General features: G+C 61.5%; 50 protein-coding genes, 1 tRNA gene and 1 pseudogene (1 of these 52 running past the window's edge). 23 read left to right on the forward strand and 29 right to left on the reverse strand.

What is annotated here, in order from left to right; translation table 11 throughout:
• Window positions 1-127 precede the first annotated feature (127 nt).
• The 3 genes from V3W40_RS27835 to V3W40_RS27845 are packed head-to-tail and all read left to right on the forward strand — an operon-like array spanning window position 128 to window position 3,693.
• Window positions 128-787, forward strand: a complete 660-nt coding sequence (locus tag V3W40_RS27835) for a paraquat-inducible protein A (protein WP_330216071.1) — start codon at window positions 128-130, stop codon at window positions 785-787.
• Window positions 774-1,397, forward strand: a complete 624-nt coding sequence (locus tag V3W40_RS27840) for a paraquat-inducible protein A (protein WP_027606959.1) — start codon at window positions 774-776, stop codon at window positions 1,395-1,397. Before V3W40_RS27835 ends, V3W40_RS27840 begins: the two co-directional genes overlap by 14 nt.
• A complete protein-coding gene (locus V3W40_RS27845; protein ID WP_065923983.1) occupies window positions 1,390-3,693 on the forward strand; it encodes a PqiB family protein in 2,304 nt (767 codons plus the stop codon). Before V3W40_RS27840 ends, V3W40_RS27845 begins: the two co-directional genes overlap by 8 nt.
• A 60-nt stretch (window positions 3,694-3,753) precedes the next feature.
• On the opposite strand, the gene mksF is transcribed toward V3W40_RS27845, so the two are convergent.
• From mksF to mksB, 3 genes are read right to left on the reverse strand one after another with little or no spacing between them, the layout of a single operon-like run.
• Window positions 3,754-6,594 (reverse strand): Mks condensin complex protein MksF, encoded by a 2,841-nt coding sequence (mksF, locus tag V3W40_RS27850; protein WP_330216072.1) that lies wholly within the window; start codon window positions 6,592-6,594, stop codon window positions 3,754-3,756.
• A complete protein-coding gene (gene mksE, locus V3W40_RS27855; RefSeq protein WP_065923985.1) occupies window positions 6,591-7,298 on the reverse strand; it encodes an Mks condensin complex protein MksE in 708 nt (235 codons plus the stop codon). Before mksE ends, mksF begins: the two co-directional genes overlap by 4 nt.
• Window positions 7,288-8,565: an Mks condensin complex protein MksB gene (mksB, locus tag V3W40_RS27860; protein ID WP_330216073.1), complete on the reverse strand. Its 1,278-nt coding sequence runs from the start codon at window positions 8,563-8,565 to the stop codon at window positions 7,288-7,290. The genes mksE and mksB overlap by 11 nt, the downstream gene beginning before the upstream one ends.
• Window positions 8,566-8,752: 187 nt before the next feature.
• Between mksB and V3W40_RS27865 the strand changes: the two genes are divergently transcribed.
• Both V3W40_RS27865 and rimI read left to right on the forward strand, forming a co-directional pair.
• Window positions 8,753-9,496, forward strand: a complete 744-nt coding sequence (locus V3W40_RS27865) for an energy transducer TonB (RefSeq protein ID WP_330216133.1) — start codon at window positions 8,753-8,755, stop codon at window positions 9,494-9,496.
• Entirely contained in the window at window positions 9,489-9,941 is a 453-nt protein-coding gene (rimI, locus tag V3W40_RS27870; protein WP_003188286.1) for a ribosomal protein S18-alanine N-acetyltransferase, read from the forward strand. The genes V3W40_RS27865 and rimI overlap by 8 nt, the downstream gene beginning before the upstream one ends.
• A gap of 72 nt (window positions 9,942-10,013) precedes the next feature.
• Here rimI and V3W40_RS27875 read toward each other — a convergent pair whose 3' ends face one another.
• Window positions 10,014-10,418, reverse strand: coding sequence for a serine kinase/phosphatase (locus tag V3W40_RS27875; RefSeq protein WP_065948504.1), 405 nt, complete (start codon window positions 10,416-10,418; stop codon window positions 10,014-10,016).
• Window positions 10,419-10,569: 151 nt separating this feature from the next.
• On the opposite strand from V3W40_RS27875, the gene can reads away from it, so the two are divergent.
• Window positions 10,570-11,214: a carbonate dehydratase gene (can, locus tag V3W40_RS27880; protein ID WP_003188288.1), complete on the forward strand. Its 645-nt coding sequence runs from the start codon at window positions 10,570-10,572 to the stop codon at window positions 11,212-11,214.
• Here can and V3W40_RS27885 read toward each other — a convergent pair.
• The 4 genes from V3W40_RS27885 to V3W40_RS27900 form a co-directional block, all read right to left on the reverse strand.
• Window positions 11,211-11,723, reverse strand: coding sequence for an SET domain-containing protein-lysine N-methyltransferase (locus V3W40_RS27885; protein WP_065948503.1), 513 nt, complete (start codon window positions 11,721-11,723; stop codon window positions 11,211-11,213). The two genes, can and V3W40_RS27885, sit on opposite strands and share 4 nt — an antisense overlap.
• Before the next feature lie 143 nt (window positions 11,724-11,866).
• On the reverse strand, window positions 11,867-13,036 hold the full coding sequence (locus tag V3W40_RS27890; protein WP_065923990.1) for a hypothetical protein: 1,170 nt from the start codon (window positions 13,034-13,036) through the stop codon (window positions 11,867-11,869).
• Window positions 13,037-13,157: 121 nt separating this feature from the next.
• Complete coding sequence (locus tag V3W40_RS27895; RefSeq protein ID WP_065948502.1) at window positions 13,158-14,858, reverse strand: acid phosphatase; 1,701 nt, start codon at window positions 14,856-14,858, stop codon at window positions 13,158-13,160.
• Between the two features lie 141 nt (window positions 14,859-14,999).
• Window positions 15,000-16,418 carry a short-chain fatty acid transporter gene (locus V3W40_RS27900; protein WP_027606949.1) on the reverse strand — a complete coding sequence of 473 codons (1,419 nt, stop codon included), beginning with the start codon at window positions 16,416-16,418 and terminating at the stop codon, window positions 15,000-15,002.
• A 185-nt stretch (window positions 16,419-16,603) separates the two neighbouring features.
• Between V3W40_RS27900 and V3W40_RS27905 the strand changes: the two genes are divergently transcribed.
• Window positions 16,604-17,893, forward strand: a complete 1,290-nt coding sequence (locus tag V3W40_RS27905) for an MFS transporter (RefSeq protein ID WP_330216074.1) — start codon at window positions 16,604-16,606, stop codon at window positions 17,891-17,893.
• 3 nt (window positions 17,894-17,896) lie between these two features.
• Here the strand turns inward: V3W40_RS27905 and V3W40_RS27910 are convergent, their stop codons facing one another.
• On the reverse strand, window positions 17,897-19,267 hold the full coding sequence (locus tag V3W40_RS27910; protein ID WP_092489073.1) for a GntT/GntP/DsdX family permease: 1,371 nt from the start codon (window positions 19,265-19,267) through the stop codon (window positions 17,897-17,899).
• 185 nt (window positions 19,268-19,452) lie between these two features.
• On the opposite strand from V3W40_RS27910, the gene V3W40_RS27915 reads away from it, so the two are divergent.
• Genes V3W40_RS27915 through V3W40_RS27925 form a run of 3 tightly spaced genes read left to right on the forward strand, consistent with a single transcriptional unit; the run spans window position 19,453 to window position 24,960 of the window.
• Window positions 19,453-20,673, forward strand: coding sequence for a TolC family protein (locus V3W40_RS27915; RefSeq protein WP_330216075.1), 1,221 nt, complete (start codon window positions 19,453-19,455; stop codon window positions 20,671-20,673).
• Window positions 20,674-20,691: 18 nt separating this feature from the next.
• Complete coding sequence (locus V3W40_RS27920; protein WP_137212642.1) at window positions 20,692-21,798, forward strand: efflux RND transporter periplasmic adaptor subunit; 1,107 nt, start codon at window positions 20,692-20,694, stop codon at window positions 21,796-21,798.
• An 18-nt stretch (window positions 21,799-21,816) separates the two neighbouring features.
• A complete protein-coding gene (locus tag V3W40_RS27925) occupies window positions 21,817-24,960 on the forward strand; it encodes a CusA/CzcA family heavy metal efflux RND transporter (RefSeq protein ID WP_330216076.1) in 3,144 nt (1,047 codons plus the stop codon).
• Window positions 24,961-25,013: 53 nt separating this feature from the next.
• On the opposite strand, the gene V3W40_RS27930 is transcribed toward V3W40_RS27925, so the two are convergent.
• The 3 genes from V3W40_RS27930 to V3W40_RS27940 form a co-directional block, all read right to left on the reverse strand.
• Window positions 25,014-26,417: a heavy metal sensor histidine kinase gene (locus tag V3W40_RS27930; RefSeq protein ID WP_330216077.1), complete on the reverse strand. Its 1,404-nt coding sequence runs from the start codon at window positions 26,415-26,417 to the stop codon at window positions 25,014-25,016.
• The gene (locus V3W40_RS27935) at window positions 26,414-27,088 is read right to left on the reverse strand and encodes a heavy metal response regulator transcription factor (protein WP_027606942.1); all 675 of its coding nucleotides are present in this window, start codon (window positions 27,086-27,088) and stop codon (window positions 26,414-26,416) included. The genes V3W40_RS27930 and V3W40_RS27935 overlap by 4 nt, the downstream gene beginning before the upstream one ends.
• 339 nt (window positions 27,089-27,427) lie before the next feature.
• A complete protein-coding gene (locus V3W40_RS27940; protein ID WP_330216078.1) occupies window positions 27,428-28,747 on the reverse strand; it encodes an OprD family porin in 1,320 nt (439 codons plus the stop codon).
• A 225-nt stretch (window positions 28,748-28,972) separates the two neighbouring features.
• On the opposite strand from V3W40_RS27940, the gene V3W40_RS27945 reads away from it, so the two are divergent.
• Window positions 28,973-29,305, forward strand: a complete 333-nt coding sequence (locus V3W40_RS27945) for a DUF2790 domain-containing protein (RefSeq protein ID WP_065923999.1) — start codon at window positions 28,973-28,975, stop codon at window positions 29,303-29,305.
• Between the two features lie 110 nt (window positions 29,306-29,415).
• Window positions 29,416-29,991 (forward strand): flavin reductase family protein, encoded by a 576-nt coding sequence (locus tag V3W40_RS27950; protein WP_330216079.1) that lies wholly within the window; start codon window positions 29,416-29,418, stop codon window positions 29,989-29,991.
• 6 nt (window positions 29,992-29,997) lie between these two features.
• On the opposite strand, the gene V3W40_RS27955 is transcribed toward V3W40_RS27950, so the two are convergent.
• Window positions 29,998-30,807 (reverse strand): AraC family transcriptional regulator, encoded by an 810-nt coding sequence (locus tag V3W40_RS27955; RefSeq protein WP_092489065.1) that lies wholly within the window; start codon window positions 30,805-30,807, stop codon window positions 29,998-30,000.
• 137 nt (window positions 30,808-30,944) lie between these two features.
• Here V3W40_RS27955 and V3W40_RS27960 point away from each other — a divergent pair, with 137 nt between their 5' ends.
• Window positions 30,945-31,583 (forward strand): LysE family transporter, encoded by a 639-nt coding sequence (locus V3W40_RS27960; RefSeq protein ID WP_330216080.1) that lies wholly within the window; start codon window positions 30,945-30,947, stop codon window positions 31,581-31,583.
• A gap of 44 nt (window positions 31,584-31,627) precedes the next feature.
• Entirely contained in the window at window positions 31,628-32,722 is a 1,095-nt protein-coding gene (gene ddlA / locus V3W40_RS27965; protein ID WP_330216081.1) for a D-alanine--D-alanine ligase, read from the forward strand.
• A 55-nt stretch (window positions 32,723-32,777) separates the two neighbouring features.
• Here the strand turns inward: ddlA and pgeF are convergent, their stop codons facing one another.
• From pgeF to V3W40_RS28010, 9 genes are all read right to left on the reverse strand, one after another.
• Window positions 32,778-33,500, reverse strand: coding sequence for a peptidoglycan editing factor PgeF (gene pgeF / locus V3W40_RS27970; RefSeq protein ID WP_330216082.1), 723 nt, complete (start codon window positions 33,498-33,500; stop codon window positions 32,778-32,780).
• A 23-nt stretch (window positions 33,501-33,523) separates the two neighbouring features.
• Window positions 33,524-35,353: a gamma-glutamyltransferase gene (ggt, locus tag V3W40_RS27975; protein WP_330216083.1), complete on the reverse strand. Its 1,830-nt coding sequence runs from the start codon at window positions 35,351-35,353 to the stop codon at window positions 33,524-33,526.
• Window positions 35,354-35,389: 36 nt separating this feature from the next.
• Entirely contained in the window at window positions 35,390-36,169 is a 780-nt protein-coding gene (locus V3W40_RS27980) for a PhzF family phenazine biosynthesis protein (protein ID WP_065924006.1), read from the reverse strand.
• A gap of 100 nt (window positions 36,170-36,269) precedes the next feature.
• Entirely contained in the window at window positions 36,270-38,711 is a 2,442-nt protein-coding gene (locus V3W40_RS27985) for a TonB-dependent siderophore receptor (protein ID WP_330216084.1), read from the reverse strand.
• Window positions 38,712-38,815: 104 nt separating this feature from the next.
• Window positions 38,816-39,772, reverse strand: coding sequence for a FecR family protein (locus tag V3W40_RS27990; RefSeq protein WP_330216085.1), 957 nt, complete (start codon window positions 39,770-39,772; stop codon window positions 38,816-38,818).
• A complete protein-coding gene (locus V3W40_RS27995; RefSeq protein WP_065948510.1) occupies window positions 39,765-40,292 on the reverse strand; it encodes an RNA polymerase sigma factor in 528 nt (175 codons plus the stop codon). Before V3W40_RS27995 ends, V3W40_RS27990 begins: the two co-directional genes overlap by 8 nt.
• A gap of 132 nt (window positions 40,293-40,424) precedes the next feature.
• Window positions 40,425-41,258, reverse strand: coding sequence for an EamA family transporter (locus tag V3W40_RS28000; protein ID WP_330216086.1), 834 nt, complete (start codon window positions 41,256-41,258; stop codon window positions 40,425-40,427).
• Window positions 41,259-41,487: 229 nt separating this feature from the next.
• A complete protein-coding gene (locus V3W40_RS28005; protein WP_330216087.1) occupies window positions 41,488-42,396 on the reverse strand; it encodes a transporter in 909 nt (302 codons plus the stop codon).
• 232 nt (window positions 42,397-42,628) lie between these two features.
• Window positions 42,629-43,876: an acyl-CoA dehydrogenase family protein gene (locus V3W40_RS28010; protein ID WP_330216088.1), complete on the reverse strand. Its 1,248-nt coding sequence runs from the start codon at window positions 43,874-43,876 to the stop codon at window positions 42,629-42,631.
• Window positions 43,877-44,382: 506 nt separating this feature from the next.
• On the opposite strand from V3W40_RS28010, the pseudogene V3W40_RS34930 reads away from it, so the two are divergent.
• A pseudogene (locus tag V3W40_RS34930) lies at window positions 44,383-44,982 on the forward strand (helix-turn-helix domain-containing protein); the annotation flags it as partial.
• A gap of 383 nt (window positions 44,983-45,365) precedes the next feature.
• Here the strand turns inward: V3W40_RS34930 and V3W40_RS28020 are convergent.
• The 6 genes from V3W40_RS28020 to V3W40_RS28045 form a co-directional block, all read right to left on the reverse strand.
• Entirely contained in the window at window positions 45,366-46,043 is a 678-nt protein-coding gene (locus V3W40_RS28020) for an energy-coupling factor ABC transporter permease (RefSeq protein WP_330216089.1), read from the reverse strand.
• Between the two features lie 68 nt (window positions 46,044-46,111).
• Window positions 46,112-46,552 (reverse strand): nitrile hydratase accessory protein, encoded by a 441-nt coding sequence (locus V3W40_RS28025; RefSeq protein ID WP_330216090.1) that lies wholly within the window; start codon window positions 46,550-46,552, stop codon window positions 46,112-46,114.
• Window positions 46,549-47,202 carry a nitrile hydratase subunit beta gene (nthB, locus tag V3W40_RS28030; protein WP_065948489.1) on the reverse strand — a complete coding sequence of 218 codons (654 nt, stop codon included), beginning with the start codon at window positions 47,200-47,202 and terminating at the stop codon, window positions 46,549-46,551. The genes V3W40_RS28025 and nthB overlap by 4 nt, the downstream gene beginning before the upstream one ends.
• A gap of 20 nt (window positions 47,203-47,222) precedes the next feature.
• Window positions 47,223-47,855 carry a nitrile hydratase subunit alpha gene (gene nthA, locus V3W40_RS28035; RefSeq protein ID WP_027606924.1) on the reverse strand — a complete coding sequence of 211 codons (633 nt, stop codon included), beginning with the start codon at window positions 47,853-47,855 and terminating at the stop codon, window positions 47,223-47,225.
• A 91-nt stretch (window positions 47,856-47,946) separates the two neighbouring features.
• Window positions 47,947-48,435, reverse strand: coding sequence for a group I truncated hemoglobin (locus V3W40_RS28040; RefSeq protein ID WP_027606923.1), 489 nt, complete (start codon window positions 48,433-48,435; stop codon window positions 47,947-47,949).
• 716 nt (window positions 48,436-49,151) lie between these two features.
• Window positions 49,152-49,228: transfer RNA gene (locus tag V3W40_RS28045), tRNA-Met, on the reverse strand.
• An 86-nt stretch (window positions 49,229-49,314) separates the two neighbouring features.
• On the opposite strand from V3W40_RS28045, the gene V3W40_RS28050 reads away from it, so the two are divergent.
• Window positions 49,315-49,437 carry a hypothetical protein gene (locus V3W40_RS28050; RefSeq protein WP_268876142.1) on the forward strand — a complete coding sequence of 41 codons (123 nt, stop codon included), beginning with the start codon at window positions 49,315-49,317 and terminating at the stop codon, window positions 49,435-49,437.
• Window positions 49,438-49,588: 151 nt separating this feature from the next.
• Here the strand turns inward: V3W40_RS28050 and V3W40_RS28055 are convergent, their stop codons facing one another.
• A complete protein-coding gene (locus V3W40_RS28055; RefSeq protein WP_065924015.1) occupies window positions 49,589-50,140 on the reverse strand; it encodes an RNA polymerase sigma factor in 552 nt (183 codons plus the stop codon).
• A gap of 262 nt (window positions 50,141-50,402) precedes the next feature.
• Between V3W40_RS28055 and sctW the strand changes: the two genes are divergently transcribed.
• The 7 genes in view from sctW to V3W40_RS28090 are tightly spaced (at most 34 nt apart) and all read left to right on the forward strand, a layout consistent with a single transcriptional unit that may run on beyond the window.
• Window positions 50,403-51,491 (forward strand): type III secretion system gatekeeper subunit SctW, encoded by a 1,089-nt coding sequence (gene sctW, locus V3W40_RS28060; RefSeq protein WP_330216091.1) that lies wholly within the window; start codon window positions 50,403-50,405, stop codon window positions 51,489-51,491.
• On the forward strand, window positions 51,488-53,581 hold the full coding sequence (gene sctV, locus V3W40_RS28065) for a type III secretion system export apparatus subunit SctV (protein ID WP_027606910.1): 2,094 nt from the start codon (window positions 51,488-51,490) through the stop codon (window positions 53,579-53,581). Before sctW ends, sctV begins: the two co-directional genes overlap by 4 nt.
• 34 nt (window positions 53,582-53,615) lie before the next feature.
• Entirely contained in the window at window positions 53,616-54,524 is a 909-nt protein-coding gene (locus V3W40_RS28070; protein WP_330216092.1) for an FHA domain-containing protein, read from the forward strand.
• Window positions 54,521-55,879, forward strand: coding sequence for a FliI/YscN family ATPase (locus tag V3W40_RS28075; protein WP_330216093.1), 1,359 nt, complete (start codon window positions 54,521-54,523; stop codon window positions 55,877-55,879). Before V3W40_RS28070 ends, V3W40_RS28075 begins: the two co-directional genes overlap by 4 nt.
• Complete coding sequence (gene sctO / locus V3W40_RS28080) at window positions 55,866-56,294, forward strand: type III secretion system stalk subunit SctO (protein ID WP_065924016.1); 429 nt, start codon at window positions 55,866-55,868, stop codon at window positions 56,292-56,294. Before V3W40_RS28075 ends, sctO begins: the two co-directional genes overlap by 14 nt.
• Window positions 56,291-56,752, forward strand: coding sequence for a type III secretion system HrpP C-terminal domain-containing protein (locus V3W40_RS28085; protein ID WP_065924017.1), 462 nt, complete (start codon window positions 56,291-56,293; stop codon window positions 56,750-56,752). Before sctO ends, V3W40_RS28085 begins: the two co-directional genes overlap by 4 nt.
• Window positions 56,746-57,548, forward strand: the 5' portion of a protein-coding gene (locus V3W40_RS28090) for a FliM/FliN family flagellar motor switch protein (RefSeq protein ID WP_330216094.1). The gene runs 211 nt beyond the window's last position; the window shows 803 of its 1,014 coding nt (coding positions 1-803); its start codon is at window positions 56,746-56,748; its stop codon lies off the right edge, out of view. Before V3W40_RS28085 ends, V3W40_RS28090 begins: the two co-directional genes overlap by 7 nt.

Below are 57,548 nucleotides of genomic sequence, written 5' to 3' on the forward strand. Positions count from 1 at the left end.
GAGCAGATGGGGTTTTGTTTTGCGCGCTGGAAAAGTGCGGAAAGATGCACGACAAATTTGCGCAGTTATTTCTGAACCAGACCACTAGAATAGGCACCTAACCTTTTTTAGAGTCAGAGCCCTATTTATGCCGGATCCGGTTGATGCCCTTGAGGTGTCGGATTTACCACTGGACAACTTGGTGGCATGCCATGAGTGCGACTTGCTGATGCGCAAACCCGTGCTCGCCCTCGGTGAAAAAGCCCAATGCCCGCGTTGCGGTTATGAGCTCTACGCTCACCGCCATAACGTCGTTGAGCGCAGCCTCGCCCTGGTACTCGCCGCGCTGTTGCTGTACGTCCCGGCGAACTTTCTGCCCATCATGCAGCTCAATCTGCTCGGGCAGTCCTCAGAGGACACTGTGTGGAGTGGTGTAGTCGGTCTATTCGATACCGGGATGCAAGGCGTCGCCGCCGTGGTGTTCCTATGCAGCATGGGTATTCCGCTGCTCAAGCTGCTTTGCCAGCTGGTGGTGCTGCTCAGTATTCGTTGGAAGATCGGCCGTAGTTACGGCCTGCTGCTGTACCGCATTTACCACCATATGAAAGATTGGGGAATGTTGGAGGTCTACTTGATGGGCGTACTGGTGGCGATCGTGAAACTCGCCGACATGGCCTCAATCACCATCGGCCTGGGTCTGGTCTGCTTTGTCAGCCTATTAATGGTTCAGGTTCTGCTTGAGGTGGTGATGTCGCCGCACCAGATCTGGCAAGCACTGTCAGGAGAGGATGATCATGCGGGCGATTGATGCGGGCATTCTGATTTGTACTGAATGCCACGAGCTGAACAAACAAGAGCCTGACACCGATGAGCAAACCTGCACGCGATGCGGTGCGCTGATCCATGCCCGTCGCCCCAACAGCCTCACCCGTACCTGGGCCTTGCTGATCACGGCGGCCATTCTGTATATCCCCGCCAATCTGTTGCCGATCATGACCGTCAATTCCCTCGGCCAGGGCGAGCCCAGCACCATCATGGCAGGAGTCATCCAACTGGTGCAGCACGGCATGTTCCCGATTGCGGCTGTGGTGTTCATCGCCAGCATCCTGGTGCCGACGTTCAAGCTGGTGGGCATTGGCCTTTTACTGTTCTCGGTTCAGCGTCACCAACCGCTTTCCGCGCAGCAACGCATTATCATGTACCGCTTTATCGAATTCATTGGCCGCTGGTCCATGCTGGATATCTTCGTGATCGCCATCCTGGTGGCGGTCGTAAACTTCGGACGGCTTGCCAGCGTCGAGGCCAACCTTGGCGCCGCAGCGTTCGCCAGTGTGGTGATCCTTACGATGCTTGCCGCAGTAACTTTTGATCCCCGACTGATTTGGGATAACACGGAGTCGGACGACGACCATGAGTGATTTGCCTAAAGCTAAAACCCGCCCGGCCTCCAACTGGTCAGCCATTTGGGTTCTTCCCCTGATTGCCTTGATCATCGGCGGTTGGCTGGGGTGGCGTGCCTATTCCCAGCAGGGTATTGAGATCCAGGTGCGCTTTGAAAGCGGCGAAGGCATCCAGGCCAACAAAACCGAAGTGGTCTACAAAGGCATGTCCGTGGGTAAGGTCAAGACCCTTGCCCTTGACGACGAGGGCAATAATCGCGGGGTGATTGCCACCATCGAGATGAACAAGGATGTCGAGCAATACCTCAAGACCAACACGCGTTTCTGGCTGGTCAAGCCCAGTGTCAGCCTTGCCGGTATCACCGGCCTGGAAACCCTGGTCTCGGGTAACTACATCGCCGCCAGCCCCGGTGACGGTGAGCCCACACGCAAATTCAAGGCGCTCTCCGAAGAGCCGCCTTTGTCCGACGCCAAGCCTGGCCTGCACCTGACCATCAAGGCCGACCGCCTCGGCTCGCTCAACCGTGGCAGCCCGGTGTTCTATAAGCAGATACAGGTCGGCCAGGTCAAAAGCTACTTGCTCTCCGAGGACCAGAGCACCGTTGAGATCAAGGTCTACATCGAGCCGACCTACGCCAACCTTGTGCGCAAACACACCCGTTTCTGGAACGCCAGCGGCATCAGCATCGATGCCAATCTCTCCGGCGTGAAGGTGCGCAGCGAATCCCTCTCCAGTATCGTCGCCGGCGGCATTGCCTTCGCCACGCCGGAGAATCGCAAGGACAGCCCGCCGACCGATCCGAGCCTGCCGTTCCGCCTGTACGAAGATTTCGATGCGGCCGCTGCCGGTATCAAGGCCAAGGTCAAGCTCACGGACTTCGAAGGCCTGCAAGCCGGTCGTACACCGGTGATGTACAAAGGCATTCAGGTGGGCAGCCTGAAAACCTTGAAGATCGACCCGGACCTGTCCAGCGCCAACGCCGAGCTGACCCTCGACCCATTGGCCGAAGACTACCTGGTTCAAGACACCCAGTTCTGGGTGGTCAAACCTTCCATCTCGCTGGCCGGCATTACCGGCCTGGAAGCCCTGGTCAAAGGTAATTACATCGCCATTCGTCCTGGCGACAAAGGCAGCGCCCCGCAACGCGAATTCGTCGCCCGCGCCAAGGCGCCACCGCTGGACCTGCGTTCCCCGGGCCTGCACATGGTGCTGTTCACCGACAACCTCGGCTCCCTGGATGTCGGCAGCCCGATACTCTACAAACAGGTCAAGGTCGGCTCGGTGCAGAGTTACCAGTTCTCGCGCAAGAACAAGCAGCTGGTGATCGGCGTTCATATCGAGAAGGAATACGAAAACCTGGTTAACGGTTCGACACGTTTCTGGAATGCCAGCGGCGTGACCCTGACCGGCGGCCTTACCGGTGGTATCCAGGTGAAGAGTGAGTCCCTGGCCAGCCTGATGGCCGGTGGTATTGCCTTCGAAACACCGCAGCCGAACGTACCACTGAAAAAGCGCATTCCACGATTCCGCTTGTTTGCCGACCGTGAGGCGGCCAATCAGCATGGCACCCTGGTAACCATCAGGGTCGAGCGTGCTGACGGTATGCGTCCAGGCACACCGGTACGTTTCAAAGGCCTGGATGTGGGCAAGATCGAGAGCGTGGACCTCAGTGCCGATATGCAATCGGTGCTGCTCAGCGCACGTATTACCCAAGTAGCGGACCGCATCGCGCGCGTCGGCAGCCAGTTCTGGGTGGTCAAGCCAGAACTGGGCCTGATGAAAACCTCCAACCTGGAAACCCTGGTCACCGGGCAATACATCGAGGTGCAGCCGGCTGCGAAAAACGCCGGTCCGCAGAAGAGCTTCGTCGCACTGGCCCAACCCCCTGAAGCTGTCCGCCAGGAGGCCGGCCTGAGCCTGACACTCAGCGCCGCACGCCGCGGCTCGTTGAAGGAAGGTGTGCCGGTGACCTACCGTGAAGTCACCGTGGGCAAAGTGACCGGCTACGAGTTGGGCCAGACCGCCGACCGTGTACTGATCCACATCCTGATCGAACCCAAGTACGCGCCGCTGGTACGCAGTGGCAGCCGCTTCTGGAACACCAGCGGCTTTGGCCTCGACTTTGGCCTGTTCAAGGGGGCGACGGTGCGCACCGAGTCCCTGGAGACTCTTGTGGCCGGCGGTATCGCCTTTGCCACGCCAGACGGCGAGCGTATGGGCAACGCCGCGCGGCCGCAGCAGACGTTCCCGCTGTTCGACAAATTCGAAGAGGAATGGCTGACCTGGGCACCGAAAATCCCACTCGGCAAATAAAGCTACAAAAAAGGCCGCGATCCATCGGATCGCGGCCTTTTTGCATTTCAGCGCAAAACGTCAGACCTCATCCAGCTCCGGCTCATCCGCCTGCACATTCACTGTCGCCTTCACCACATCATGGCGACGGATGTACTTCCAGTCCGCCTCATCGATGTAGATACCGTTCGGCCCGCTGCCGCCTTCCAGGTCGATTGCCACCTGGGCAGACACCTGTGGCTTCACACTGGCGAGGATCGGCACAAAGCCCAGTTGCAAACTGGTTTCCAGCAACGCCGCCTGGTTCTTCTCATCGATATCCGCTGCTTCGTCGAGGTAGTACGGCAAGCGCACACGCCCGGCCTGGTCACGGTCCATCAAGTGCAGCAACAAGTACATGTTGGTCAGCGCCTTGATGGTCATGGTGGTGCCGTTGGACGCCGCGCCGTCGATGTCGGTGTGGATCACCGGCTGACCGTGCACCTTGGTGATCTCGAAAGCCAGTTCGAACAGGTCCTTGAGGCCCAACTGGTTATGGTTGGCCGCCACCAAGCGGGCCAGGTATTCCTTGGCTTCTTCGTTCTTGTTGTCCTGCTCGGCACTTTGGCTGAGGTCGAACACCGACAGGGTTTCGCCTTCTTCGTACTGGCCAGCACTGTGGATGATCTGGTCGATATGTTTGAGGGCTTCCTTGTTCGGCGCGAGTACGATGCGGAAGCTTTGCAGGTTGGACACCTGACGCTTGTTGATCTCGCGGTTGAACAGCGCCAGCTGGTGTTCCAGGCTGTCGTAGTCGCTGCGGATATTGCGCAGGGTTCGTGCAATGTCAGTGACCGCCGCCCGGCGCGCCTTGCCCAGTGTCAGCGCCTCATCGGTGCGGTGCGCATAAGCGTTGATCAACAATTGCAGGCGACGCTCTACGTCATCCTCGCTGTCGAACTTGGCCACGCCCTTGAGGCGCACCTGAGCGTACAGCGCCTCGATCTGGCCATCGGCACGCAGCAAGCCCTGCCAGCTGTCCTGATAGTCATTGAGCAGCGGCAGCAGGTTATCCATGGAGTCATCGACCGGGTCCATGAACGGCGTGCCAAACGGCAAGTCGGCCGGCAACAGCTGCCGGCGGCGCAAGGCGTCATCCAGCGTACGTTGCTTGGCTTCCATATCGCCGATCTGGCGGCCCACCAGTTGCAGCTTGGCGGACAGTTGCTGGACGCGCTCGGTGAACGCGTCGCTGGAACGTTTCAATTCATCCTGGGCCGCTTCCATCTGTGCCAGGTTTTCCAGTTTTTCGCCTTCTTCGGCACTCAGGGTTTGCGCGCGACGGAAGTCTTCCAGCGCCTTTTGCGCGTCCAGCACCTGCTGGTACAGCGCTTCGGTCTGGGTCTTGCTCGCCGCGCGGTCGGAGGCCACGGCTTGCTGGGTTTTCAGCTGCTTGAGTTCTTTCTCCAGGCGTTCCTTTTGGTCGCGCAACGCTGCGCGGTCCGCCAGGGCCTGCAGCGCCGGTGGTTCGATGTGGGAGATGTCGATGGACAGCCCCGGCACTTCAAAACGTTCGCCCTTGAAGCCATCGAGGATCTGCTCCAGGGATTTGACCCACTGGCCGTCCTCATCCAGCGTGATGCCGTGTTCACCCAATGGCAGGCTGAACAACGAACTGTTGAACAGGCGCATCAGGCGCTCGACGTCCTGCTGCGAAAACTCTTCGCGCAGCTTGGCATAGCTGTTGTTATCCGCGTGATCCAGCTGCTGCTTGACCGACTTCAAGCGTTTTTCCAGGTCACGCAGACGCTCGTCCAGATCCTCGGCGCTGAACTGCCGCGACTGCGCCAGGGCGCCCGCCAGTTCATCGTGAGCATCCTTGGCCGCCAGCAGTTGCTGCTCCAGCACCTTGACGTCATCCACCAGGGCAAAGCGATGCTTGAGCACCGACAATTCGCCCAGCCAACGCTGGATGCCGCTGATTTCCCGCTCCAGGCGCATCAGCTCCTGGGTGCCGCCACGCTGGTCGTTCTGCAGTGCGTCCTGCTCGTTGCGGTAGTGCTCGGCCTGGATGGTCAGCTCTTCCTTGCGCGCACTGGCATAGTCCGACCAGGTGCCGAGCAGCGAATCCAGCAGCGGCGACAGGCGATGCAGCTTGCCGCGCAGGGCGTCGCGCTGGCGAACGCCATTGGCCAGGGCTTCCACCAGCGGGCCGGCAGCGACCAGGGCGTTGTAGTCCTGCTCCATGCGTCGCACATCGCGGAAGGCTTCTTCGCACGCTGCGATGTAATCCACACTACCCGAACGCAGGCTGTGCTCGAACGCATCGAGGAACAGCTGCTTGAGCTTGGCCGCGGTGATTTCGCGCATGTGCAGCAGGTTGATAAACAACGCGCGGAAAGTTTTCAGGCTTTGCTCACTGGTGGAGCGCAGCGGGATCAGGGTCAGGTCCAGCGGGATCGACGTATGACCACCCACCAGCAAACGGCGCAGTTCATCCGGCTTGAGTTCGTAGGCTTTCAGGCCTTCGCGCTCAAGGTTGGTGAACAGCTCCTTCTGACGCAGGCAGGTGTCGTTTTTCTGATAGTGGGCCAGGTCCAGCTTGCCGGCGTAGGCAAAGAACTGGTGCCCGAAACCACCGCCCGGGCCGCGCCCGACCACGCCGATTACGTGGGGGCCATGGGGCAGGGAGACTTCCACCAGGATGTAGCTGGTGTCGGTGGCGAAGTAGAAGCGTCGCGATTGCTCCAGGGTGTACTTGCCGAAACTCATGTCCGACATGCGCGCCAGGATCGGGAACTGCAAGGCGTTGATCGACGCGGATTTACCCAGGTTATTAGCGCCATACACCGACAGCGGTTCTTCCAGCGGGAACAAGCCCAAGCTGTAGCCGGCAGTGTTCAATAGCGCGAAGCGGCGGATGCCGTAGCGTTCCTTGCTCATGCGTCGGTCTCCTGTTCTTCGGCAATGGCGCGGGCCAGTGCGTCTTCTTCGCTTTCGTCCGCGAAGTCGCTGAGGTCCAGCGGGTCATCGGTCTTCAGCAGTTTTTCATCGCTGTCTTCGTCAATGATCACCGGCACCGGCAGTGGCAACACGCTGTGTACGCTGGCCGCCAGGTCGCGGTCCTGCTGCACCGAAAGGCACACGTCGAGGAAGCGGTGCATCGGCGGCAGGAAGCGGTAAATGCCGTTGTCTTCGCTGGCAAAACCCAGCTGGGTCATACGGCGCATGATTTTTTCTTCGAGTTCTTCCTGGGTCTGCACTTCGGCCTGGATAAACAGGTCGCGGTACTTTTCCAGCAGCGACGGCAGCTCGTCACGGCCCAGGCTGCCACCGTCGAGCACGGCGATCGGGTCGCGGCCCTGGTCGGCCAGGTGCTCGACAATGATGAAGGTGAACAGCGCCAGGCGCTGGGCGGTCTTGTTGACCTGCGCACTGGCAATCGCGGAGTCCGGCACGAAGTAGTAGAAGCCACGGGTATCGCACACCAGCTCAAAGCCCAGGGCCTTGAACAGCGTGCGGTACTGGTCCTGGAAGTTCGACAGTTGCGCGTACAGCTCGGGGTCGCGGCGGCTGACGTGGTAACCCTTGAACAGCTCGCGAAAGATCGGCGCCAGCTGGGACAGTTCGGATAGATCAAGATGCATGAGGTGTACTCGCAGAATGCTCGGCGGCGTCGGTGCCGGCCGGGAGCAGGGCGAATGAGCGCAGGCTGACCTGGTGCTCGTGTGTGTGGTAGTCGCGGCGTTCCAGGCGCTCGCGCTTGAAGCGTTTCTCCCGCGAGAGCCGCGAGAACCAGTACAGCAATTCGTCGGTGGCACCGTCCGGTTCCTGCTCCAGCAGCCAGGTCATCAGGTCCGGCATCGGCAGTGCGTCTTCACAGCGCTCGAGCATTTCCTTGACCGTCCGCGGCGCGCGCTGGGCTTCGCCCTTGTGGGATTTGTGCGCCTTGGGGAACCGGGCCGGTTTCGGCTCGAAGTTCGCCAGGGCATACACATAGGCCTCGACCTGGCTGGCACTGCCGAGGAAGGTGCTTTGCGGTCGGGTAAACATCGGCATCGCCGCCTGTGGCACCGCGTCCAGGCCCTTACGGCGGATGGCCGACAGCGCCAGCGCCGCACCGCGGGTCACGGCGTTGTGCCGACGCGCTTCTTCGCGCAGCGGCAACAGCAGTTCGCGGGCATGCCGCAAGGTCAACTGGGCGCTGGTCTGCATTTCGAGGATGCGCGCGTGGGTGCGCAGCAGCATGTCGTCGTCCACCAGGTGGCCGAGGCGCTGTTGCTCGGTGAGCATGCGCAGCAGCACGTTTTCCACCTTGCGCACGCCTTGTTCGAAGGCACCGTCGGCGTTCACCAGCTGGATCATTGGTTCGACGTACTCGTCCCAGGTCGCCAGGACTTCGGCGTAACGCTGGCGCAGCGGGATCTGCCGGTCGCTGGTCTTGGCACGGTCGGCCACGGCCGCGAGGGCCTGTTCGTCGTTGGCGAGTTTTTTCAGTACGTCGCGTACGCGCATGTCCAGCAGGCGCAGTTGGCGGGCCAGGTCGTGACCATCACGGATGTCGAAGGCATCCTGGATATAACCGGCCAGGCGCTCCAGATGGCGCAGGTAGGCTTCGATTTCCAGGCACAGGCCAAGCCGGTGTTCCTTGCGAAGATAGGCCAGGAAGTCATGGATCTGCGCATTGAGCTCGAAACGGTTCGGGCTCTTGGCGACAGGCACCAGGATGTCCAGGCGAATCCACACGTCCAGCAGGCTGGTGATGTCCTGGGGCGTGCTGTCCAGTTGTTGGGCGGCCAGTTGTGCGCGCAGCTCGCTCAGGCTGAGGGTGCCTTGGTCGAAGTGTTCGCACAGTGGCTCAAGTAAGGCCCAGTGTTCGGCGAGGGCGCGCAGGACGCGCTTGGGTTCGATCATGGGAATGGCCGGCTGGTTGGCGATTAAAAGTCGCGATTGTACTGCATCAGGCGCGGGATTTATCCACAGCCGGTCAGTGCACAGTGGGCGATTGTTACCGAACAGCGGTAGAATCCCCGCTCTTTACTTATCCACAAGTGGCCGAGCTGTGCTTATCGAGTCCCGACGTCGCGCTTACTTGACCGCCATGCAGGTGGTCAACTGGCTGCCCCGCACCGAACTGCCGTTTGCCGCGCCATCGCGGCCCGAGCTGTTAGAGGCGCTTGAGCCCTATGAGGCGTTCGAGACCTCGGGCGAGGAGGCCGCTGCCCCGGTGGTGGTGACCAAGCCCGTGCCGCAAGCGCGGCCGGCGGTCGAGCGCGCCAAGATCGAAGTGCCACGCCCGTCACCCATGGCCAAGCCGGTCGTGGCCGAAGAGGCAGCCCCGGTGGTCAAGGCTCCGGTGGTGCCGCCACCGCGTTTCGCCCTGCAACTGCTGCGGGCCGGGCGCTGCCTGCTATTGGTGGAGTTACCCACCGGCGAGCGCTTCCAGACCCGCGATCCTGCCTACATGCTGCTCAAGGACATGCTGCGCGCCGCCGGCCTGCCCGACAGCCCGCAAATCGTCGGCGACCCGGTACGTTGGCCACTGCTGGTGCGCGGCACCATGGACCAGGGCCCGGAAGCGGCGCGGGATTTTGTGCAAGGCTTCGTCTCGGCACGCCTGGAAGACGAACCTTGTGTGTGCCTGTGGTTGATCGGCCTGCCCGCCGTACGGTTTGCCGGCGAAGCGAATGCCGAGTTCTGGTACCGCGAACTGCAGGTCGAGGGCCTGGGCTCTGTATGGGCCCTGCCGGGCCTGGAATTATTAATGGAAGAGCCACAGCGTAAGGCTGATGTCTGGCAAGCCATGCGCCGGCTGATGGCGCGCTGGAAAACAACCGATGAGTGAGGCTTTATCCTTCCGCCCGATGACCGAGGCCGACCTCGACGCCGTGCTGAAAATCGAATACGCGGCATTCAGCCATCCCTGGACCCGGGGGATCTTTCTCGACGGGCTGGGCAAGTACCAGATCTGGCTGATGTTCGAAGGCGAGCAGCAGGTAGGCCACGGCGTGGTGCAGATCATCCTCGATGAAGCGCATTTGCTGAACATCACCGTCAAGCCGGAAAACCAGGGCCGTGGCCTGGGCCTGGCACTGCTGGAACACCTGATGTCCCGCGCCTATGCCGCCAACGCGCGGGAATGCTTCCTGGAAGTGCGCGACAGCAATACCGGAGCGTTCCGCCTCTATGAGCGCTATGGCTTCAACGAGATTGGGCGTCGCCGGGACTACTACCCGGCTGTCGGCGGGCGCGAAGATGCGGTCGTCATGGCCTGCACCCTGGTCGATTAAACACACGAACCAATGTGGGAGGGGCAAGTCGAATCGTCGCACCGCCCCTCTCACATTTGGATTTGCGCAGTGTCAGCGGTTTCCGTCTACCGGGTCCAGATCAGCCAGTTCCGCTTCATCCAGGCCATTTCCGCCGCCAATGTCATCTTCATCGACAATGCTCAGGTCAAAATCCGCCGGGTTGTCTTCCGCCGCCTCCCGAGCGTCCCGCGCACCGTCTTCATGGATCAGGGTTTCCGGGCTCATATCATCATCGGTCGACTCATGATCAGCCGTTGAAGCCCCGGTCAGTCCGGCCTCGCGCACCCGTTCGTCGGGCATCAGCTGTTCTCGCTCGCCACGGGGGATCTCATTGCCAATCTCCGCCGTCGGTTCTTCCTCGTCAAAATCCAGCTCGCGCATCGAGCCCATGCGGTCTTCGTTGTCGTCAATCGGTTCGGGCTGTGTAGCGCCGTAGGGACGTCGTGATTCAGTCATGGCCAATCCTCATACTGTGGGGCTTATAGTGTGTGGACAGGCATGGCCCCCCAAGATTCAAGTAATTGCCCGCCGGCTATCTTTATCATCGGCGTGACCCGGACGGGCGGTCGTCTGTCAAAGCTGCGCATCATTCCTGAGGCTTTCCCTGATGAACGAACTACAAGACCTGCTTGATAACAACGAACGCTGGGCGGATGCGATCAAACAGGAAGATCCCGAATTCTTCGCCAAGCTCGCCCGCCAGCAGACCCCTGAATACCTGTGGATCGGTTGTTCCGATGCGCGGGTACCGGCCAACGAGATCGTCGGCATGCTGCCCGGTGATCTGTTCGTACACCGCAACGTGGCCAACGTGGTGCTGCACACTGACCTCAATTGCCTGTCGGTGATCCAGTACGCGGTCGATGTACTCAAGGTCAAACATATCCTCGTCACCGGCCACTATGGCTGCGGCGGCGTGCGCGCCTCGATGCAGGACCGCCAGTTCGGCCTGATCGACGGCTGGCTGCGCACCATCCGCGATCTCTACTACGAAAACCGTGACGTGCTGGCCCAACTGCCGACCGAAGAGGAACGTGTGGACCGCATGTGCGAGCTGAACGTGATCCAGCAGGTGGCCAACGTCGGCCACACCAGCATTGTGCAAAATGCCTGGCACCGTGGGCAGAGCCTGTCTATCCACGGCTGCATCTACGGCATCAAGGACGGCCGTTGGAAAAGCTTGAACACCACCATCAGTGGCTTCGAGCAGCTGCCTCCGCAGTATCGCCTGCGTCCGCTGGGCGAAGCCTAAGGCCGTTTGCGGTCGCGCCAATGGGTCATGAACGCCTGGCCTTCGGCGTTCAAACACTCTGTGCTGCCGGTGATCCAGCCCCGGCAGTTCAGCTCGCCGCATTGGCAGGCGAACTGTCGGAACAAGGCGTCCTCGGTACTGGCGTAGTCCAGGGTCAGCGGGGCGCCAGCGACTATGGGCTGCACGGTCCATAGCTCCAGGTAGGTGGTGTCGAAAAACACATTCGGGTTGCAGGAGTGTCGCAGCAGGCCGCAGAACCAGCTGTCATACAGGTGGATGCGGGCGGACAGCTGCAGCGTACGTGGGCGTCGCTCGTTCACGGCGTAACCGGACACCCGGGCAATGCGCACGCGGCCGTCGAAACCCACGCGAGCCCTGACGCCGCCGCCGTCGCGCTCAACCTTAAAGTGCTTGGCCGAGGGATAGCCCTGTTCAACGAGCAGTGTCTTGAACGGGTACAAACCATCACTCACAGTGGTTTTAGCCTGGTCCATGGCTTGAGTTTTCATAACTCTCCTTGGTTAGGCTGCATCGACCTGCGGATGGTGGCTGACTACCAGTCTTGCAGCGGATGGGCCCGGCTCAAGACTCGCTGAACGTGGAGCCGATTTCTACTGTCAACTTTGACAGTAGAAATCGGATTTTCTGCTGTCTACAGCGCAGGCGCCATGATGCTGGGGGCGGGCGCTGCGTTCTTCAGTTGCTTGAGCTGCGTCTTGATCGAAGGCGTGGCGCATTTGGCGTTCGCCTGTTCCGGGGTCAGGTTGCGCACCGAGGTGTAGAACAATTCGCAGGTCTGCTCTTTGCGCGTGACCTGCCAGGTGTTCATGCAGGCCTTGAGCAGCACATTCGGATCGCTCGCGGGTTTCTGGCCCATTCCGGCCTGCCAGCAGGCGGCGCTCAAGTCCTGGCCCATCACTTTTAAACCCGCGTCGTCGGCTTTCTGCTCGTTACCGTCATAGGTGTCCGGGCTGGCCGCGTACCAGATGTAGCTGGGGTGGTTGGCGCCCAGCACCGAGACGGTCTTGCCCGCGGCAGGGCTGATCTGCGCCAGGCCCAGTACACCCACGGTTTGTCCGTATTGCTGCTTGATCCAACTGCGCACCGGCGCGCCGAACGCGACCATTGGCAGCGAGCCGTTGGGGTGCAGGCTCAGTTCGCTGACCATGCGGGTCTGGTAGTCGGTGAAGTAGCCGTAGACGTTCTCCAGGTCCTTGCCCGCATTGGAAGGGGCGGCGATGGGGGCGATATCGATGATGGTCTGGTAGGCCGGGGTTTCGGTGGCCGGCACGCCGTTATCGGTGAGCAGGCTGGCCCAGCGGTCGGTGGTGGCCGACTCCAGGTAATCCTGGGCCTGGGTCAGCGAATAATCCGGCGGGAAATGCAGCAACTCGATGCTCTTGCGGTTTTCCAGGGCCATGCCCAGTGGCAGGAACAGGTACCAGTTGTACGCCCACTTGCCGTCGCTGTTGAGTCTGCTCGCGCCCTGGTAGGCCAGGTCAGCGGTATTGAGCAGCGCGGTCAGGGGCTGGCCGTAACTGTCGGGTACACCGCTGAAGGTCGCGGCGAGCTGCCCTTCATGGTTCTTGACGCTGACCTTGGCTCGGCTGTAGCCATCGCGCTGCAGGCTTTGGTTCAGGTAGTGCTCGGCGGTCTGCTCCAGCGTCCACGGCCGAAAGCAGATCACATTGCAGTTATTGGGGTAAGCGAACAACTGGGTCACCCGTTGAGTGCTGCCCAGCGGCACTTCGATGTCGGCGTGTACGACCGCACTGGCCATCAGTGCGGCCAGGGTGAAGGACAACCTGGTCGGTTTGAACATACTTGATTCCTTGTCAGCGAAAGCCCGTCTGCGCGGGGTGAAAGCCCACCTCCTCACAGTAGCGGTTGGCCAGGAAAACCGCGTGCTAAATCGCCAGGCATGTCGCTATTGGATAAGCGTCCTACACGCTGAACTGCAACGCGTTGCTCAAATCCCCCATGGGTTTCTGGCCTCGGGCAATCATGGCGTCATCGCGTTGCTTGAGCCCGTCCAGGGTCTCCAGCTGGAAGACCCGCGTAATCAAGCGCAGGATCGACGCGGTGTCGTACACCGTATGGTCCACGGTGCCTTTGCGCGCGAAGGGCGAGACCACCAGCGCCGGAACCCGTGTGCCTGGGCCCCAGCGGTCGCCTTTGGGCGGGGCGACGTGGTCCCACCAGCCGCCGTTTTCATCGACGGTCACCACCACCACCATGTTTTTCCACTGCGGGCTTTCCTGCAGCACCTTCAAGGCGCGGACGATATGGCGGTCGCCCGACGCCACGTCGGCGTAACCGGCGTGCATATTCAGGTTGCCCTGGGGCTTGTAGAAGCTCACGGCTGGCAGCTTGCCGGCCTGGGCATCGGCGAAGAACTTATTGGTGCTCGCCTCATCGCCCAAACCGCCATCGCGCAGGCGCTTGTCACGCTCGGCACGGTTCTCGGGGCCCTGCTGCTTGAAATAGTTGAACGGCTGGTGGTGGTACTGGAAGTTAGGGATCTTCGGGATACCGCCCGAATCCTTGAACTGATCCAGCGTTGCCTGCCATGCCCCGGCGTACCACGCCCAGTCGACGTTCTTTTTCGACAGCTTGTCGCCGATGTGCTCATGGGTCTGCGGCACCAGTACGTTGGGCAGGTCGGCTTTTGCGTAGTCCGGGTTTTCCGGGTCACGAATCCAGGTCGGCCAATACGGCGGCGCCAGGGTGTTCACGCCGTAACCGTCCGGGGTCAGCGCGCTGGGGCCGAACTGCGGCGGGCCGGTCATGGCGCTCGCCGGGGATTTATCCAGCGGCTTGAGACGCGGGTCGGTGGGGTCATCGCTTTGCAGCGTGGCGATCTGCGCCTTGGCCACCGACTGCGCGGCATTCGGGTAGAACGGCGCGGTGGCGCTGATCAGGTATTGATGGTTGAGGAACGAGCCACCAAACGCCCCCTGGAAGAAGTTATCGCAGAGCACAAACTCCTTGGCCACGTCCCACAGGCGCAGGGAATAGCGACTTTGGGCGTAATGGCCCATGACCAGGCCGCCGGAGTCGGCCCAGGCGACGAAACCGTCGTTCTTGCCGCCGTTGATCTGCATCTGGTTCTGGTAGAACACGTGCCACAAGTCGCGGGTGACCAGGCTCAACGGCAGGTCTTCGGCGTTCGGGCCCTTGAGGGCGAACGGGGCGTTGGGCAGGTTTTCCTGGAATTGCACTTCGCTGGGGTAAGTCACCCCGTCCACGCTTTGCGGGCCCACTTGCAGCACACCGCCCCAGGCCGGGGGCAGGGTGGTCAACAGGCTGCCGTCGCGGTCGCGTTGCTGTGTGTCGGCGGCGGAAAGCGCCGACAGCGGTTTCTCAACGCCTGGGAAGTCCGCAAACAGGTTGTTGAAGCTGCGGTTCTCGGCATAGATCACCACCACGGTCTTCACCTGGTCGTGCAATGCCTTGTCCAGCTCCTGGGGCGTGAGCGGCCGCGCTACCGGCTTGCCCGGCGTCTCACTGCTGTTGCCGCAGGCACTCAAGGTCGCGCCAACCCCCAACACCGCCGCGCCCCCCAGGAAGCGCCGACGGCCGGTGTCTACCGGCGGTTGGGCTACGGAATCGGGGGAAGGGCGGTCTTCGTGATCATCACTCATTGCGGGGAGTCCTTGCTGGCGAGATGTTGCAAGATATTTCGCAGGACGGTAGCAATGCAATGTGACGGAACGAAGACAGCTGCAAGCCATCAGCCTCAAGCTACAAGCTTGAAGCTAACGACTTGAAGCTTGCAACTGATCCTACGGCATGACGGGCGGCAAATACTTCAACGTCGTCCCCAACGCCCACAACAGGAACAACACCAGCGGCGTGTGCACCAGCAACTGCACAAACGAAAACCCGATCAAATCCCGCGCCTTCAACCCCAGCACTCCCAGCAACGGCAGCATGTAGAACGGGTTGATCAGGTTCGGCAGCGCCTCGGCCGCGTTGTAGATCTGCACCGCCCAGCCCAGGTGGTATTGCAGGTCATTGGCCACTTGCATCACATAAGGCGCTTCGATGATCCACTTGCCGCCGCCTGACGGAATAAAGAAGCCCAGCACTGCCGAGTACACGCCCATCAGCAGTGCATACGTGTCGTGGGAGGCGATGGACGTGAAGAAGGTCGAGATATGGTGCGCCAGGGTCTGGCCGTCGCCGCCCTTGACCACGGTCATCAGCGCCGCAATCGAGCCGTACAGCGGGAACTGGATCAACACGCCGGTGGTGGTCGGCACTGCACGGGCCACCGCATCGAGGAAACTGCGCGGGCGCCAGTGCAGCAGGGCACCGACCATGATGAACAGGAAGTTGTAGGTGTTCAGCCCCGAAATCGCGCTGATCGCCGGCTTGGTCGAGAACTCATGGAACAACCAGCCCGCCGCCAGCAATGCCAGCAGAATGGTCAGCAACGGGCTGTGTTCCAGCCATTCGCCGGGGCGGCCCGGTGGTTGCAGCTTGGGCAGGTTGAAGGCCGGGTCGACGCCACAGGCCTTGGCGTCACGGGCGCTGTTGGGGCCGGGCGCGGTGGCGTAGGCGATGATCAGCGACACCACGATCAGTGCCAGCAACAGCACGCCGGATTGCCACAGGAAGATGGTGTCGGTAAACGGGATCACCCCGGTGATCGACAGGATCGACGGCGGCAAGCTGGCCGGGTTGGCCTGCAATTGTGCGGCTGACGACGACAGCCCCAGCGCCCACACCGCGCCCAACCCAAGATAGGCCGCCGCACCCGCAGCACGGTAGTCCATGCGCAAATCCGTACGACGGGCCAGCGCACGCACCAGCAAGCCGCCGAACACCAGGGACAGGCCCCAGTTGAGCAATGACGCCACCATGGAAATCAACGCGACCCACGCCACGGCGGAGCGGCCGTTCTTCGGGATACGCGCCAGGCGGTCGATCAGCTTGACCGCCGGTGGCGAGCTGGCGACCACGTAGCCACCGATCACCACGAAGGCCATTTGCATGGTGAACGGGATCAGGCTCCAGAACCCGTCGCCAAAGGCCTTGGCGGCTTCGGTCGGCGCGGCGCCCATGCCCAGGGTCGCCACGGCGACGATGATCACGGCGAGGGCGGCGAACACCCAGGAGTCGGGGAACCAGCGCTCGGCAAAGTTCGAGCAGCGCAGGGCAAAGCGGGCATAGCGGCTTTCTTCGATAGCATCGGCCACGAGTCTTTCCTCTTGTATTTATTATGGTGTCGGCAATTTTTCGGCATGTTCCTCCACGGCCATTGATATGGGAATGCAGTTATCTTCATCGATCCATGAGGAAAACAAATATATCTGCCGCGATTGCCATCAACTGGCGCAGCTCATAACCTGCACGCCATTTTGTTTGTCTGCCGAGCCTCAACATGACTGCCACCTCTGTTCCACAGGCGCAGCGTTTTTCCCGCTCCGACTACAAGACCCTGGGCCTGGCCGCCCTGGGCGGCGCCTTGGAAATCTACGACTTCATTATCTTTGTGTTCTTCGCGCTGACCCTCAGCCAACTGTTCTTCCCGGCGGAAATGCCCGAGTGGCTGCGCCTGCTGCAAAGCTTCGGCATCTTCGTCACCGGCTACCTCGCGCGTCCGCTGGGCGGCATCCTGATGGCGCACTTCGCCGATCACCTGGGGCGCAAGCGCGTGTTCAGCCTGAGCATCCTGATGATGGCGTTGCCGTGCCTGCTGATCGGGATCATGCCCACCTACGCACAGATCGGTTATTTCGCACCGCTGATCCTGCTGGTGCTGCGCGTGCTGCAAGGTGCGGCGGTGGGCGGTGAAGTACCCAGCGCCTGGACCTTCGTCGCCGAACACGCACCGCGCAACCATCGTGGTTATGCCCTGGGCTTCCTGCAAGCCGGCCTGACCTTCGGCTACCTGCTCGGTGCGCTGACTGCCACGCTGCTGGCACAGGTCTTCACCCCGGCCGAAATCCTCGACTACGCCTGGCGCTTCCCCTTCCTGCTCGGCGGTGTGTTCGGCGTGATCGGCGTGTGGCTGCGGCGCTGGCTCAGCGAAACCCCGGTCTTCCTCGAAATGCAGGCCCGCCGCCAGGCCGCTGCCGAGCTGCCGCTGCGCACCGTACTGCGTGACCATCGCGCCGTACTGTTGCCGGCGATGATCCTCACCTGCGTGCTCACCTCCGCCGTAGTGGTATTGGTGGTCATCACCCCGACCATGATGCAGAAAACCTTCGGCATGAGCCCCAGCCACACCTTTGCCTTGAGCGCCCTGGGCATCGTCTTCCTGAATATCGGCTGCGTCCTCGCCGGCCTGCTGGTGGACCGCATCGGCGCCTGGCGCGCGGTGCTGGTCTACAGCCTGCTGCTGCCGGTGGGTATTTTCCTGCTGTACGCCAGCCTGATCAGCGGCGGCATCTGGCTCGGCGCGGCGTACGCGGTCGCGGGCTTGAGTTGCGGGGTAGTGGGCGCGGTGCCGTCGGTGATGGTCGGCCTGTTTCCGGCGCAGGTGCGGGTGTCGGGCATTTCCTTCACCTACAACATCGCTTACGCACTGTGGGCGAGTACCACGCCGCTGATGCTGATCGCGCTGATGCCGACCAGCCCGTGGATTTGCGTGGGGTATTGCGTGGTTATGGGCGCGGTGGGGGGGGGGTGTGTAGCGCTGTTTGGCAAGCGCCACACCTTGGCGGCCTGAAGGTCAGGTCAAGAAGTGCCACAGCACCAGCGTACCGACCAACCCGACCACCGAAACAATCGTCTGCAACACCGACCACACCCAAATCGTCTGCTTCAGCTGCAAGCCAAAGTACTCGCGCACCATCCAGAACCCCGCATCATTGACGTGGCAGAAGAACACCGAACCTGCGCCGATCGCCAGCGCCACCAGTGAGCTTTGTGTCGCCGCCAACCCGGCCATCATCGGCGCGAGGATGCCGGCGGTCGTGGTGGTGGCGACCGTAGCCGAGCCGGTGGCCTGGCGCAGCGCCACGGCGATCAACCAGGCCAGCAGCAGGTACGGCATGTGCGCTCCTTCGGCGACTTTGCTGATGGTTTGGCTGACGCCGGCATCCAGCAAGGTTTGCTTGAGGCCGCCGCCGGCGCCGATGGTCAGCAGCAACACGGCGATGGGCGCGAGGGCCTTGCGCAGGGTGTTGCCGACCTCAGCGCGCGGCATCCCGGCGGCCCAGCCCAGGCAGATCACGGCGGCGATCACCGCCAGGCCCAGGGCGATCAGCGGTTCGCCGAGGAATTTCAGGGTCAGGCCCACGCTGCTTTCCGCTGGCAGCGCGACTTTGGCCAAGGTGCTGCCGAGCATCAGAATCACCGGCAACAGAATGATCAGCAATGACACGCCAAAGCTCGGCTGGCGCGGGGCCTTGGGCGGGGCGCTGAACAGCGCGCCGATGTCGGCCGGCTCATCCACATGCAGGCGCTTGGACAGCCAGTTGCCATAGAGCGGCCCGGCGAGGATCACGGCCGGCACCGCCAGGCAAAAGCCCAGCAACATGGTCAGGCCCAGGTCGGCGTGCAACGCGCCCACCGCAATCAGCGGCCCCGGGTGCGGTGGCATCAAGGCGTGCAAGGTGGTCATGCCCGCCAGCGCCGGGATGGCGATTTTCAACAGCGGCTGGTTCGAACGTTTGGCCATCACAAAGATGATCGGCACCATCATCACCAGGCCCACTTCGAAGAACAGCGGCAGGCCGATCACCATCGCCACCAGCGCCATCACCCATGGCAACGACTTGCCCTTGCCCAGCCCGAGCAGGGTGGTGGCGATGCGGTCGGCCGCGCCGGATTCCGCCATCAGCGCACCCAGCATCGAGCCCAGGGCAATGATGATCCCGGCTTCACCGAGGATCGCCCCGGCGCCCTTGCTGAAGGCCTTGGCCACTTCTTCCGCTGGCAACCCGGCGCCGACCCCGGCGATAAAGGTGCCGATCAGGATCGACAGGAACGGCGGCAACTTGGTCGCGCTGATCAGCACGATGATGCTGGCGATGGCCAGCAGTACGCAGAGCATGAGACGGGTGTCGTGAACCATCCACGCGGCAGTCGATAACGCCAAGGCGAGACTCCTTATCGAACAGGTTGGGAAAATTGTTTCTTTTTGTTTCCTGGTCCAAAAGCATACCTGATAACGCCCGCCCCAGAGCCATTGCTGTCGGATTTGTAATCTTTGCTCCACCGCTTTGATAAGTCGCGAACGCTACATTCTCCCGGCTTTTACTTTATGGGCGTGGAACTCTCGTTATGGCAATTTCCGTTAGAAAGCTGGTGGGGGCGACGCTGTTGTGGGGAGCCGCCAGCATTGCCCAGGCACAAACCCTCACCCTCGACGCGGCCCTGCAAACCGCCTTCGCCAACAACCCCGACCTGGCGGCCGCGCAATGGGAAATCGAGATCGCCGCGGGCGGTCGCCAGCAGGCCGGGTTGATCCCCAATCCGGTGGCGTCCTGGGATGCCGAAGACACACGTCGCGATACGCGTACCACCACCCTCAAGCTCAGCCAAACCCTGGAACTGGGCGGCAAGCGCGGTGCCCGCATTGACGTGGCGACGCGTGCCCAGGACGCCGCCGTACTGGCCTTGGAACAGCGCCGCAACACGCTGCGCGCCGAGGTGATCGACGGCTATTACGGTGCCCTGCGTGCCCAGGAACGTCTCGACCTGGCGCAACGCTCCCTGGCCTTGGCCGAGCGCGGGCTGGTGGTCGCCAACGGCCGCGTGACTGCCGGCAAATCCTCACCGGTGGAAGCCACGCGGGCCCAGGTGCAGTTGTCGGAGATCCGCCTCGAACTCAATCGCGCACACATGGGCCTCACCGACGCCTATCGCCGCCTGGCCGCCAGTACCGGCAGCGCGGCGACCGACTTCCAGACTGTCTCCACGCCAAGCCACTCCACACCGCCGTTGCCGTCCGCCACACAACTGTTGGCGCGCCTTGAGCAGACCGCCGAACTGCGCCTGGCCGAACTGCAGATCGTGCAGAACGAAGCCAGCGTGGGCCTGGAAAAAGCCCAGCGCGTTCCCGACCTGGATGTGTCCATCGGCAGCCAGTACGACGCCAGTGTGCGCGAGCGGGTGAACCTGGTCGGCGTGTCGATGCCGATTCCGTTGTTCAGCCGCAACCAGGGCAACGTACTTGCCGCCACGCGCCGTGCCGATCAGGCCCGCGACCAGCGCAACGCTGCCGAATTGCGCCTGCGTACCGAAACGCGCCAGGCCCTGGACCTGTGGCAAACCGCGAACAGCGAAGTGCGCGCATTCAACCAGCAGATCCTGCCCGCCGCCCAACGCGCGGTGGACAGCGCCACCCGCGGCTTCGAGATGGGCAAGTTCAACTTCCTCGACGTGCTCGACGCCCAGCGCACCCTGATCGCGGCGCGCACCCAATACCTTGCGGCCACCGCCCAGGCCACCGATGCCTGGCTGCGCATCGAACGGATTTACGGCGACCTCGCCCGGTTTTGATTTTTTCTGGAGTGCCTTATGAATAAACGACACGGCGTGGCGCTTGCCGTCGCCTTGGGCCTGATGCTGTCCGGCGTGGCCAACGCCGAGGAAGAAGAAGGCATGCTCGAGCTGACTGAACAACAAATCCAGGCCGCCGGTATCGAGCTCGCCGAGGCCCAACCCCGGTCGATCAGCACATTGCTGACGCTGCCGGGGGAGGTGCGTTTCGACGAAGACCGCACCTCGCATATCGTCCCGCGCGCGGCCGGTGTGGTGGAATCCGTGAAGGTCAATCTTGGCCAGGCGGTGAAGAAGGGCGAGCTGCTCGCGGTGATCGCCAGCCAGCAGATTTCCGACCAGCGCAGTGAGCTGGCGGCCAGCGAGCGTCGGGTTGAACTGGCGCGTATTACCTTCCAGCGTGAACGCCAGTTGTGGCAGGACAAGATCTCCGCCGAGCAGGATTACCTGCTGGCGCGCCAAACCCTGCAAGAAGCTGAAATCGCCTTGAACAATGCCCGCCAAAAGATGACCGCGCTCAGCGGCAACACCGTGCTGGCCGGCGGCAATCGTTACGAACTGCGTGCGCCGTTCACAGGCGTGGTGGTGGAAAAGCACCTCGGTGTCGGCGAGGTGGTGAGCGAGACCAGTAACGCCTTCACGCTGTCTGACCTGTCCCAGGTGTGGGTCACCTTCGGCGTATTTCCCAAGGATTTGAACAAGGTCCGGCTCGGCAAACCGGTGAAAGTCAGCTCCACGGAAATGGGCACCGATGTGCAGGGCAGCGTGGCCTATGTCGGCAATTTGCTCGGCGAGCAAACACGCACCGCCACCGTGCGTGTGACGGTGCCCAACCCCGACGACGCCTGGCGCCCAGGACTGTTCGTCACCGTGCAACTGGCCACGGACACCTACCAGGCCAAGGTCACCGTGCCGCAAACGGCGATCCAGACCGTCGAGGAAAAACCCTCGGTCTTCGTACGCACGCCTGACGGTTTTATCACCCGCCATCTTGAGCTTGGCGCCAGTGAAAACGGCTACGTCGAAGTGCGCCAGGGCCTGGAGGCCGGTGCTCAGGTGGCCACCACCGGCAGCTTCATCCTCAAGTCCGAATTGGGCAAGGGCTCGGCCGAGCACGCCCATTGATCCTGCGAGTGATTTCCCATGTTTGAGCGCCTTATCCAATTCGCCATCGAGCAGCGCATCATCGTGCTGCTGGCGGTGCTGTTGATGGCCGGTGTCGGCATTGCCAGCTATCAGAAACTGCCCATCGACGCGGTGCCCGACATCACCAATGTACAGGTGCAGATCAACTCGGCGGCGGCCGGTTTTTCGCCGCTTGAGACCGAGCAGCGCATTACCTTTCCCATCGAAACCGCGATGGCCGGCTTGCCGGGGCTGCAGCAGACCCGTTCGCTGTCACGCTCCGGCTTGTCCCAGGTGACGGTGATCTTCAAGGACGGCACCGACCTGTTCTTCGCCCGCCAGTTGGTCAACGAGCGCCTGCAAGTGGCCCGCGAGCAATTGCCTGTGGGGATTGAAACCGCGATGGGGCCGATTTCCACCGGCCTCGGGGAAATTTTCCTGTGGACCGTGGAGGCCGAGGAGGGCGCACGCAAGGACGACGGCACGCCCTACACGCCGACCGACCTGCGGGTGATCCAGGACTGGATCATCAAGCCGCAACTGCGCAACGTGCCCGGTGTGGCCGAGATCAACACCATCGGCGGCTTCGCCAAGGAATACCAGATCGCCCCCGACCCCAAGCGCCTGGCGGCCTATAACCTGACCTTGAACGATCTGGTCACGGCGCTGGAGCGTAACAACGCCAACGTCGGTGCCGGCTACATCGAGCGCAGCGGCGAGCAATTGTTGATCCGCGCGCCGGGGCAGGTGGCGTCCATCGACGACATCGCCAATATCGTCATCACCACGTCCGACGGCACGCCGATCCGTGTGCGCAATGTCGCCCAGGTCGAGATCGGCCGTGAGCTGCGGACCGGCGCCGCCACGGAAAACGGCCGTGAAGTGGTGCTGGGCACGGTGTTTATGTTGATCGGAGAAAACAGCCGCACGGTGTCCCAGGCGGTGGCTTCCAGGCTCGAACAAATCAACCGTTCGCTGCCCGAAGGCGTGGTGGCGGTGACCGTCTACGACCGCACCAACCTCGTCGAAAAAGCCGTTGCCACCGTGAAGAAAAATCTCTTCGAGGGTGCGCTGCTGGTGGTCGCGGTGCTGTTCCTGTTCCTTGGCAATATCCGCGCGGCGCTGATCACCGCGATGGTGATTCCCCTGGCGATGTTGTTCACCTTTACCGGCATGTTCACCCACAAAGTCAGCGCCAACCTGATGAGCCTCGGCGCGCTGGACTTCGGCATTATCGTCGACGGCGCGGTGGTGATCGTCGAGAACGCCATCCGCCGCCTGGCCCATGCGCAGCAGCGCCATGGTCGTTTGCTGACCCGCAGCGAGCGCCTGCACGAGGTGTTCGCGGCGGCCAAGGAAGCGCGGCGTGCGCTGATCTTCGGGCAGCTGATCATCATGGTCGTGTACCTGCCGATCTTCGCCCTTACCGGGGTGGCCGGGAAGATGTTCCACCCCATGGCGTTTACCGTTGTGATTGCGCTGCTGGGGGCGATGATTTTGTCGGTGACCTTCGTGCCTGCGGCGATTGCGCTGTTCGTCACCGGCAAGGTCAAGGAAGAAGAAAACCTGGTGATGCGTACCGCACGCCGGGCCTATGGGCCGGTGTTGTATTGGGTGATGGCGCGCCGGCCACTGGTGTTCGGCTTGGCCGTGCTGGCCATTGTTGCGTCGGGCGTGGTGGCCAGCCGCATGGGCAGTGAGTTTATCCCCAGCCTCAGTGAGGGCGACTTCGCCCAACAGGCCCTGCGCGTGCCCGGCACCAGCCTGACGCAATCGGTGCAGATGCAGCAGCAACTGGAAAAAACCTTGATGGCCCAGGTGCCGGAAATCGAACGGGTCTTCGCCCGTACCGGTACGGCGGAAATCGCCTCCGACCCGATGCCGCCGAATATTTCCGACAGCTACGTGATGCTTAAACCGAAGGCGCAATGGCCGGACCCGAACAAATCCCGCGAAAGCCTGATCGCCGATATCCAGCGCGCCAGTGCGATTGTGCCGGGCAGTGCGTACGAGTTGTCGCAACCGATCCAGCTGCGTTTCAACGAGCTGATTTCCGGGGTGCGCAGTGATGTGGCGGTGAAGGTATTCGGCGACGACATGGCGGTGCTCAACACCACCGCCGCAGACATTGCCGAGACCTTGCAAGGCCTCGATGGCGCTTCGGAAGTGAAGGTCGAACAGACGTCCGGTCTGCCGGTGCTGACCATCAATATCGACCGTGACAAAGCCGCGCGCTTTGGCCTGAATGTCGGCGATGTGCAGGACACCATTGCCGTCGCCGTCGGTGGGCGCCAGGCCGGTACGCTGTATGAAGGTGACCGGCGTTTCGACATGGTCGTGCGCTTGTCCGACGCGCTGCGTACTGATATCGACGGCTTGTCGCGGCTGTTGATTCCAGTGCCGGCGCTGGCCGGGAATGCGGCGGGGCAGTTGGGGTTCATTGCGTTGTCCCAGGTCGCCAGCCTGGACCTGGTGCTCGGCCCGAACCAGATCAGCCGCGAGAACGGCAAGCGTCTGGTGATCGTCAGTGCCAACGTGCGCGGGCGGGATATGGGGTCGTTCGTGGAAGAGGCCGAGGCGGCGATCACGGCGCAGGTGAAAGTCCCGGCAGGTTACTGGACCACCTGGGGCGGCCAGTTCGAACAGTTGAAGGAAGCCGCCGAGCGTTTGCAGATCGTGGTGCCGGTGGCGTTGCTGCTGGTGTTCGGGTTGTTGTTCATGATGTTCAACAACCTCAAGGACGGACTGCTGGTGTTTACCGGGATTCCGTTCGCGTTGACCGGCGGGATCATGGCGCTGTGGTTGCGCGATATTCCGCTGTCGATCTCGGCAGGCGTGGGCTTTATCGCCTTGTCCGGCGTGGCGGTGCTCAACGGCCTGGTGATGATTGCCTTCATCCGCAACCTGCGCGAGGAAGGACGCTCGCTGTCGGTGGCTATCCACGAGGGTGCGCTGACCCGCCTGCGCCCGGTATTGATGACCGCGCTGGTGGCCTCCCTGGGGTTTATCCCCATGGCCCTGGCCACCGGCACCGGCGCCGAAGTGCAGCGTCCGTTGGCGACGGTGGTGATCGGCGGGATCATTTCTTCTACCTTGCTGACCTTGCTGGTGCTGCCGGCGTTGTACCAGTGGGCCCATCGCCGTGAAGAGGAGGCTGCCTGAGTTCTTTAAAAACACCGCAAAACAATGTGGGAGGGGGCAAGCCCCCTCCCACACTAGACCTGCGCTGTTTTCAGGTGCAGGGGAAACACCAGGCTGAACCGTGTAAACCGGCCTGGCTGGCTGCTGACGTCGGCGTGCCCCTGATGCAGCTGCATGATCGACTGCACAATGGCCAGCCCAAGCCCCGTGCCACCTTCGGCGCGGGTACGGCTGCTGTCGGCGCGGTAGAAGCGTTCGAACAGATGCGGCAGGTGGTGTGCTTCGATGCCACGCCCGGGGTTGCCTACCGACAACGACGCGCTCTGGTCATAGGTCTCCACCAGCAGCAGAACGCTGGAGCCTTCGGGCGTGTGGCGGATGGCATTGGACAGCAGGTTGGAAATGGCTCGCTGGATCATCAGGCGATCGCCCGTTACCCAGGCGTCGCCGCGCAGGCTGAGGGTCACGTGTTTGTCTTCGGCGCTGAGGGCGAACAGCGCCATCACCCGTTGTGCTTCTTCGCCCAGTGACACCGGGCCAAACCCGGCCCGCGCCGCCGGATGGCTGACCTGGGCCAGGAACAGCATGTCGGAGACGATGCGCGACAGGCGTTCCATTTCCTCGGTGCAGGATTCCAGCCCCGCCTTGTACTCCTCCGAGGGCCGTTCGCGGGACAGGGTCACCTGAGCCTTGCCCATCAGGTTGGTCAGCGGTGCACGCAGTTCGTGGGCGAGGTCGTCGGAGAACTGCGACAACTGCTGCACACCAGCGTCCAGGCGACGCAGCATTACGTTGATGCTTTGCGCCAACTCGCCCAGCTCCTTGGGCAGATTGTCGATGGATAAGCGGTGGGTCAGGTCCTGGGTCGTCACTTGGGCGGCGACATGGCTGAACTGTTTCAACGGTGCCAACCCGCGTTGCACAAGCCCCCACGCGCCCATGCCGATAAGGATCAGCAGCATCGGCAGGGCGATGAGGGTGGCGCGCAGGTAGGCACTGAGCAGGGCCTGGTCATCCCTGCGGTCCAGCGACAGCAACACCCGTACGCGCTCGCCGCTGGCCAGGCGCATCAGGCTGGAGGCACTGAGTACCTGGTTGTCGTCCTGGTCTTGCCAGTTGAGGTAACCGAGGGTTTCCCGGGGGGAGAAGTCGGTCAGCAACGGTTCCTGGGGTTTGGCACCGACACTGAGCAGCACCGCGTTATCGGGTGCGGTGCCGACGATGGTCAGGTAGAAATTGTCGTGGCCCATCACCAGGTCCAGCAACGAGTGGGGACGGGCTTTGATTGCGTGGGTGTCCAGGCCCAGCGCGAGGCTGTGCTGGAGCTGTTCCATCTTGCTTTCCAGGCCTTTGCGCGCGAGCTTTTCCAGCTCATGGGTCAAGGCCAGGTAGGCCAGGGTCGCCAGCAGCACCACCAGCCCGGCGCCCATGAGGCTGACCGTCAGTCCCAGGCGCATCGACAGGCTGCTGGTCCTCATTGGCGCGCCTCCAGCACATAACCCACGCCGCGAATGGTGTGGATCAGCTTGACCTCGCTCTGGTCATCGACCTTGCCCCGCAGTCGGCTGATGGAGACCTCGACCACGTTGGTGTCGCAGTCGAAGTTCATGTCCCACACCAGCGAGATGATCTGCGTGCGGGTCATTACCTCGCCGGCCTGGCGCATCAACACATGCAGCAGGGCGAATTCCTTGGTGGTCAGGTCGATACGCCGGCTGCCGCGATAGGCGCGATGGCGGCGCGGGTCCAGCTCCAGGTCCGCGACGCGCAGCACATCCGGCAGCGGGATATGTTCGCTACGGCGCAGCAAGGTGCGCACACGGGCCAGCAGTTCGGGGAACTCGAAGGGTTTGACCAGGTAATCGTCGGCGCCCATGTCCAGGCCCTTGATCTTGTCGGCCAGGCGGCCGCGCGCGGTCAGCATCATCACGCGCTGGTTGCCGTCCCGGCGCAGTTGTTCCAGTACCTCCCAGCCGTCGGTGTTGGGCAGGTTCACGTCGAGGATCACCAGTTCGTAGGTGTGCTGCCGGGCCAGGTGCAGGCCGTCGATGCCGCTGGCGGCGCAATCGACGACGTAGCCACTTTCGGTCAGGCCTTGCTGCAAGTAATCGGCGGTTTTCTGCTCGTCCTCAACCACAAGGATACGCATGGGGATTTACCTTCAAGGAAAACGAAAGGAGATGGCCTCATAGAGGCTTGAATAGGCTGTAGGAAAACTCTGAAGCCTGAAGTAGCTTTAGGGTCAAGCCGCGTCAGGCCGGTGCGACGATTCGTCACTGACCGGGCACGCAAAAAAAACGCCCCGGCTGGGGCGTATAAAATTCATCTCTGTTCCAAAGGAGCTACACAAAAGCCGCAGAGATGAGAAGTGTTCGATGCGCAGTATAAAAAGTGCAACTTAACGAGAAGGTGAGGCCGATATTACAGTTCTGACAGACTTCAACCTGTGAACAGATGTAGGGCATCGGCAAGTGAATGTAAGCGCGTCTTAAAGCACCGCCAGTGGGTATTCGATAATGACGCGGACTTCTTCAAGGTCGGACTCGAATGAACTTGAGCGCACGGTGGCCTGGCGCAGACGCAGTGATAAATCCTTCAAGTTGCCGCTTTGCACCACGTACTTGGCTTCGATATCCCGCTCCCAGCGGCGCTGGTCGGTGAGCGGATCGCCGGCGGCATCGCGGCGCATATACACCGCGTTGGCGTTGCTGTAGTCGGCGCCGGTGCCCTTGCCGTAGCGGGTCATGAACGACAGGCCGGGAATGCCGAATGGCTGCATGTCCAGGTCGTAGCGCAGCATCCAAGAGCGCTCCTTGGGCGAGTTGAAGTCGCTGTACTGGATCGAGTTGTTGAGGAAGATCGAGTCCGACTGGCGCAGGTAATCGAAGTCGTCATCGCCGTTGTTGCGCTGGTGCGACACGGCCAGGCTGTGGGCGCCCACCTTCACGCCGAGCCGGGCGCTCCAGATGCTGTTATCGAATTCACCCAGCAGCTTTTTGCCTTCGTCCACGGCCTTGTAGTAGTTGATGTCGCCGAACAGCGAGACGTCTTCGTTCAGCGGGTAACTGGCGGCGCTGCCGACGTAGTACTGGTCCCAGGCGTCCTTCAGGCGGCTGCTGTACAGGCTCAGGCTCAGGTGTTTGTTCACGGTGTAGTCGCCGCCGAAGTAGCCGATCCAAGGTGAATCGACCGGGCCGGCGTAAAACGTTGCGAACCCTTTGTTCATGCCGCTTTCGTTGGGTTGGCTCATGCCGCTCAAACGCCCGCCCTGCAAGGTCAGGCCTTCCAGGCTGGTGTTCTGCAGGGTCACGCCACGGAAGCTTTCCGGCAACACCCGCGAATCGCCGTAGGCCACCACGGGGGTCAGCGGGAACACGTCGCCGGCCTTGATCACCGTGTCCAATACCCGCAGTTTCGCCGCGCCGCCGACCTTGCTGTAGTTGTCTTCGGGATGGTTGTTGCTGTCCACCGGCAGCACGCCGAACGAGCCCTTGCCGCCGCTGCGGCCGGTGCCCGAGTCGAGTTTCACGCCGACCATGGCGAAGGCGTCCAGGCCAAACCCCACGGTGCCCTGGGTAAAGCCGGATTCGAATTTACCGATCAGTCCCTGGGCCCAGGCTTCGGAATAGCCATTACCGGTGGGGCTGGATTGGCCCTTGCGGTCATCGCGATTGAAGTAAAAATTGCGCGCCAGCACGTTCACGCTGCTGCCTTCGATAAACCCTTCAGGTTTGTCTTCCGCGGCCGCGGCTGCCAGGGGCAATGTGGCGATCAGTGAAAGGGGAAGGGTGTAGTAACGGATCCGCATGTTTCGCTCCTCGGTGTTGGCAGTTATCAGCTTCTTATGGAGGCGGGCGTTCTTATTGATCTGGCCCGGGCTGATAGTTGCAAACCGTGGATAACGATTGGGTGGCGTGAACATTACAATTCTGGAAGCTCGTCGCCACCTAACAAATAAGTAATGTTCTGGTGAACATCGCGTCAGGGTTCGTTCGTTAGTCTCGGCACTGAACTTTCAGTCGAGGAATAGGTGATGAACTTTTATAAAACCGCTCTGGGTGTATTAACGGCCGTCCTGTCTTTCGGTGCATTGGCCGAAGGCGGCGGTGATCGCACCTTTGCCCTGATGATGGAGCGCAATGAAAAGGCCATGGCCGATTACGCCGTGAGAAACGGCAAGCCAGTGCCCCAAGTGCAGGCGTATCGCTATGGGATGAAGCTGGACATTGCCAAGGTGGTCAACGTGACGCCGCCGATCCGCGCGTGCAGTACCGTGCCTTCGCGCATGACCTATGAAGACTCCAGCGGCAAGCTCACTACGTTGGAGTACCAAGTCATGGGCGTGTGTCGAAATAACGGCAGTTAAATATGCTGGCGCTCAACGCGTAGGACGATTCACTAACCAACTGTCGAGCTGATCCATAGGGCTGACGCTTGGGGTATCGTAGGTTTTTTCGTTTGAAGAGCCGATCCTCCATGAGCCCTACTCACTGCCGCCCCGTTCCGTTGTCCAAGTCCTACCGTTTGCTCAATCACGGGCCAACCGTACTGGTGAGTGCGGCCCACAACGGCCAGCGCAATATCATGGCGGCTGCCTGGGCTATGCCGCTGGATTTCGAACCGCCGAAAGTCGCGGTGGTGTTGGACAAGGCCACCTGGACTCGCCAATTGCTGGAAGGCTCCGGCACCTTCGTGCTGCAGGTGCCCTGTGTGGCCCAGGTCGACCTCGTGCAGACGGTCGGCAGTACCACCGGCACCGAGCGTGACAAGTTCGCCGCTTATGGCCTGCAAACCTTCAGCGCTGAACACACGGAGGCGCCGTTGCTGGAAGGCTGTGTAGCCTGGCTGGAATGCCGCTTGCTCCCCGAGCCCCACAACCAGCAGGCCTATGACCTGTTCCTCGGCGAAGTGGTTGCGGCCTATGCCGACGAGCGTGTGTTCAGCGAAGGCCGCTGGCACTTCGAAGGGCATGATCAATTACGCACCTTGCACCATGTAGCGGGTGGGCATTTCCTGAGCATCGGCGAGCCCATCGATGGGCATTCGCTATAAGCGTACTCAGCGCCCGAGCATCTTCACCCATCGCGACGGCGGCATACCGTAGGTGCTGCGAAATTGCCGGGTCATATGGCTCTGGTCGGTGAAGCCGGCGGTCAGCGCCGCGTCCACCAGCGACTGCCCCTGTGCCAGCAGACTGCGCACCAGGTCCAGCCGGCGCATCGTCAGGTAGCGATAGGGGCTGGTGCCGAACAGCACGCGAAAGTCCCGTGACAATGCCCAGCGGTCGCGGCCGGCGTGGTCGGCCATTTCGTCCAGGGTGATGCTGCGGCCCAGGGCGCTGTGGATGAACTCCCGGGCGCGCTCGGCGGCGACGTAATCGAACGCCTTGCGGCTGACGATGGCGCCCGCGGCGTTGCTCAGCGCGTGGGCCAGGTCGAACATCGCGTCCTGTTCCTGCAATGGGTCGATGGGGTTATCCAGGTTTTGCAGCAGCACATCGCTGGCGCGGAACAGCCTGGGGTCGGTGGACAAGCCACCGGGGATAAACGGCAACGGCTTGCCGCCAAGGATCTGCTGGATCAGCGACGGCTCTACGTAAATCATTCGGTACTTGAAACCCTCGTCACTGCCGGCGTGACCGTCATGGGTCTCATCGGGGTGAAGCACCATGGTGGTGCCAGGCAGACTGTGGATCATGTCGCCGCGATAGTGAAAACTCTGCACGCCAGACAAGGTACGCCCGATGGCATAAGTGTCATGGCGATGGGGGTCGAAGGCGAAGCCGGCGAAGTACGCCTCGATACGGTCCAGGCCGCTGGCATGGGGGGCACGGTGCAGCCAGTCGAAGTTGGGGGTTGGTTTGCCCATGGTGGCTTGTCACAAAAAGAGGTGGAAACACGTTAACCCAGTCTGCATCCCTTGTCTGCCGGGGTCTTGTACGATTGTGCAGGTGGCGGGCGAGGTCTATGCTCCTTGCTCGTGCCCTGCGCTGATGGAACCGCCCAATGGAATTTATCAACCCTGCCTACGTGGCTCCCCTGGTCTCGCTGGCCCTGCTGTGGACGATGGCGGTGGTGACGCCGGGTCCCAACTTCTTCAACACGGCACAGTTGGCTGCCAGTTGTTCGCGCCGCCATGGCGTGGTGGCTTCGGCGGGCGTGGCCACCGGCACGATCATGTGGGGGCTGGCGGGTGGCCTGGGCATCAAGTCGCTGTTTACCGCTGCGCCCATGTTGTACCTGGCGTTCAAGATCATCGGCGGCTGCTACCTGATTTACCTGGGGCTGAAACTGTTCAAGCGCTCGGCGCCGGCGATGGGCCAGAGCCTGTTGCCGGATGTACCCCGGCGCTCGCTGTTTTCCGCCTGGCGCCTGGGGTTGCTGGGCAACCTGTCCAACCCCAAGGCCGCGTTGTTCGTCGCCACCATCTTCGCGTCCACCATGCCACTGTCGCCATCCCCCGCGCTGCTGGCCCTGGCGGTGATCACCATGGCCAGCTTGTCGTTCAGCTGGTATGCCTGCGTGGCGCTGGTGTTTTCCAGCGAGCGCATGGCCAACCTCTACAGTCGTTCGCGCAAGTGGCTCGACCGTTTTGCCGGCGGTTGCTACGTGCTGTTCGGCGCCCATCTGGTAGCGAATCGCTGACCGTCCGTGGTAAGAAGCCTTACTTTCAACAGTGAGGCTGGGTCATGAGCAAGGTGCGGGTAGGGATTATTTTTGGTGGCCGTTCGGCCGAGCACGAAGTCTCGTTGCAGTCGGCGCGCAATATTGTCGATGCACTCGACCGCACACGCTTCGAGCCGGTTTTGATCGGCATCGACAAGGCCGGCCACTGGCACCTCAACGACACCTCGAACTTCCTGATCAACCAGGAAAACCCGGCACTCATCGCCCTCAACCAATCCAACCGCGAACTGGCGGTGGTGCCCGGCAAGGCCAGCCAGCAGGTGGTGGAAACCTCCGGCAACGGCCTGCTGGCACACATCGACGTGATCTTCCCCATTGTCCACGGCACCCTTGGCGAAGACGGCTGCCTGCAAGGCCTGTTGCGCATGGCTGACCTGCCTTTCGTCGGCTCCGACGTGCTCGGCTCGGCGGTGTGCATGGACAAGGACATCAGCAAACGCCTGCTGCGTGATGCCGGCATTGCGGTGACACCGTTCATCACCCTGACCCGCAGCAACGCCGCGCGCACTTCCTTTGACGCGGCGGTGAATAAACTCGGCCTGCCAATGTTCGTCAAACCGGCCAACCAGGGTTCTTCGGTGGGTGTGAGCAAGGTTGGCAACGAGGCTGAGTACCACGCCGCGGTTGAACTGGCCCTGGGTTTTGATCAAAAGGTGCTGGTGGAGTCGGCGGTCGAGGGCCGCGAAATTGAATGCGCCGTGCTGGGCAACGAAAACCCTGTCGCCAGCGGCTGTGGCGAGATCGTGGTGAACAGCGGCTTTTACTCCTACGACAGCAAATACATCGACGGCCAGGCGGCCCAGGTGGTGGTGCCGGCCGACATCAGCCATGCAGCCAGTGAGCGGATCCGCCGCTTGGCCCTTGAGGCGTTTGAGGTGTTGGGCTGCGCAGGGTTGGCGCGGGTCGATGTGTTCTTGACCGACGACGGCGAAGTGCTGATCAACGAAATCAACTCACTGCCCGGCTTCACCCGCATCAGCATGTACCCCAAGTTGTGGCAGGCAGCGGGCATGAGCTACAGCGAGTTGGTGAGCCGCTTGATCGAGCTGGCGTTGGAGCGGCATGCGGGGCGGAAGGGGTTGAAGATCAGCCGTTAACGGATGGGATAAATACCTGTGGCAAGCCCGCTCGCCACAAGGGGGCGTAGGTTCGTCAGGGTCTACGAGCAATCCACGAATAAATCAACGTCTTCGCTTCCTCCGGCTGATGCGTCCTTCTGCGGTAGCTGGCAAACGTCGGCGACGTACAGTAGGTGCAGACCTCGCTCACGTCGATCTGCTCACGCTTGACGCCCGCCGCTTGCAGCAGCAACAACCCATACCCGCTCAAGTCAAACCACGCACTGCCTGCTTGTCGTGCATGGGGCGGAGTAATTTCGGGGGACCGCAGCGGTGCCGGTTGCACGAAGCTCCACGGTGCCTGGGCGTGTTGCCACAGGTGCCCTTGGTCACTCTGGAAGTCGGCGATAAACCCTTCGCTCACTTCATAACAGCACGGCTTGATCGATGGGCCGATAGCCACTTGCAGTTGGTCGGCTGCAATCCCCTCGGCGGCAAAGCGCTGTATGACGTTGGCGATAATCCCGCGTTGCAGCCCCTTCCAGCCGCCATGGACTGCGGCCACCCGTTCGCCGGTTTTCGACGCGAACAGAATGGGCAGGCAATCTGCGGTGATCACCGCGATCGGGTGAGCGTGGTGCGTCAACACACCATCGGCCTCGATCGTATTGGCCACCTGGCCGGCCTGCCATTCAATCACCGAGGCGCTGTGCACTTGCTTGCAGATGAACACTTCATCCGGGCGCCGTGGGTCATCGATCGAACAGAAACCGTGGTCGATGCCAGGGATGGCAGCGAGATTTTCAGCCTGATGCAAGGGATCACCTCCGTTCAATAAAGTCAGTCGCCGAGCGCTTCGCCTTCGCGCCGAGGGTCGGCGCCGCCGCTGAGCGACACCTTACCCTGGGCGTCCCGCTTGAGCACGATGGCCTGGATGCCGCTGGTCATGTCTATCTCGCTCAGCTCATGGCCCTTGTCCTTCAACACCTGCTTCAGGCCTGGGCTGAACAAGCCCGCCTCCAGCTCGGTAGCCCCATTGCGGCTGCCGAAATTGGGCAGGCCGATGGCGGTTTGCGGGTCGAGGTTCCAGTCGAGCATCGCCACCAGGGATTTGCTCACGTACTCGATGATTTGCGAGCCGCCCGGCGAACCGAGCGTAGCCAGCAATTCACCGCTCTCGCGGTCGAACACCAGGGTCGGCGCCATGGCCGAGCGTGGGCGTTTGCCGGGTTGCACGCGGTTGGCGACCGGCTGGCCGTTTTCTTCGGGGATGAAGGAGAAGTCGGTCATCTGGTTATTGAGCAAAAAGCCTCGGACCATTACATGGGAGCCAAACGCGGCTTCCACCGTGGTGGTCATCGACACGGCGCCGCCCAGGTCATCGACGGCGACGACTTGTGACGTGGAGATGCGCAGTGGCGAACGGTCTGGTGCGTAGGCGACTTGAATACCCGCCGGTCGGCCCGGCTTGGCGATGCCCATGCTGCGCTCGCCGATCAGCGTGGCACGCTGTGCGAGGTAATTCGGAGCCACGAGGCCGGCCACCGGCACCGGTGTGAAGTCCGCATCGGCCACGTACAGCGCGCGGTCGGCAAAGGCCAGGCGACCGGCTTCGGCGATCAGGTGCACGGCCTCGGGCGTGGGCTCAAGCCCGGCAGGCGAGGCGCTTTTTATCGGTGTCATCGGCGCGATGGCCAGGTGCGGGTCGCGGGCTTCCAGGGCCTGCAATGTGCCGAGCATCTGCGCCACCGCAATCCCGCCTGAGGACGGCGGCGGCATGCCGCAGACTTTCCAGCGCTTGTAATCGGTGCACAGCGGCACGCGTTCCTTGGCGACGTAGCCCTTGAGGTCGGCTTGAGTCAGGCTGCCCGCATTACGGTTGCCCTGCACCTTGCGCGCAATCTCATCGGCAATCGGCCCGTGGTACAAGGCGTCCGGTCCTTCCTTGGCGATGCGCTTGAACACAGCGGCCAGTGCCGGGTTTTTCAGTCGTGTACCGGTGGCTTTAGGCGTGCCATCGGCATTCAGGAAGTAGGCCGCCATCTCCGGCGATTGCGGGATAAAGCGGTCAGCGGCGATCAGGCTGTGCAAGCGCGGTGAAATCGCGAAGCCCTGCTCCGCTAAGCGAATCGCCGGCTCGAACAGCTGGGCCCATTGCAGGCGGCCGGTCTTCCTATGGGCCATTTCCAGGGCCCGCAGCACCCCTGGCGTGCCCACCGAACGCCCGCCGATCTGCGCGTCGGTGAAGGCCATCGGCGTGCCGTCGGCGTTCAGGAACAACCGCTCGGTCGTCCCGGCCGGGGCCGTTTCCCGCCCGTCATAGGCGTGCACGTTTTTCCCATCCCACAGCATGATGAACGCACCGCCGCCAATGCCGGAGGATTGTGGTTCCACCAGGGTCAACACCGCCTGCATCGCAATGGCAGCGTCAATGGCCGACCCGCCCTGGCGCAACATCTCGCGTCCGGCCTCGGCCGCCAGCGGGTTGGCAGCGGCGGCCATATGGCGCTCGGCATGGCGGGTGCTGAGGTCGGTGCGATAGCCCGAGCCCAACTCCGGTGCCGGTGGCTGTTCGTTGACCGGGGTGTGGCAGGCAGCCAGGGCAAGGGCTGCCGCCATGAGCGACAGTTGGCGGCGGGAAATCGAAAACACGTGCTGAACTCCGTTCATTGTGCGAATGATCTGTTGTCCATGGGGCGCTGCGGTTTACAGGTAAATCGTGCCTTGCATGTACAACACTGCCTTGCCGGAAATAATCACGCGGTCGCCCTGCAGCTCGCAGTGCAATTGGCCCTTGCGCTGGCCCCCTTGCTCGGCCGTCAAGTGCGATTTGCCCAGGCGCTCGGCCCAGAACGGTGCCAGCGAGGTGTGTGCCGAGCCGGTGACCGGGTCTTCATCGATCCCCACATTCGGCCCGAACCAGCGCGAAATGAAATCAAACCGGGTGCTCTTGGCGGTGACTGCAATCCCGCGCTTGGGCAGGCCCTTGAGCCGCGCAAAGTCAGGCGTCAGCGCGGCGACCTGGGCTTCGTCGTCCACCAGCACGATGTAGTCATCGGTGCCGAACACGTCGGCGCTCTCGATCCCCAGGGCACTCAACATTCCAGCGGGCGGTTCGCAACGCTGTGGTTGCCGGGCGGGGAAATCCATCGCCAGTTCATCGCCATTGCGCGTCACCCGTAGCTCGCCGCTGCGGGTGGCAAAGCGCAGCACCTGGGGTGCATCCGCCAGCGCGTGAATCAACACCCACGCCGTCGCCAGCGTGGCATGGCCGCACAGGTCGACTTCGACTTGCGGGGTAAACCAGCGCAACTCGTAGAACCCATCGCGGGGCACGAAGTAGGCGGTTTCGGATAGGTTGTTTTCTGCGGCGATATGCTGCAGTTGCTCATCGGGCAGCCACTCGGTGAGCGGGCACACCGCGGCAGGGTTGCCGCCGAAGGCATGTTGGCTGAAGGCGTCGACTTGGTAGATGTCCAGTTTCACCGTGAAGCACTCCGTGCGTGGGGGGAGGCTGGACACTAACAGTGGTAAGGGAGGGCGTCAAAAGCGGCCTACCCCGGGATAGGCCGTGTGGCTCAGGCAATCAGAAGTCCCAGCGCGTGGTCAGCATGAAGTGACGCGGTGCGCCGTAGATGGCGGAGTTGTAGAAGCCTACGTTGGTGTAATAGGGCTTATCGAACACGTTATTGAGGTTCAGCGTGGTCGACAGGTTTTTCGTGAATTGGTAGCGCGTCATCAGGTCCACCACCCAGTAGGACTCCTGGGAAAATTTCTCGGTGGTGTTTTTGGGGCTGTTGTAGATGTCCTGCCACACCGTATTCTGCCAGCGCAGGCCACCGCCGACGCTGACTTTGTCCAGCTCGCCCTTGAGCTTGTAGATCGTGAACATGCTCACTTGATCCTCGGGCTCGAAGGTCGAGATTTTTTTGCCGGCGTCGTCGCGTACCACCTTGTGGGTGTAGCCACCCTGCAACTGCCAGCCTGGAGCGATTTCGCCGGACAGTTCCAGTTCGTAGCCCTTGGTCGTCGCGTCGGTGCCCTTGAAGGCAAAGTTGGGCGGTGTCGGGGTTTGGTTGTTGTACGCATCGTCGGGCAGGGAGCGGTTGCTTTCCTTCACCTCGAAGTACGCCAAGCTGGCGTTCAGGCGACCGTCGAGGAACTCACCCTTGAGGCCCACTTCATAGTTCTCGCCTTCGTCCGGGTCAATCAACTTGCGGTTACGGTCGAGGTTGTAGCTTTCCTGGGGCATGAAGACATCGGTGTAGCTGACATAGGCCGACAGGTTGTCCGTGAGGTCATAGATGGCCCCGGCATAGGGAATGAAGCGTCCGGTTTCACGGTAGGTATCGGTGCTGCCGGTCAGGGTGTAGTCGACCACGCGCCCGCCGAGCAACAGTTTCAGGTCGTTGCTGAGGTTCCAGCGGGTGGTGAGGTACATGCCGGTCTGGCGAATGGTGTCGTCGGTGACTTGGGAGGCCACGCCCCAGTCGGGCTTGGCCAGGTTGCCATGCCAGTTGACGTAGTCGACCAGGTTGGCGGTGGGGAAGGTTTCGTCCCAATAGCCCTTGCCCTTCCAGTGGGCGGTGCTGATGGATCCACCGACCACCAGGTCATGTTCACGCCCGAGGAAATTGAACGGGCCGCTGATATACAGGTCGGCCGAGTCGCTGGTGGTTTCGCCCTTGTAGCGCTGGGCGTTGATATTGGCAGTGCCGTCCGCCGCCGGCTGGTAGAACTGGATCGCACCCATCTGGGCGTCGTAGCCGTTGAGCTTGTGGTCCAGTTGCAGTTTGGTCACCCAGCCGTCGCCGAGGTCGTGCTCCAGGTTCGCGAACACCGTGCGGGTGTATTGCTGCCAACTGCTCCAATCAGTGGCATTGCTGAAGGAACGCTTGGCATTGTTCAACTCGCCGGCATGGTTGAACAGCGGGAAGCTGCCGGACCAAGTGGAGCCTTTGGGTTTGCTGTCCTGATAATCGGCGCCCACGGTGAGCAAGGTGTCGGGTGACAGGTCGAATTCGAGAATGCCGTAGAACACCGAGCTTTTGTTCGAGTAGCGGTCGATCCACGACTTGTTGTCCTGATAGGCCGCCACCGCACGCCCACGCACATTGCCGGTTTCGGTCAGCGGGCCGCTGACGTCCACTTCCGTGCGGTAGTGATCCCAGGTGCCCGCCGCCGTGGTGATGTGGCCGAGAAATTCCGCCGTAGGCTTCTTGCGCACCAGGTTGATGGTGCCGCCCAGGGAACCGGCGCCGCTGAGCAGGCCGGAGGCGCCCTTGAGCACTTCGACCCGGTCGTAGATCGCCATGTCGCTCAGGGTGTTGCCCGCCGAATAGGCCACGTTGCGCACGGCCGAGGGAATACCGTCGTACTGGAAATTGTTGATCGAAAAACCGCGCGAGTAGTAATTGCTGCGGTCGGTGTCGTAGGCCGACACGGTAATGCCAGGGGTATGACGCATCACGTCGTCGACACTGTCGAGGGCGAAGTCATCCATGTGCTGGCGGGTGACGACACTGATGGACTGCGGCGTTTCACGCGGGGTCAGCACCAGGCGCGTGGCCGTGGCGATGGTGCCCGGGGTGTAGGAGCCGGTGCCTTCGGTGACGGTGCCCAGTTGGTTGCTGATCACGGTGGTGGTGCCCAGTTGCAGGGCCGCGCCGGGTTGTGCGGTGCGGGTCAGTATGACCGCGTTGGGACCATTGAGCTCGAAGCTCAGGGGCGTGCCTTTGAGTAACTGGGCCAGCGCCTCCAGGGCGGTCATGCGGCCGCTGACGCCAGGCGACTCGACGCCTTGGGCCAAGTCCGCCGCATAGGCAATTTGCAGCCCGCTCTGCACACTCAATTGATCCAGGGCATTGACCAGCGACTGACGCGCTATGGCAAAGCTGCGGGTATCTGCTGCTTCACGAATGGCCGGCTTGCCCGCCGGTTCCACGGCAACCGCAATGTTGCACGCCAGGCAGACGGCAAGCGCAAGGATGCTACGGGCGTGGGTCGGATTGAGTGCTGGAAAGTACATGTGAGCCCCGTTAGAAATAGGAATGATTTGCAAAGGCAAAGTTCTTGACGGGTTGAAGCTTCGAAAGCCGTAAAACTTTTTGCGACGGGGTCAGGGGCTCTGTATCAGCGAATAATCAGGATGCCACCCGGCAGGCGCTGGATGTGGGTGGAAGTGACTCTACTCAACGCCTGCACGATCGCCTGGGGGTCATCCAATTGGTAATTGCCGCTGACCCGCTCACCAGCAGCGGTATCGTTCAATAGCAGGATCGGTGAGGGGTAATAGCGACGGATCTCTGACAACACCTGTGCCAGCGGCGCGTTCTGGAACGACAGCCGTCCGTTGATCCAGGCCATCTGCTGTTCGCCACCTTCCAGGGACAGCGGTTGCAGATGCCCACCCAGCAACTGTTGCCAGTTGCCCGCCTGCAACAGGCTCTGTTCGCCCTTGCGGTTGGCGAAGCGCACCTGGCCTTGTCGCACGGCGACGGTGACGCCCGCGTCGCGCTGGCTGACGCTGAATTGCGTGCCGACTACGGTCACGCTGGCCTCGGCGGTTTCGATGCTAAGAGGGCGCTCTGAGTCGTGTGCGGCTTCGACGTAGAGCTCGCCACGCAGCAGCTTGATGCGGCGATGAGCGCCGTCGAAAGCGATGCTGATTGCGCTGCGGCTGCCCAGCACGATGTGCGAGCCGTCCTCCAGATCAAAGCGTTCCAACTGCGCAACGTCGGTCATGTGGTCAGCCTGCAGGCGCATCGGCACATCGGTCATCCAGCCGATGCCCAGCGTGATCAACATGGCAGCGGCGGCAGCCATGAAGCGTGTCTTGCGGTGCGTGGCGGCTTGCGGGGCAGGGGGCAATTCCAGGTCGCTGGCGAGGTTTTTCAAGGCTTGCTCGAAGGCGCGGCTTTCCCACATCGCGGCCAGTTCCGCATACGCCGTGGCGTGCCGGGGATCCGCATCACGCCACTGCTCAAAGCGCAGGCGGGTGATGGGGTTGCGCACCGTCTCATCGCGCAGGGCGAACCAGTCGGTCGCCTGCTTACGTATGGCATCGGGGGTGTCGGCGCGATCAATCATGGTCGGTCGTTTGCTTGACGCAGGCAGTGAGGGCTTGGCGCAGATCTTTTTCCACCGTGCTCAACGACACCTGCAGGCGTTGGGCGATTTCGCTTTGGGACAGGTCATGCAATCGATGCAATACCAGGATTTGTTGCTGGCGTTTGGGCAAGGTAGCGAGCACCTGTTGAAACTGCAGCAGTTGTTGTTGGCCCTGGGCCTGGCTCTCCGGACCGGGTGCCGTGGTGGGCACCTCGACAACCAGGCTTTCGGCCAGATGGCACTCATAGCGCCTTTTACTGCGCACACTGCGCAGATGATCAAAAGCCAGGTACTGCGCAGTTTGATAAAGAAACGGCTTCAAGTGTTCGATAGGGCGAGCGTACAGCGCTTTCGCCACCTTCAGGTAGGTTTCCTGGGCCAGGTCCTCCGCCTGGCTCGAACAGCCGACGACGCGCGACAGCATACGGATTAACGCACTGCGCTGCCCGATAAAAACGGCGCTGAGTTTTTCCTGATCCCCTGGCGTCCCTGTCTCCATGGCCCCGATACCCTGATGCGGCGTTGCGCGAATAGTAGGCATATTAATGAGAAGCGGTCTCATTTGATAGGGCGGCGGGTGATTTGTTTGGAGAGCAGTCCTGCCGGGCGTGTCATGGGTTCGACCGGCGCGTCAGCCCAGCCGCAACACCATAGCTCCACTGGCAATGATGCACGCAGCCATGATGCGGCGGCGGGTCAGTTGCTCTTTGAGCACCAGTGCCGAGATCACCACGCCAAACAGGATCGACGTCTCCCTGAGCGCCGAAACCGTGGCGATCGGTGCCGCCGTCATTGCCCAAAGCGCCAGGCCGTAGGACACGACGGTGCCGAAGCCACCGATAACACCTGGGCGCCAGTGGCGCGCCAGATAGCGGCAGAATTCGCGCCGCCTGACGGCAAATGCCCATACGGCAAGCGCGATGCCGGTGAGCAGGAATATCCACAGCGTATAGGCCGCCGGGGCGCCGGACTTGCGCACACCCACACCGTCGATAAGGGTGTAGCCGGCGATGACTGCCGCGTTGACCAGCGCCAGGAGCATGCCTTTTCGCTGACCGATGCTGGGGGCGGCAGCCATGCTCAAAATGCCGATGCAGATGATGGCAATGCCGAGCCAGGCAAATGAGGACAAGGATTCGGACAACAGTCCCACGCTCGCTGTCGCCACCAGCAACGGCGCGGTGCCGCGCATGATCGGGTAGGTCTGGCTCATGTCGGCAATGCGGTAAGTCGAGGCGACCAGCACGAAATACACCACCTGCAAAATCACTGACGCGCCGATGAAGGGCCAACTTTCCTTGGCCGGCAGTTCCAGAAACGGAATGACCGTCGCTGCGATCAGCGATGCAATGGACGCGATCATGCAGGTGGTCAGCAGCTTGTTGTCACCGCCCTTGACCACGGCATTCCAAGTAGCGTGCAACGCAGCGCCCAGCATGATGATTGCGAACACATCAAGGCTCATGAAGGGACATCCTATTGGCTCAGTTCTGTATCCAGGAGGGGGGGCTGCGAGTATGCCCCAGGCACTTTCTTCAAGGCATAAAAAAACGCGCTACCTTTCGGTAAGCCGTTATCAGTAGAGGGCTACGCGTCAATTGAGGGCAAATGCTGTTCGATTACGCCTGGTCGCCCCATGCCCGGATATGTTTCAACGCCAGGCGTTATCGAGTAGCCCTGAATGAGATTTTTGCTCAGAACACCTGCAACAGTCGAACGTTGATGCGGGCGCTTTCCTTGAAGCCATTTTCCACCTCAAGGTCGCGCCCGAGCGCCACCAGCACCTGCGTCTTCGGGCGGATGAAGTAACTGCCACCCACGCTGATTTTTCGTTGCCGAGCTTCGTCGTCGCTGTCAACGCCATTGACTCGGGTCTCACCGCCCCAGGTCTGCGACAGGCCGACGAAAGCGTTGGCTCCGGGGGTGAACTGGTAACGCAAATATCCCTGCCCCTGGTAGAGCTGTTTCTGCTTGAGCGTGTCGCCGGCAGCGCCGTAGTTGTCGTTCTTGCCGTGGAACATGACGTCGCCGGTCAAATCGACATACCAATTGTCGGTCAGCCCTTTGACGAAACCTACCTGTAAATCAAATTTCCAGCGGTTCTCACCCAGATTGAGCGGGCGGTCGTGGCTATAGCTACCCGTTGGAAGGTACAGATAGGGCGCTATGGCTAGATAGGTGCGAGACGCTGAGTCGTTGATCAACCAGATTGGTGCGGCCAGGATAATGTCACCTACCCCGCTGGTCTTGCCCAGTGCACTCGTGTCGCGCCCGGCATCCAGCCGGCCAAACGGTACCAGGATCTGGGGGCCTACCGTCAGCCCGCCAATCGTGGTGTAGTGCACCAGCCTCCCGATACCGACATCCGAGACCAGCCGAGGATCCCGCGCCGTCTGCCGTCCCTGGGCATAGAGTTTGTTGCGCTCGGCATGCTGCAGGTACAGCAACCCCGCCGTCGTACCCTCCGGCGCCGGGACGAAATCACCGATGTCCACATCGATGGCGCGCGCGGTCATCGGCACCATCGTGACCATCGGTAGACAGGCCAAGGCCAATACCTTGTTCATGCAGCTCAGGGGCGAGTGGGTACCGGCCTTTGACACGTGGCCGGTCCTGCGGGCGACGCTGGAGAATGCTTGGGTCATTACGGAAGTCCTCTCTCGAGTAGTCATCTGTCATTGATCGGTCGGCGAAGTGCGGCGACACAGGACAACGCGGCAGTGCGCATGACAAAGATAGGGGGGACGTGCCCCAAGTCGCTTTGTTGGGGCGGTCATTCGTTGTGCTGGGAAGGACAGTTGCTCGGCGCTTACGCCTCGTGGCCTGGGGGCCGTTTCAATTGCGTGCCTCTGCGCCGGCCATGGCGTCGTAGGCCGGCGAGCGCAGCAGCGCATGGAGTTGCCGGCGGCGGACCCCCACGTTGCCGCCGTCGTACAGGGGAAAACACAGCGCGTCCTGCATCAGGCCGGCCAACGGGTAGAGGTCGGTATAGGCATCGACACCGACAACGCGCATGGCATCGTAGACAGCCTGAACGCACAGTTCCGAACAGTGAACCTTGGTGATGATGGCCAGTTCGCGGCTGCGTCCCTGGGTGATATCGAGCTGGTGACAGGCTTTCCAGGTCAGGTAGCGCGCGGCCTCGATGCGCATCTTGATATCGGCCAGCATGAAGCCAACGTTCTGGTGCTCAATCACAGGCACCGTGCCGGAGCGCTTGTCGGTGCGGGCAAACTTCAAGGCGACGTCGAAGGCCGCGCGCATCACACCTACGCAGGCCGCGCCGATGAGCGCCGCAGTCCAGGAGAAGGCATCTTCCACCATGGCAATGCCATCGCCCGGCTTGCCCACAATATTGGCCGCCGGCACGCGCACATTGTTGAAATGGATGCGCGGCGAGATCGTCGCGCGATGGCCGACGGTATCGAGAAAGCCCGCGATCTCGATGCCCTGGGCGCTGCCGGGCACCATGATGACCGCCAGCGATTGCTGCGGCGGCAGGGCCGCATCGGTGCGGCATATGACGCTGTACAGGTGCGCGCCCTTGCCGTCCCAACCGGTGCCGTTGGTGGTGTAGTGCTTTGCGCCGTTGATGACCCATTCGTCGCCTTCGAGGCGGGCGAATGTCTGCACGCCGGCGGAGGGGTCGGGGCTGTCGTAGTTAGCGCCGCCGGTGACCTCAGTGAAGGCCAGGGCGGCCAGGCGCGAGCCATCTTCGACGAAGTCCGGCAGGAAGCGGCGCTTCTGCTCCTCGGTGCCGTGGTGCAGCACCGCGTGCAAACCCAGACCGGTGCCCAGCAAGGCCGAAGGCAAGTTGACGTCGGCGGCGGCGAGTTCTTCGGCAGCCAAGGCAAAATCCAGCGTGGTCAGGGCGCTGCCGCCGAACGAGGTTGGCAGCAACGCCTTGATGAAGCCGGCGTCGACCATTGCATCGTAGAACGGCCGCGTGGCGTAGAACCGGTCTTCCGGTCGCGCGATTGGGGCGATGGTGGGGGCGACCTTGCTGAGGACTTCGGCGGCGAAGGTTCGCGCGCTTGCCTGTAAAGCCTTCTGTGATTCGGTGAGCTGGAAATCGATAGCCATGGGAAGCGACCTTTCTTGCGGTGGGTTAGGTAACGGACAACCCATCGTAGGCAGCCGGACTGCCTCGGTCTCGCTGGAGCGTGCAAGCCCAATTGACGATTTGCGCAAGGGCACAGGGCTTTTCCACTGAGGTCGTGCCTTCTGCAGAAAGAGCCTGTAGCGGGTGAATGCCCCCTTGGTTCTGGCGCGGACTTTGCGTCTTTCTGCCGCGGGTCACATGGGTTCAGTCCTGCGCCTGTTTATCCGGCGAAAACTGCACCGGCATGACGCATTCGCATTCCCGCCGTGCACAGCGCAGGCACAACCGAAAATGCCGTGCCAGGGTGCCTGCAAGCCCATCAACCGACGACTTGCCTTTGCGTGCAAGACCAGTTGACGATCTGTGCAACAGGAGGCACACATGACACGTCTGAGCGGCCCGCCCTACCGTGACATTGGCTCAGAAATCAGTCGCTGGCTTGCGCTCGCGATGATTGTCTTTTGCGCCACTGAGGGGTGACCGCAGGATGCAAATCTGGACTACCGAAGCGTGCGTGCAGCGCGAAAGATTCAGCTACTGGCGTGAGGTCCTCTGCGAAGCCTTCGTCTCGCTCAATCCCATCCTCAAGCAAGAGCCTGCAGGATCGGACTTCACGGGCGAGGTGAGCTCCCGGCCCCTTTCCATGAGCGCGCAGACCCGCGTGTTTTCCCGTGCGCAGTTCGTCCAACGACGTTGGGATGAAATCCGCCGCAACCCGGTCGAGTTCTGCTTCGCGAACTTCCAGTTGGAAGGGTCATGCGTGGTACGTCAGGATGGGCAGGAGACACTGGTGATGCCCGGTGACTTCTCCGTCGTGGACTCCACGCGTCCCTACTTTCTCGATTTCAGGGAAGATTGGCGCGTGCTGTCATTCCGTATACCCAGGGAGCAACTGGTGTCCAGGCTCGCGGCACCGCGCCAGGCGACAGCACGCTGCGTCAGTGGCCTGATCCGGGAGCTGCGCTTGCGGCACAGCGCGCGCGATCTCTGCAGTTCCGGCCATCCTGGCGTGCTCGCCGTAGCGCTGCGCTGGGGATTTAACGATGCCTCGCATTTCTCCCGGTTGTTCAAGCAACGGTTCGGGATCTCCCCACGCGGACTCGCAGCCAGCGTCGAAGGTGAAGCCAAACCAGGAACGAACAGTTGTGGATCGGTCCAGAGATCTTCTGATCAGGTGAAGACAAGGTTCAGGAACTACAAAGGCGATCAAGGTGCGAGGTGCCGGGATGCGACGCGGCGCAGGGTGACCTGCGGTCATCTGTTGGTAGTCCCCGTTCATCACGGCGCGTTTCGCCATGAATATGGAGCCAGCGGTACTCCCCGGACTGACTTGCGGGGGCTATTTCTGAAACGCATCAACTACCTCCAGTTTTGCTCACGAGGTGTTGAGGTCGTTCTCGCTCTTGATGCCCCGAGCATTGCGGTCTTCGATGCCCGGGGACAGTCTGGATTGGACTGGCGTCTGTCGACTCAGGCGGTCTGGTACAGACGGCGCTCGACCAGCCTGCTGTTACGCAGGCGATGCGTTGCCTTGGCACCGGCCAGCACGGCCAGGTCCAACAGCGGTTCGAGGATGACGACGGTCATGTAGGCACTGCCGAAGGTCAGGACTGACAGTGCGTTCTCTGCCGTGAAGCCCTTCCCGTAGAAGGCCCAGAAGGCAACCCAGGCGACGATGCCTGACTGGAAGGCCGTCGACAGGCCCAGTGCCTGGCGATAGCCCAGATCAACATAGGGCGTGTTTGGCGCGATGATACGCCGCGCCAGGGCAGCAACTGCCAACAGCGGTACCAAAAGGGTGGTGACGTTCATGCCGTACTGCGGCAGGTCGAATGGGGCGAAGAACAGACCCTGGATTAACAGCCCCAAAGCGAGACCTACTGCTGCAGGTGCTGCACCGAACAACAGGAACAGCGTCGAGCCGAGTATGAGATGCACCTCCGAGACGCCAACCGGATGATGCGGTAGCAGTTCAAAGAAGCCAAACACCAGCGCCGTGGCGGCGGCGGCGCGAACTACCAGCGAGACGGCACCTCGTTCGCCAATGGCGTCCGCAACGAGTTTGACGGTGTAGGTGCCGACGCTTGCGGCGGTAACATAGCTCAGCCAGAGTTTTCCGACTTCCACGAGGCCAGGTTCGATATGCATGACGATGACTCCTTGGCCGCCTCTGCGGCTTGCTAGGTAAAAAAGGACAACAAAAAACTGCTCCGCCCTCAGTTAGAGGCTCGGCTGATCGCCACGGGCTCGCGATGCGGCAGATGCTCACCGGTGTGCCCGTGGGCCGGTGGACAACTTGCATTGAGCAAAACCACCGGTTGTCCATGGGGAGTATTCAGGTAGGCCTGCCTCCATTCCTCGCCCCGCTGGACGATGTCCTCCATCCCGGTCAGGCCAAGGGTGGTGACCATTCTTTCCATGGCCGTGATCCATTGCCGGTAATAGGCGTCATTGACGCCTTCTCCGGGTTGCGCCAGGGCGGCCTTGATCTCTTCGCTGAATACCTGCACCCAGTCCGTCCAGGGGAACACGCCGGCTTGGTGCAAGTGCACCAGCAGGGAAAAAGCCTGAGCCTGCCAAGGCTTGTCGAACACCGGGCCTTCATCGTCGAGAGGGAGGCCGACGGCCTTGTAGTCGTGGTGCATGCTCGTGTTCATACGGCCTCCAGGTAGTTGTCCCATAGGTCGATGCACACACTGTCCGGTCGCCGTACTCCCCACAATTCTTCGGCACTGAAGCGTACGGCATAGACCTGCTGCGGCTGTTCGCCCAAACCATGGGCCATCGTGTCCGGGGTAGCGAACGCGCCATGTGCAATCACGATTGTGCCGACCTTACCGCGCGCGTAGCGTGGCAGCCGGGTGTGATTGGTTGGGTTGAGGCACTTCGTTCGCACCCGGTCACCGACTCGGAATTGGCCGGGGACATCTTCTTTTGCCCGCGACGAGGCGCCGCCGAGCACTACGGCGTCGACGATGTCCGGTGTTAACACCGTGACGGGCTGTGTCGGTGGGGTTGGTTTGGCCGTACCCTGCAGTTCGGCGGCGCTGATGACGCCCTTTTCTGTCAGCAGGGTCTCGAAGGCGTGCAGCCAGTGCTCGTAGTAGCTCGACTGCAGGTATTCGGCCGGCTTCATGCGTTCGATGGCGTGGCGGAATTCGTCCACGTTGAAGTACCCGCCGACGAAGAGCGAGGCGAAGAGCGGAAAAACCCTGCGCTCCCAATCATGATGGAAGATGGGTTCGTGCTCTTCCATGAGCACTGGGCCGAAGCCATGCATGCCGCCCAGGTCGTGTATACCATTCATGGGTTTTCTCCTTTTCAGGTTCAGGCTACTTGATCCGGATTCTTAGGCAGTCCGGTGCCGATCATGGCGTCGCGAGTCACGAGTTCGACCAGTTGTTCCTCGTTCCAGCCATCAGTACCCGCCGGACGTTCCGGCAATACCAGATAGCGCAGCTCAGCGCTGCTGTCCCAGACGCGAACTTCCTTGTCATCAGGAATCGTCAGACCGAACTCCGCCAGCACGCCGCGCGGGTCAATGACTATCCTCGAGCGATAAGGTGCGGACTTGTACCAGACCGGTGGCAGGCCCAGGGTCGGCCATGGGTAGCAGGAGCACAGTGTGCATACCGTCACGTTGTGCACGGTCTGGCTGTTCTCCACGACCACCATGTCTTCACCCTGAACACCAGAAAAGCCCAACTCGGCGATGGCTGCGGTGCCATCTTCCAGCAGCCTGTGTTTGTACAGAGGGTCGAACCAGGCTTTCGCTATGACCTGGGCGCCGTTTCTCGGGCCGACCTTGTGTTGGTAGGTGTCCACCAAAGCATCCATGGCTACGGGATCGACCAGGCCCTTTTCCGTCAGCAGGGACTCGAGCGCTTTGACGCGTAGCGCTATGGCCTCCGGTGGCTCAGTGTGGTCGTGATCGTGATGATGTTCGTGCGTATGACTCATGTCTTTGCCCCCTCTGAAGTTGGTGAAATCGCTCCCTGCATTACTCGACGAATGCAGCAATACCAATATCCGGCGCCAGCTTTTTCACAGGTTACTTCCCTCGTTTCGGCCAAATTACCCCAACGCTTTTCATTCCTTTGGCGGGGTCCATTTCGGGGTGTGCGAGTACTACGTCGCGGTAGGAGGGGCTACCAATCACGGCGGGTTTAAACTTGATCAGAAAGTCATTGACCTCTTTGCGCAGATCCGGTGCCAGATCGTAGTCGTTGTAGCATTCCTCAAGACAATCGAGCACGGCTTGCCAGTGCACCTCGGTAAGACCCATTCCGCGATGCGCGGTGACCATGTCCCTACCTCGGTATTTGGCGCTGCCACCCCAATGTTCAGAAAGGAAATCGACAAAGTTGATGTGTTCCTTCTGGAATGTTGATTCGGACATGTGGGCCCAGATATGGCCGATAGCGGGATGTCCCATGGTCTTCCTCAAAACTGCACCTGCGAACTGATAAATGACGTCGTAGCCCCCAAGACGCGCATAGAGGGAGGGCTGTTGTTCCACGGATGGTTGCTGGTCGGTCATGATGCGGTTTCTCCGTTTCGGCTGGGGACGATCTCATTCGCTCAATGTCGCGTTCCGCACGGTTGATAAAGGGTGCGAGAACTTGCGACGAATCCAAATTAGAGCTGCTGTCGAGCGCACGCTTTGCTGGCAAGGACAATCGTTTGGTCTAGACGGACAACGGCTTAGGAAAACCGTGCTTGCAGCAGACGCAAAATGCTGACATCGGAACTGGTCCTGCGGCCATGGGGGTAGATATGATCCGTGACTGGGGTTCCTCTATTTCTGCCTTGACCGGACGGTTCGCTGTTCTAGATCGCTGTGGACGTTGGTGTTTTACGATTGGTCCCATTCCATCGGCGTTGCAGCACCAAGGTCCCGAGTTGCAGCAGGTAAGTGGCAAACTCTTCGGGTGCCATGTCCCATCTCTGTAAAAACCAGGATGAATCGGATAGTCGCTGCTGTTCTCGTAGATGCATGAGACACCTCGTCATTTGTGTTTTTAGGGACACGGCGTGGAGTGAACATTATCTAGGGGAGATGAAGTGTGCTTGGCTCGAATGGACAACCGTTTGGTTAAAAAGGACAGGTATAGATGTCCGGCATGCCAGTGGGCAGCGATGGTGCAGGGTGGGGAGGGATAGACAGGGATAAACGGCCAGACACAAGAAAGCCCGCACTAGGCGGGCTTCTTGAGGTGATTCATAGACTGCTGTAGACATCTATGGATCGGTACTTGGTGGCTACACAGGGACTTGAACCCCGGACCCCAGCATTATGAATGCTATGCTCTAACCAACTGAGCTATGTAGCCAAGTGGCGCGCATTATTCGCGTAGAACGGGAATGCGTCAAGCATTTATTTTGAATTTTTATCTACGCTTTCAATTGTTTATCGGAAATGAGCGAGTTGGGCGACGAGTGGCTGCTGATTCGCTTCTCCCGTGAAGAGACACCCATGGCGCCGAGCAATCCTCGACCGCCGCGCAAACCTGCCCGCCGCTCCTGCTGGCAGCTGGACTGATCGCCCGAGAGCCGTGGGGCTGATGTTCGGTGTTGGTGGGATCGGTGCGGTACTGTCAGGAGGCTGGGCGATCTGCCTGGCACGTATGAAAGAGGTCTGGTTCGGTTGGGCAGATATCCTTGTCGCCCAACGCTTTGCCAGTCAGCCGGATTTACGATTGAAACGGATTCTGGGTGGCGCGCTTGAGTTGTTCGCGTGCGCGCGACAGTCGCGAGCGAACGGTGCCGATGGGGATGTCCAATACGTCGGCTGTGTCCTGATAGCTGCCGTCGGTTTCCAGGGAGGCGTACATCGTCTTGCGCATTTCAGCCGGCAAGTGATCAATGGCGCTCAAGGTGTTCTCCAGGCGGCGGTTGATCTCAAACTCCCAATCCAGATTGTTGTTTTCTTCCTGTCCATGCCACAACGATTCATCAAATTCGCAATGCACGGGTTTGGCATACATGCGCCTGAAGTGGTTGCGAATCAGGTTTTGCGCGATGCCGCACATCCAGGTGCTGAGCGAGGCGTTACCGCAGAAGCGCTCGCGGTTGCGCCAGGCCTCCAGGTACGTCAGTTGCAGAAGATCATCCGCATCTTCGGGGTTGAGTACGCGCTTGTGAATGAAGCGCCTGAGTTTTTTCTGCTGGTCGTCTGTCAGGTGATGCATGAATTGAGGCGAGCTGCCAACGAGGTGAGCTAAAGCTTCAATGGGGAGATTCATGTTTTTTTTCCTTAGGGTAGACGCAGTCGAGCGGGTGTCGACAGGTCCCCTTAGCACTCCCTGTGCCAATCGAAAAAAATACATAACTATATGATTTGTATATATAAATATTTTTAGCTGGTGGGTTTTTATGCAGTGATTTGCATGGGGCGCCGAAGGCTTTTGCAAGTTTTTTCAAATTCCCAGTGAGCACGGATTTTGATGGAACTGCATGGGGAGACGTTGCCACACAGGGAAACACTCTTCCTGTACTGGCGTGTCCATGGAACAAGTATCCCGTAAAACAACTGACCCTCGTAACGATGTGCGCACCCACCCCTCTGAGGGTGAAGCGGTTGTCAGCCATGCCTCAGCGCAAGTGCACACATCCGCGAAGGGCATCGATGAGCTTGCACATCTGTTTGGTCAGGAGGTGGAGCTCAACAGCCGGGCGCTGAACGAACGAAAGATGGCGGTACGCGTGCTCCCGGCCGAGCAGCTTGCGCAACTTTATGATCAGTTGGGCCATCCGGCCAAGAAAACGCTGGCTTTCCTCTCACTGCTCTTCAGGCAGCAATTGCAGGACAGACCTACTGTCGAAAAATTGCTGAAGCTTGCGGACGGGGACCCGGCGCGCGCGTTCGTGGTGCTCAAGCATGTGGTGGCCAAGGCAGGCAGCGAGGGCCGCCCGTCCGACACTACGTTGGCGCGCGATGCAATTGCCAAGCTTGAGGCTCGTTTCAAAGGGGAGATCCAGGCCGGCCTGAACATTGCCTTGGCATTGCAGTCGGCCGGGGTCGACCCGCAGGAGCGCCAGGCACTGCGTGCGCTCTACTATGCCAGTGTGGTCACGCGCCAGTCCCTGCCGACGATGATGCAGGCTTTGCTGGGTGTATACGGTGGTGAGCAGTTCCACGTCGGGCTCAAGGTGATGCGTAAGGCTTTGGCGGATGACATTGCGGCCGCGGTGTCGTCAATGCCCACACCCCTGTTGCGCACTTTGCTGATGGGCCTGCGGGACTGCGGGCAACTGAGCAGCGTATTGGGCGGTTGTCACAAGCTGATCCAGCGCTTGAGTATCGAGCATAACGCCGTGAGCTTGTTGCAACGCCTGCTGGGGTATGCCGGCGCCGGTATCGCTGTCGATGAATTGCTGCGCTTGGGGGACGAACTGGGAGGCGGTCCGCTTGACCGTCAACTGATGTCCCTCAATGCCCTTTACCCTCTTTTTCAGCAATTTCCCCTGGCATTGTGGTCCGAAAAGCGAATACGTCTGGAAACCCTGCAGATCCTGCTGACGGTGATCGATGAACTGGACCGCGCCTTGCGTGGACCCAAACGGTATGCCGGTGAACCGAGGCTGATGACGTGACCGCACTGTCGGCCATCAACCGTGGGTTGCTCAAAGTGGCACAACGCGCCGAGGTGCTGGGCGCTGTGGTGGTCATGGCCATCGTATTCATCTTTATCGTGCCGTTACCCACCTGGCTGGTGGATATTCTGATCGCCCTCAATATTTGCATTTCATGCCTGTTGATCGTGCTTGCGCTTTACCTGCCGGGCCCCCTGGCGTTTTCTTCGTTCCCCTCGATCCTGCTGTTGACCACCATGTTTCGACTGGCCCTGTCGATTGCAACCACGCGTCTGATCCTGCTGGAGCAAGACGCCGGCGATATCGTCGAGGCCTTCGGTAATTTCGTGGTGGGGGGCAACCTGGCGGTGGGGATGGTGATTTTCCTGATCCTGACCCTGGTTAACTTCCTGGTGATCACCAAGGGCTCGGAACGGGTTGCCGAGGTCGCGGCGCGGTTCAGCCTGGACGCCATGCCGGGCAAGCAGATGTCCATCGACAGTGACTTGCGTGCCGGCCTGATTGACGGCACGCAAGCGCGGGACAAGCGCGAGCAGTTGTCCCGTGAGAGCCAGTTGTTCGGTGCGATGGATGGGGCCATGAAGTTCGTCAAGGGCGACGCTATCGCGGGGTTGATCATCGTCGTGGTCAACCTGCTGGGTGGCTTCTCTACGGGCATGTTCCAGCACGGCTTGAGCGCCGCTGATTCAATGGCGTTGTATTCGGTGCTGACTATCGGCGATGGCCTGATTGCACAGATTCCGGCGCTGCTGATCTCCCTGACCGCCGGCATGATCATCACCCGGGTGGCGCCGGAGGGGCGCAAGGGCATCAGTAACATGGGGGCCGAAATTGCCCGGCAAATGACCAGCGAGCCCAAGAGCTGGATAATCGCTTCGGTGGGCATGCTCGCCTTTGCGATAGTGCCCGGTATGCCGACCGGGGTATTTATCCTTATTTCGCTGATAACCGGCACATTGGGGTATTACCTGATGCGCCAGCGTCAGCGAGAGGCAGCGCCCGCGGCCGAAGCCTCCGAAGCCGTGCGTCCCGAAGAGAACGGAAAAGAGGACTTGCGCGGGTTCGATCCGTCGCGCCCCTACCTGCTGCAGTTTCCCCCGGTTTTGCGTGGGACGCCTGAGGTGACGGAGCTTATTCATGGGATTCGCCAGTCCCGAAATGCACTGGTTGCCAATATCGGCCTGACCCTGCCGCCATTCGAGGTCGAGCTCGATGACTCGCTGGCCGCCGACGAAATGCGTTTCTGTGTGCATGAAGTGCCGATGGTCAAGGCCTCGGTTGTCAACTATCTGGCCGTTGAACGTAACGCCTTGACGGTCGAGCCCGAGCATGGAATACCCGGGCTGGCCGAGCGTGATGAACAGGACTGGGTCTGGCTGGCACCGGATGATCCACTGCTCGACGATCCGCAACTGGAGCGCTTCACCGCGACGAGTCTGATCATCGAACGCATGAAGCAGGCCATGATGCTCAGCGGCCCGCAGTTCCTGGGGATCCAGGAGAGCAAGTCGATCCTCAGCTGGCTGGAGCACAACCAGCCGGAGCTGGTGCAGGAACTGCAGCGAATCATGCCGCTGTCGCGCTTTTCGTCGGTGTTGCAACGCCTGGCCAGCGAAGGGGTGCCGCTGCGGGCCGTACGGCTGATTGTCGAATCGTTGATCGAGTATGGCCAGCATGAGCGTGAACCGGAAGCATTGGCCGACTACGCGCGTATTGCGCTCAAGGCGCAGATTTTCCACCAGTACAGCGAGGCCGACGGCCTGCATGCCTGGCTGCTTTCACCGCATACGGAAAACATCCTGCGCGAGGCATTGCGACAGACCCAGACCGGGGTGTTTTTCGCGCTTGACGATGAGCACAGCGCTGCGTTGATCAGCCTGCTCAACCAGGCCTTTACCTTAAGGGCCAAGAGTAAAAGTGTGCTGTTGGTGGCGCAGGACCTGCGAAGCCCCTTGCGTACCTTGCTGCTGGAAGAGTTCAACCATGTCCCGGTGCTGTCGTTTGCCGAGTTGGGGAGTTCCTCCAAGGTCAAGGTGCTGGGGCGCATTGACCTGGGCCAGGACGAGCTGATGCGTGGTGCGGTGGCATGAGTATTCGGCCATGGCCAGCGTGGAGGTTGCGATAATGTTTGAGTTAAGGGTGCTTGATGGGCTGCGCCAGGGCGCTGCGTTGCCGTTATTTGGGGAGCGATGGAGTATTGGTGCGCACGCGGACGCTGACCTGATGCTGAACGATCCGGGAGTCGTCGAGCAGCATGCGTGCCTGCGGTTTATCGACGCCAACTGGTTGGTGCAGGCCGAAGCCGGACTGTTGCGAGACCCCGAAGGCCAGGTACTGGCGCAGATCGCCAAACTGGAACTGAACGTGCCGTTTACAGTGGGGGGGGTGCGGCTGTGCGTGACCTTGGCCGAGCAACCCTGGCCTCAACCCGCAGCCCCTGCGCCGGTAGCGCCGGTAGTGCCGCTAGCGGCCAATGTGCCTGCGCAGGCGATGACGTTATCGTCAATCTCGCCCTCCCAGCAAAGGCGGCTGATCAGCCTGGTGCTGGTGGTGACGGTAATCATTGTGGCAGTGGGCATGGTCTCCACTGGGGAGCGTGAGGCGCAGGCTTCGCTGATGCCGCCCGTGGTGCAGAAACAGGAATTGGCTTCGTCTTTTGAAGTCCGCCAGCAGTTGTTGAAGATGCTCAGCGAGCGTGAGTTGAGTCAGCGGGTCACCTTGCAAGTGATCAATGACCAGGTGGCGCTCAACGGAGAAGTCTCACAGGACGAGGTGGAGCTGGTCGCGCGCATGCTCAGCCGTTTTGGCGAGCAATTCGACAGCTCGGTGCCGGTGATCAGCCGTGTGCGTGTGCGCGACGGCACACTGCCATTCAGGATTGTGCAAATCGTCGGCGGGCCGAACGGTCACGTGGTCCTGGAAGAAGGCAGCCGACTGTTTGTGGGCGACGAAGTGGAAGGGCTGCGGCTGGTGCTGATCGACAACGGCAAAGTGGTTTTTGATGGTGCGCAGCGTTACGAGGTGCGCTGGTGAGTGCGGAACTGCAAGCTCGTCTGGACGCCTGGCAACAGCGTCAGGCCCAGTCACTGAGCACCTTTGCACCGGTGACGATGCGTGGCCGAATCCAGCGCGTCAACGGCATGCTGCTGCAGTGCCGGCTACCCCAGGCGCGTATCGGCGACTTGTGCCAGGTGGAAAAAAGTCCGGGCGACTACATGCTCGCCGAGATCATCGGCTTCGATCAGCAGGACGCGGTGCTCAGCGCCTTGGGTAATTTGGAAGGCGTGCGGGTAGGCGCTGGAGTGGAGCGCCTTGGGGTATCGCATCGAGTCCAGGTCAGCGAGGCCCTGTTGGGCCAGGTGCTGGATGGTTTCGGCCGGCCGATTACAGGGCAGGGCGTGAGTGCGTTTGTCGAGGCTGACTTACCGGATACCAGTGCGGTGTTGTGTGAAGCGCCGTTGCCCACCGAACGGCCGAGGATTAACCGTGCGCTGGCCACCGGCGTGCGTTCGATCGATGGCCTGATGACGATTGGCGAGGGGCAGCGTGTAGGCCTGTTCGCCGGGGCCGGTTGTGGCAAGACCACCCTGCTGGCCGAGATCGCGCGTAACGTCGAGTGCGATGTCATCGTGTTCGGCCTGATCGGCGAGCGGGGGCGGGAGCTGCGTGAATTTCTCGACCATGAGCTCGATGATCAGCTGCGCGCCAAGGCGGTACTGGTGTGCGCCACCTCCGATCGCTCCAGCATGGAGCGCGCCCGCGCCGCGTTCACGGCCACGGCATTGGCCGAAGGTTTTCGGCGCAAGGGGCAGCGGGTATTGCTGCTGATTGACTCCTTGACCCGTTTCGCCCGGGCCCAGCGTGAGATCGGCCTGGCTGCCGGCGAACCCCTGGGGCGCGGAGGTTTGCCTCCTTCGGTATACAGCCTGCTGCCACGGCTGGTGGAGCGTGCCGGGTTGACGCGTGACGGTGTGATCACCGCGATCTATACGGTGCTGATTGAGCAGGACTCCATGAACGATCCGGTGGCCGACGAAGTTCGCTCGCTGCTTGATGGGCATATCGTGTTGTCCCGCAAGCTTGCCGAGCGTGGGCACTACCCGGCGGTGGATGTGTTGGCAAGCCTTTCACGGATCTTGAGCAACGTCGCGGAGCCGGAGGACATCCAGGCGGGTACGGCATTGCGACGGTTGTTATCGGCGTACCAACAGATCGAGCTGATGCTCAAGCTGGGAGAGTATCAACCCGGCAGCGATGCCCTGACCGATCTGGCGGTGGACAGCCGTCAGGCGGTCGACGGGTTCCTGCGCCAGGACTTGCGTGTGCCTACGCCGATGGTGGCGACGCTGGAGCAACTTAAGGAGCTGACCGCCCATGTCCCATTCTGATGTGCTTCTCGGTGAAGTGGAGACGTTGCGGCGCCTGCGCAGGCACAGGGCTGACCGCGCTGAGCGCGCCCTGCGTGAGGCCAGGCGCGCCCAGCAGGCCCTGCTCGCACATATCCAGCAGGCTAAGGATGCGCTTGAGCAGACTCGGCAGGAGGAGGCCCGGCAAAGTGCTGAATTGCTCAGTCAGCATCAGGGTCAAGTGTTGAGCCTCAAGGCCTTGAAATCCTGGGGCGCGCAGGAGCGCTCCCTATCTGCCAGTACTCAGCGGGAGATAGGCCAGTTGGAGGCATTGCGGGGCCAGCAGGGGGAAAGCGAAAGTCGGGTTGGCAGCGCCCAGAAACACGTCACGGAGTGCCTGCGGCAGGTGGAAAAACTTCAGGAGTTATCCCTCTTACTGGCTCGGGAGCCGACATGACCCAGGTTTCAAATAAACCCACTGAGCGTCCGCGCCAGCGCGAGCCGCGGGAGGAGCGTGAGCCGGGGGCCACGACAGCCGTGTCCATGGAACTCGGGCGATTATTCACTCAATTTTTTACTGGAGACGATGGCGGCGCTGGTGCGGGGACTGCCTTATCGGGCAAACAGGCGTCCGCCGGTATAGCCCTGATCGAGGCGCTTGCCGAGCAACTGGCGCCTCGTGTGCAGGCTGCGTCGCAGTGGCCGTTGCAGGCGGTGCTGTACTTGCCTCGCCTGGGGCGGATCAACGCCAGCGTGCGCCGCGAGCAGGGCGCCTGGACGATTGAGCTGGAGGCAGAGCAGGACGCTACGGCGCGCTGGCTTTGCGGTGTACGCCAACAGTGCGAGGGTCGATTCGCGGGAGCGCTGGGGCTGCCGGTGAACTTGCTGATGCCCAGCGTCGGTTGCGCATGCTGATGCCGACGCTGACCTTTCCCTTGATTAATAGCGATACGGTTGCCGCGCGCCGTCGATTGGGGCGCGGCCTGCGCCTGCCGTTCACGGTGGCCGGGCAGGCCGGCGAGTTGCTGATTGAGCCCGGGCGTGCCCCAGCTGGCGGCAAGGCTTTGTGCTTTGAGACGGTGTGTGGCGTGCTGGCGCTTGTAGAAGCAGGGCCGTTGCTCAGTTTGATGGGTGAGTGCCCGGTGACCCTGTCCCAGGTTGGCAACGATCCGGACTCCTGGTTCTGGGCCTTGTACCAGTACCACATGAGTCCCCAGGTGCGGGCGCTGCTGGGTTATGTGCGCTTGCTGGAAACGGATCGACCCAAGGGGTTTGGCTGCCGGCTCAGTGTGACCCAGGGGGCGTCCCGGGTTGAAGGCTACCTATGGTTGACCCCCCAAAGTTTCCTGGCCTTGTGTGAGGCAGGGCCTTGGCGCGCCACTGCGACAGCTTTGCCGACGCCGTTTCAACTGGCAATCGCCGTGACCCTGGGCCGCGTGCAGTTACCGATTGCGCAGGTGCGCGGCCTGCGTACCGGTGATGTGCTGGTGCTCGGCCCGTATTTTTTTTCCGCCCAAGGCAGCGGCTACGTGCAGGTTGGCAGGCAACGTTTGCATGGCCGCATTGACGATGACACCGGGCCGTTGTGCCTGACGCTTACTTCTATCGAGGACTCGTCTGTGGACGAACATTTTGCAGCGCCCCATTACTCGGAGCATGAGGATGATGAACCGGTCGTGGATGTATTTGGCCACGAACCATTCGATGAGTT

Origin of the sequence: Pseudomonas sp. AM8 (assembly GCF_036346475.1) — a bacterium.
GTDB classification, from domain to species: domain Bacteria; phylum Pseudomonadota; class Gammaproteobacteria; order Pseudomonadales; family Pseudomonadaceae; genus Aquipseudomonas; species Aquipseudomonas marginalis.

Coding starts and splice junctions, on each gene's coding strand:
- V3W40_RS27940 (WP_330216078.1), bottom strand. CDS start 28,747: ATGCGGATCCGTTACTACACCCTTCCCCTTTCACTGATCGCCACATTG.
- V3W40_RS27955 (WP_092489065.1), bottom strand. CDS start 30,807: ATGGGCAAACCAACCCCCAACTTCGACTGGCTGCACCGTGCCCCCCAT.
- rimI (WP_003188286.1), top strand. CDS start 9,489: ATGAGTGAGGCTTTATCCTTCCGCCCGATGACCGAGGCCGACCTCGAC.
- V3W40_RS27915 (WP_330216075.1), top strand. CDS start 19,453: ATGGCAATTTCCGTTAGAAAGCTGGTGGGGGCGACGCTGTTGTGGGGA.
- V3W40_RS28010 (WP_330216088.1), bottom strand. CDS start 43,876: ATGGCTATCGATTTCCAGCTCACCGAATCACAGAAGGCTTTACAGGCA.
- V3W40_RS28040 (WP_027606923.1), bottom strand. CDS start 48,435: ATGACCGACCAGCAACCATCCGTGGAACAACAGCCCTCCCTCTATGCG.
- V3W40_RS27930 (WP_330216077.1), bottom strand. CDS start 26,417: ATGAGGACCAGCAGCCTGTCGATGCGCCTGGGACTGACGGTCAGCCTC.
- V3W40_RS28020 (WP_330216089.1), bottom strand. CDS start 46,043: ATGCATATCGAACCTGGCCTCGTGGAAGTCGGAAAACTCTGGCTGAGC.
- V3W40_RS28025 (WP_330216090.1), bottom strand. CDS start 46,552: ATGAACACGAGCATGCACCACGACTACAAGGCCGTCGGCCTCCCTCTC.
- V3W40_RS27845 (WP_065923983.1), top strand. CDS start 1,390: ATGAGTGATTTGCCTAAAGCTAAAACCCGCCCGGCCTCCAACTGGTCA.
- V3W40_RS27865 (WP_330216133.1), top strand. CDS start 8,753: ATGCAGGTGGTCAACTGGCTGCCCCGCACCGAACTGCCGTTTGCCGCG.
- V3W40_RS27920 (WP_137212642.1), top strand. CDS start 20,692: ATGAATAAACGACACGGCGTGGCGCTTGCCGTCGCCTTGGGCCTGATG.
- sctO (WP_065924016.1), top strand. CDS start 55,866: ATGTCCCATTCTGATGTGCTTCTCGGTGAAGTGGAGACGTTGCGGCGC.
- V3W40_RS27990 (WP_330216085.1), bottom strand. CDS start 39,772: ATGATTGATCGCGCCGACACCCCCGATGCCATACGTAAGCAGGCGACC.
- V3W40_RS27995 (WP_065948510.1), bottom strand. CDS start 40,292: ATGGAGACAGGGACGCCAGGGGATCAGGAAAAACTCAGCGCCGTTTTT.
- nthB (WP_065948489.1), bottom strand. CDS start 47,202: ATGAATGGTATACACGACCTGGGCGGCATGCATGGCTTCGGCCCAGTG.
- V3W40_RS28055 (WP_065924015.1), bottom strand. CDS start 50,140: ATGAATCTCCCCATTGAAGCTTTAGCTCACCTCGTTGGCAGCTCGCCT.
- mksF (WP_330216072.1), bottom strand. CDS start 6,594: ATGAGCAAGGAACGCTACGGCATCCGCCGCTTCGCGCTATTGAACACT.
- V3W40_RS27925 (WP_330216076.1), top strand. CDS start 21,817: ATGTTTGAGCGCCTTATCCAATTCGCCATCGAGCAGCGCATCATCGTG.
- mksE (WP_065923985.1), bottom strand. CDS start 7,298: ATGCATCTTGATCTATCCGAACTGTCCCAGCTGGCGCCGATCTTTCGC.
- sctW (WP_330216091.1), top strand. CDS start 50,403: ATGGAACAAGTATCCCGTAAAACAACTGACCCTCGTAACGATGTGCGC.
- V3W40_RS27985 (WP_330216084.1), bottom strand. CDS start 38,711: ATGTACTTTCCAGCACTCAATCCGACCCACGCCCGTAGCATCCTTGCG.
- V3W40_RS27945 (WP_065923999.1), top strand. CDS start 28,973: ATGAACTTTTATAAAACCGCTCTGGGTGTATTAACGGCCGTCCTGTCT.
- V3W40_RS27885 (WP_065948503.1), bottom strand. CDS start 11,723: ATGAAAACTCAAGCCATGGACCAGGCTAAAACCACTGTGAGTGATGGT.
- can (WP_003188288.1), top strand. CDS start 10,570: ATGAACGAACTACAAGACCTGCTTGATAACAACGAACGCTGGGCGGAT.
- V3W40_RS27835 (WP_330216071.1), top strand. CDS start 128: ATGCCGGATCCGGTTGATGCCCTTGAGGTGTCGGATTTACCACTGGAC.
- mksB (WP_330216073.1), bottom strand. CDS start 8,565: ATGATCGAACCCAAGCGCGTCCTGCGCGCCCTCGCCGAACACTGGGCC.
- V3W40_RS28070 (WP_330216092.1), top strand. CDS start 53,616: ATGTTTGAGTTAAGGGTGCTTGATGGGCTGCGCCAGGGCGCTGCGTTG.
- V3W40_RS28085 (WP_065924017.1), top strand. CDS start 56,291: ATGACCCAGGTTTCAAATAAACCCACTGAGCGTCCGCGCCAGCGCGAG.
- V3W40_RS28050 (WP_268876142.1), top strand. CDS start 49,315: ATGAGCGAGTTGGGCGACGAGTGGCTGCTGATTCGCTTCTCCCGTGAA.
- V3W40_RS27950 (WP_330216079.1), top strand. CDS start 29,416: ATGAGCCCTACTCACTGCCGCCCCGTTCCGTTGTCCAAGTCCTACCGT.
- V3W40_RS27960 (WP_330216080.1), top strand. CDS start 30,945: ATGGAATTTATCAACCCTGCCTACGTGGCTCCCCTGGTCTCGCTGGCC.
- V3W40_RS27935 (WP_027606942.1), bottom strand. CDS start 27,088: ATGCGTATCCTTGTGGTTGAGGACGAGCAGAAAACCGCCGATTACTTG.
- ggt (WP_330216083.1), bottom strand. CDS start 35,353: ATGAACGGAGTTCAGCACGTGTTTTCGATTTCCCGCCGCCAACTGTCG.
- V3W40_RS27905 (WP_330216074.1), top strand. CDS start 16,604: ATGACTGCCACCTCTGTTCCACAGGCGCAGCGTTTTTCCCGCTCCGAC.
- V3W40_RS28000 (WP_330216086.1), bottom strand. CDS start 41,258: ATGAGCCTTGATGTGTTCGCAATCATCATGCTGGGCGCTGCGTTGCAC.
- V3W40_RS27890 (WP_065923990.1), bottom strand. CDS start 13,036: ATGTTCAAACCGACCAGGTTGTCCTTCACCCTGGCCGCACTGATGGCC.
- ddlA (WP_330216081.1), top strand. CDS start 31,628: ATGAGCAAGGTGCGGGTAGGGATTATTTTTGGTGGCCGTTCGGCCGAG.
- V3W40_RS27875 (WP_065948504.1), bottom strand. CDS start 10,418: ATGACTGAATCACGACGTCCCTACGGCGCTACACAGCCCGAACCGATT.
- nthA (WP_027606924.1), bottom strand. CDS start 47,855: ATGAGTCATACGCACGAACATCATCACGATCACGACCACACTGAGCCA.
- V3W40_RS27895 (WP_065948502.1), bottom strand. CDS start 14,858: ATGAGTGATGATCACGAAGACCGCCCTTCCCCCGATTCCGTAGCCCAA.
- V3W40_RS27840 (WP_027606959.1), top strand. CDS start 774: ATGCGGGCGATTGATGCGGGCATTCTGATTTGTACTGAATGCCACGAG.